The organism is Actinoplanes sp. NPDC051405 (assembly GCF_055586185.1).
This window is the reverse complement of the sequence record NZ_JBVJIR010000019.1, coordinates 1-56,505: the sequence shown is the minus strand read 5'-3', so window position 1 is coordinate 56,505 and position 56,505 is coordinate 1. Positions and strand designations below refer to the sequence as shown.

At 72.9% G+C, this 56,505-nt stretch carries 50 protein-coding genes and 2 pseudogenes (1 of these 52 only partly in view); 25 read left to right on the top strand and 27 right to left on the bottom strand.

Annotated features, from left to right (window positions below):
- The 3 genes from ACZ6S4_RS34255 to ACZ6S4_RS34245 all read right to left on the bottom strand — a co-directional run.
- On the bottom strand, positions 1-1,424 hold the 5' end (the start) of the coding sequence (locus ACZ6S4_RS34255) for a nitrate reductase subunit alpha (protein ID WP_465478880.1). The gene continues 2,245 nt to the left of window position 1, outside the view; 1,424 of the gene's 3,669 nt are visible here — the first part of the coding sequence; the start codon lies at positions 1,422-1,424; its stop codon lies off the left edge, out of view.
- Positions 1,425-1,444: 20 nt separating this feature from the next.
- Positions 1,445-2,134: a CBS domain-containing protein gene (locus ACZ6S4_RS34250; protein WP_465478879.1), complete on the bottom strand. Its 690-nt coding sequence runs from the start codon at positions 2,132-2,134 to the stop codon at positions 1,445-1,447.
- Between the two features lie 110 nt (positions 2,135-2,244).
- Complete coding sequence (locus ACZ6S4_RS34245; protein WP_465478878.1) at positions 2,245-2,940, bottom strand: CBS domain-containing protein; 696 nt, start codon at positions 2,938-2,940, stop codon at positions 2,245-2,247.
- A 182-nt stretch (positions 2,941-3,122) separates the two neighbouring features.
- On the opposite strand from ACZ6S4_RS34245, the gene ACZ6S4_RS34240 reads away from it, so the two are divergent.
- Positions 3,123-4,124 (top strand): Acg family FMN-binding oxidoreductase, encoded by a 1,002-nt coding sequence (locus tag ACZ6S4_RS34240; RefSeq protein ID WP_465478877.1) that lies wholly within the window; start codon positions 3,123-3,125, stop codon positions 4,122-4,124.
- Here ACZ6S4_RS34240 and ACZ6S4_RS34235 read toward each other — a convergent pair.
- The 4 genes from ACZ6S4_RS34235 to ACZ6S4_RS34220 form a co-directional block, all read right to left on the bottom strand.
- The gene (locus tag ACZ6S4_RS34235) at positions 4,111-5,130 is read right to left on the bottom strand and encodes an Acg family FMN-binding oxidoreductase (RefSeq protein ID WP_465478876.1); all 1,020 of its coding nucleotides are present in this window, start codon (positions 5,128-5,130) and stop codon (positions 4,111-4,113) included. The two genes, ACZ6S4_RS34240 and ACZ6S4_RS34235, sit on opposite strands and share 14 nt — an antisense overlap.
- Complete coding sequence (locus ACZ6S4_RS34230) at positions 5,127-5,753, bottom strand: CBS domain-containing protein (protein ID WP_465478875.1); 627 nt, start codon at positions 5,751-5,753, stop codon at positions 5,127-5,129. The genes ACZ6S4_RS34235 and ACZ6S4_RS34230 overlap by 4 nt, the downstream gene beginning before the upstream one ends.
- A 4-nt stretch (positions 5,754-5,757) precedes the next feature.
- Positions 5,758-6,777, bottom strand: coding sequence for a type I glyceraldehyde-3-phosphate dehydrogenase (gene gap, locus ACZ6S4_RS34225; RefSeq protein WP_465478874.1), 1,020 nt, complete (start codon positions 6,775-6,777; stop codon positions 5,758-5,760).
- A gap of 107 nt (positions 6,778-6,884) precedes the next feature.
- Complete coding sequence (locus ACZ6S4_RS34220) at positions 6,885-7,832, bottom strand: helix-turn-helix transcriptional regulator (RefSeq protein ID WP_465478873.1); 948 nt, start codon at positions 7,830-7,832, stop codon at positions 6,885-6,887.
- Between the two features lie 62 nt (positions 7,833-7,894).
- On the opposite strand from ACZ6S4_RS34220, the gene ACZ6S4_RS34215 reads away from it, so the two are divergent.
- The 11 genes and pseudogenes from ACZ6S4_RS34215 to ACZ6S4_RS34165 all read left to right on the top strand — a co-directional run bounded on the left by ACZ6S4_RS34215 (position 7,895) and on the right by ACZ6S4_RS34165 (position 18,855).
- Entirely contained in the window at positions 7,895-8,839 is a 945-nt protein-coding gene (locus tag ACZ6S4_RS34215; protein ID WP_465478872.1) for an alpha/beta fold hydrolase, read from the top strand.
- 92 nt (positions 8,840-8,931) lie between these two features.
- Positions 8,932-11,595, top strand: a complete 2,664-nt coding sequence (ppdK, locus tag ACZ6S4_RS34210; RefSeq protein ID WP_465478871.1) for a pyruvate, phosphate dikinase — start codon at positions 8,932-8,934, stop codon at positions 11,593-11,595.
- Positions 11,596-11,606: 11 nt separating this feature from the next.
- Positions 11,607-11,951 (top strand): hypothetical protein, encoded by a 345-nt coding sequence (locus ACZ6S4_RS34205; RefSeq protein WP_465478870.1) that lies wholly within the window; start codon positions 11,607-11,609, stop codon positions 11,949-11,951.
- 94 nt (positions 11,952-12,045) lie between these two features.
- Entirely contained in the window at positions 12,046-13,056 is a 1,011-nt protein-coding gene (locus ACZ6S4_RS34200; RefSeq protein WP_465478869.1) for a zinc-dependent alcohol dehydrogenase, read from the top strand.
- Positions 13,057-13,162: 106 nt separating this feature from the next.
- Positions 13,163-15,403 carry a formate C-acetyltransferase gene (gene pflB / locus ACZ6S4_RS34195; RefSeq protein ID WP_465478868.1) on the top strand — a complete coding sequence of 747 codons (2,241 nt, stop codon included), beginning with the start codon at positions 13,163-13,165 and terminating at the stop codon, positions 15,401-15,403.
- Positions 15,404-15,408: 5 nt separating this feature from the next.
- On the top strand, positions 15,409-16,149 hold the full coding sequence (pflA, locus tag ACZ6S4_RS34190) for a pyruvate formate-lyase-activating protein (protein ID WP_465479023.1): 741 nt from the start codon (positions 15,409-15,411) through the stop codon (positions 16,147-16,149).
- A gap of 253 nt (positions 16,150-16,402) precedes the next feature.
- On the top strand, positions 16,403-16,816 hold the full coding sequence (locus ACZ6S4_RS34185; RefSeq protein ID WP_465478867.1) for a hypothetical protein: 414 nt from the start codon (positions 16,403-16,405) through the stop codon (positions 16,814-16,816).
- A complete protein-coding gene (locus ACZ6S4_RS34180) occupies positions 16,698-17,297 on the top strand; it encodes a hypothetical protein (protein ID WP_465479022.1) in 600 nt (199 codons plus the stop codon). The genes ACZ6S4_RS34185 and ACZ6S4_RS34180 overlap by 119 nt, the downstream gene beginning before the upstream one ends.
- A gap of 74 nt (positions 17,298-17,371) precedes the next feature.
- Positions 17,372-17,560: pseudogene (locus tag ACZ6S4_RS34175) on the top strand (cation transporting ATPase C-terminal domain-containing protein); the annotation flags it as partial.
- A gap of 73 nt (positions 17,561-17,633) precedes the next feature.
- Positions 17,634-17,927: pseudogene (locus ACZ6S4_RS34170) on the top strand (cation transporting ATPase C-terminal domain-containing protein); the annotation flags it as partial.
- A gap of 58 nt (positions 17,928-17,985) precedes the next feature.
- The gene (locus ACZ6S4_RS34165) at positions 17,986-18,855 is read left to right on the top strand and encodes a universal stress protein (RefSeq protein ID WP_465478866.1); all 870 of its coding nucleotides are present in this window, start codon (positions 17,986-17,988) and stop codon (positions 18,853-18,855) included.
- 68 nt (positions 18,856-18,923) lie between these two features.
- Here ACZ6S4_RS34165 and ACZ6S4_RS34160 read toward each other — a convergent pair whose 3' ends face one another.
- A complete protein-coding gene (locus ACZ6S4_RS34160; protein ID WP_465478865.1) occupies positions 18,924-19,820 on the bottom strand; it encodes a universal stress protein in 897 nt (298 codons plus the stop codon).
- A 194-nt stretch (positions 19,821-20,014) separates the two neighbouring features.
- Between ACZ6S4_RS34160 and ACZ6S4_RS34155 the strand changes: the two genes are divergently transcribed.
- On the top strand, positions 20,015-20,641 hold the full coding sequence (locus ACZ6S4_RS34155; RefSeq protein WP_465478864.1) for a DUF1349 domain-containing protein: 627 nt from the start codon (positions 20,015-20,017) through the stop codon (positions 20,639-20,641).
- Between the two features lie 21 nt (positions 20,642-20,662).
- On the opposite strand, the gene ACZ6S4_RS34150 is transcribed toward ACZ6S4_RS34155, so the two are convergent.
- Positions 20,663-20,911 carry a hypothetical protein gene (locus ACZ6S4_RS34150; RefSeq protein ID WP_465478863.1) on the bottom strand — a complete coding sequence of 83 codons (249 nt, stop codon included), beginning with the start codon at positions 20,909-20,911 and terminating at the stop codon, positions 20,663-20,665.
- Between the two features lie 58 nt (positions 20,912-20,969).
- Positions 20,970-21,104: a hypothetical protein gene (locus tag ACZ6S4_RS34145; RefSeq protein ID WP_465478862.1), complete on the bottom strand. Its 135-nt coding sequence runs from the start codon at positions 21,102-21,104 to the stop codon at positions 20,970-20,972.
- A gap of 259 nt (positions 21,105-21,363) precedes the next feature.
- On the opposite strand from ACZ6S4_RS34145, the gene ACZ6S4_RS34140 reads away from it, so the two are divergent.
- From ACZ6S4_RS34140 to ACZ6S4_RS34130, 3 genes are all read left to right on the top strand, one after another.
- A complete protein-coding gene (locus ACZ6S4_RS34140) occupies positions 21,364-21,879 on the top strand; it encodes a flavodoxin family protein (protein ID WP_465478861.1) in 516 nt (171 codons plus the stop codon).
- A gap of 85 nt (positions 21,880-21,964) precedes the next feature.
- A complete protein-coding gene (locus ACZ6S4_RS34135) occupies positions 21,965-22,558 on the top strand; it encodes a hypothetical protein (protein ID WP_465478860.1) in 594 nt (197 codons plus the stop codon).
- On the top strand, positions 22,548-22,994 hold the full coding sequence (locus tag ACZ6S4_RS34130) for a hypothetical protein (protein WP_465478859.1): 447 nt from the start codon (positions 22,548-22,550) through the stop codon (positions 22,992-22,994). The genes ACZ6S4_RS34135 and ACZ6S4_RS34130 overlap by 11 nt, the downstream gene beginning before the upstream one ends.
- Here the strand turns inward: ACZ6S4_RS34130 and cydC are convergent.
- From cydC to ACZ6S4_RS34110, 4 genes are read right to left on the bottom strand one after another with little or no spacing between them, the layout of a single operon-like run.
- Positions 22,963-24,627, bottom strand: coding sequence for a thiol reductant ABC exporter subunit CydC (gene cydC, locus ACZ6S4_RS34125; RefSeq protein WP_465478858.1), 1,665 nt, complete (start codon positions 24,625-24,627; stop codon positions 22,963-22,965). The genes ACZ6S4_RS34130 and cydC overlap by 32 nt on opposite strands.
- Complete coding sequence (cydD, locus tag ACZ6S4_RS34120) at positions 24,624-26,234, bottom strand: thiol reductant ABC exporter subunit CydD (RefSeq protein ID WP_465478857.1); 1,611 nt, start codon at positions 26,232-26,234, stop codon at positions 24,624-24,626. Before cydD ends, cydC begins: the two co-directional genes overlap by 4 nt.
- Positions 26,231-27,256 carry a cytochrome d ubiquinol oxidase subunit II gene (gene cydB / locus ACZ6S4_RS34115; RefSeq protein ID WP_465478856.1) on the bottom strand — a complete coding sequence of 342 codons (1,026 nt, stop codon included), beginning with the start codon at positions 27,254-27,256 and terminating at the stop codon, positions 26,231-26,233. Before cydB ends, cydD begins: the two co-directional genes overlap by 4 nt.
- Before the next feature lie 12 nt (positions 27,257-27,268).
- On the bottom strand, positions 27,269-28,660 hold the full coding sequence (locus tag ACZ6S4_RS34110) for a cytochrome ubiquinol oxidase subunit I (protein WP_465478855.1): 1,392 nt from the start codon (positions 28,658-28,660) through the stop codon (positions 27,269-27,271).
- 250 nt (positions 28,661-28,910) lie between these two features.
- On the opposite strand from ACZ6S4_RS34110, the gene ACZ6S4_RS34105 reads away from it, so the two are divergent.
- On the top strand, positions 28,911-29,333 hold the full coding sequence (locus ACZ6S4_RS34105) for a PNPOx family protein (RefSeq protein WP_465478854.1): 423 nt from the start codon (positions 28,911-28,913) through the stop codon (positions 29,331-29,333).
- Here the strand turns inward: ACZ6S4_RS34105 and ACZ6S4_RS34100 are convergent.
- Both ACZ6S4_RS34100 and ACZ6S4_RS34095 read right to left on the bottom strand, forming a co-directional pair.
- Complete coding sequence (locus ACZ6S4_RS34100; RefSeq protein ID WP_465478853.1) at positions 29,245-29,655, bottom strand: spore germination protein GerW family protein; 411 nt, start codon at positions 29,653-29,655, stop codon at positions 29,245-29,247. The genes ACZ6S4_RS34105 and ACZ6S4_RS34100 overlap by 89 nt on opposite strands.
- An 88-nt stretch (positions 29,656-29,743) precedes the next feature.
- A complete protein-coding gene (locus tag ACZ6S4_RS34095) occupies positions 29,744-31,420 on the bottom strand; it encodes a heparinase II/III family protein (RefSeq protein WP_465478852.1) in 1,677 nt (558 codons plus the stop codon).
- Positions 31,421-31,687: 267 nt separating this feature from the next.
- Here ACZ6S4_RS34095 and ACZ6S4_RS34090 point away from each other — a divergent pair, with 267 nt between their 5' ends.
- The gene (locus ACZ6S4_RS34090; RefSeq protein WP_465478851.1) at positions 31,688-33,793 is read left to right on the top strand and encodes a glycoside hydrolase family 15 protein; all 2,106 of its coding nucleotides are present in this window, start codon (positions 31,688-31,690) and stop codon (positions 33,791-33,793) included.
- Positions 33,794-33,818: 25 nt separating this feature from the next.
- On the opposite strand, the gene ACZ6S4_RS34085 is transcribed toward ACZ6S4_RS34090, so the two are convergent.
- Entirely contained in the window at positions 33,819-34,241 is a 423-nt protein-coding gene (locus ACZ6S4_RS34085) for a VOC family protein (protein WP_465478850.1), read from the bottom strand.
- Positions 34,242-34,327: 86 nt separating this feature from the next.
- Between ACZ6S4_RS34085 and ACZ6S4_RS34080 the strand changes: the two genes are divergently transcribed.
- From ACZ6S4_RS34080 to ACZ6S4_RS34050, 7 genes are all read left to right on the top strand, one after another.
- The gene (locus tag ACZ6S4_RS34080) at positions 34,328-35,332 is read left to right on the top strand and encodes a helix-turn-helix transcriptional regulator (protein ID WP_465478849.1); all 1,005 of its coding nucleotides are present in this window, start codon (positions 34,328-34,330) and stop codon (positions 35,330-35,332) included.
- 21 nt (positions 35,333-35,353) lie between these two features.
- Positions 35,354-36,187 (top strand): endonuclease/exonuclease/phosphatase family protein, encoded by an 834-nt coding sequence (locus ACZ6S4_RS34075; protein ID WP_465478848.1) that lies wholly within the window; start codon positions 35,354-35,356, stop codon positions 36,185-36,187.
- 17 nt (positions 36,188-36,204) lie between these two features.
- On the top strand, positions 36,205-36,303 hold the full coding sequence (locus ACZ6S4_RS34070) for a DUF1918 domain-containing protein (protein ID WP_465479021.1): 99 nt from the start codon (positions 36,205-36,207) through the stop codon (positions 36,301-36,303).
- A 187-nt stretch (positions 36,304-36,490) separates the two neighbouring features.
- Positions 36,491-37,942 (top strand): CoA-binding protein, encoded by a 1,452-nt coding sequence (locus ACZ6S4_RS34065; RefSeq protein ID WP_465478847.1) that lies wholly within the window; start codon positions 36,491-36,493, stop codon positions 37,940-37,942.
- 23 nt (positions 37,943-37,965) lie between these two features.
- The gene (locus ACZ6S4_RS34060) at positions 37,966-39,696 is read left to right on the top strand and encodes a hypothetical protein (RefSeq protein WP_465478846.1); all 1,731 of its coding nucleotides are present in this window, start codon (positions 37,966-37,968) and stop codon (positions 39,694-39,696) included.
- A gap of 40 nt (positions 39,697-39,736) precedes the next feature.
- Positions 39,737-40,399 (top strand): response regulator transcription factor, encoded by a 663-nt coding sequence (locus ACZ6S4_RS34055; RefSeq protein ID WP_465478845.1) that lies wholly within the window; start codon positions 39,737-39,739, stop codon positions 40,397-40,399.
- Positions 40,399-41,448, top strand: a complete 1,050-nt coding sequence (locus tag ACZ6S4_RS34050; protein ID WP_465478844.1) for a HAMP domain-containing sensor histidine kinase — start codon at positions 40,399-40,401, stop codon at positions 41,446-41,448. Before ACZ6S4_RS34055 ends, ACZ6S4_RS34050 begins: the two co-directional genes overlap by 1 nt.
- On the opposite strand, the gene ACZ6S4_RS34045 is transcribed toward ACZ6S4_RS34050, so the two are convergent.
- The 10 genes from ACZ6S4_RS34045 to ACZ6S4_RS34000 form a co-directional block, all read right to left on the bottom strand.
- The gene (locus ACZ6S4_RS34045) at positions 41,423-43,030 is read right to left on the bottom strand and encodes a helix-turn-helix domain-containing protein (RefSeq protein ID WP_465478843.1); all 1,608 of its coding nucleotides are present in this window, start codon (positions 43,028-43,030) and stop codon (positions 41,423-41,425) included. The genes ACZ6S4_RS34050 and ACZ6S4_RS34045 overlap by 26 nt on opposite strands.
- Positions 43,031-43,145: 115 nt before the next feature.
- Positions 43,146-44,252, bottom strand: a complete 1,107-nt coding sequence (gene menC / locus ACZ6S4_RS34040; RefSeq protein ID WP_465478842.1) for an o-succinylbenzoate synthase — start codon at positions 44,250-44,252, stop codon at positions 43,146-43,148.
- The gene (locus ACZ6S4_RS34035) at positions 44,249-45,151 is read right to left on the bottom strand and encodes a GNAT family N-acetyltransferase (RefSeq protein WP_465478841.1); all 903 of its coding nucleotides are present in this window, start codon (positions 45,149-45,151) and stop codon (positions 44,249-44,251) included. Before ACZ6S4_RS34035 ends, menC begins: the two co-directional genes overlap by 4 nt.
- A 5-nt stretch (positions 45,152-45,156) precedes the next feature.
- A complete protein-coding gene (locus ACZ6S4_RS34030; RefSeq protein WP_465478840.1) occupies positions 45,157-46,251 on the bottom strand; it encodes a M20 family metallopeptidase in 1,095 nt (364 codons plus the stop codon).
- Between the two features lies 1 nt (position 46,252).
- A complete protein-coding gene (locus ACZ6S4_RS34025) occupies positions 46,253-49,552 on the bottom strand; it encodes a serine hydrolase (RefSeq protein WP_465478839.1) in 3,300 nt (1,099 codons plus the stop codon).
- Positions 49,549-50,298, bottom strand: coding sequence for an ABC transporter ATP-binding protein (locus ACZ6S4_RS34020; RefSeq protein WP_465478838.1), 750 nt, complete (start codon positions 50,296-50,298; stop codon positions 49,549-49,551). Before ACZ6S4_RS34020 ends, ACZ6S4_RS34025 begins: the two co-directional genes overlap by 4 nt.
- Positions 50,295-52,241 carry a dipeptide/oligopeptide/nickel ABC transporter permease/ATP-binding protein gene (locus ACZ6S4_RS34015; protein WP_465478837.1) on the bottom strand — a complete coding sequence of 649 codons (1,947 nt, stop codon included), beginning with the start codon at positions 52,239-52,241 and terminating at the stop codon, positions 50,295-50,297. Before ACZ6S4_RS34015 ends, ACZ6S4_RS34020 begins: the two co-directional genes overlap by 4 nt.
- A 1-nt stretch (position 52,242) precedes the next feature.
- Positions 52,243-53,280, bottom strand: coding sequence for an ABC transporter permease (locus ACZ6S4_RS34010; RefSeq protein ID WP_465478836.1), 1,038 nt, complete (start codon positions 53,278-53,280; stop codon positions 52,243-52,245).
- The gene (locus ACZ6S4_RS34005) at positions 53,277-54,839 is read right to left on the bottom strand and encodes an ABC transporter substrate-binding protein (protein WP_465478835.1); all 1,563 of its coding nucleotides are present in this window, start codon (positions 54,837-54,839) and stop codon (positions 53,277-53,279) included. The genes ACZ6S4_RS34010 and ACZ6S4_RS34005 overlap by 4 nt, the downstream gene beginning before the upstream one ends.
- Before the next feature lie 72 nt (positions 54,840-54,911).
- Positions 54,912-56,315 (bottom strand): serine hydrolase domain-containing protein, encoded by a 1,404-nt coding sequence (locus ACZ6S4_RS34000; protein ID WP_465478834.1) that lies wholly within the window; start codon positions 56,313-56,315, stop codon positions 54,912-54,914.
- Positions 56,316-56,505 lie beyond the last annotated feature (190 nt).

The following is a 56,505-nucleotide window of genomic DNA, read 5'->3' as shown; positions in this document are numbered from 1 at the left end:
CCCGGGCGGGCGACGCCGTACTGCGCCAGCATCAGGTCGAAGACCGTGGTCACCAGCTTGCCGCCGACGCGGGCGGTGGGTACGCCGCGGCGCATCAGCTCCGGGGTGTCGTTGTCGAAGCGCGGCAACGCGATTTCGGCACCCTCACCACCGGCACAGCTCAGCCGGGGCACGTGGTCGCCGAGATCGAGGTTCCACCGGCCGACGCCGGCCTCGCTGAACCGGTCCCCCAGCGATCCGCCGGGCACCGCGGGCGCGTCGGTGACCGAGTCCCACAGCACCGGCCGGAACGCCGCCTCGGCCCCGGTCTCCCCCAGGTCGGCGGCCGTCACGAACTTGCCCGGCCGGTAGCCGCCGCCGTCGACCGGCTCCAGCGCGACCAGGTAGGGCAGGTCGGTGTAGCGCGACACGTAGTCGGCGAAGCGCGGCGTCACCCTGTCGACGAAGAACTCCTTCAGGATGACGTGACCCATCGCCATCGCCAGGGCGCCGTCGGTGCCCGGCTGCGCGGGCAGCCACTCGTCGGCGAACTTCACGTTGTCGGCATAGTCCGGTGACACCACGACGACCTTCTGGCCGCGGTAGCGGGCCTCGGCCATCCAGTGCGCGTCCGGGGTACGGGTCACCGGCACGTTGGAGCCCCACATCACCAGGTACGAGGCGTCCCACCAGTCCCCCGACTCCGGCACGTCGGTCTGGTCGCCGAACATCTGCGGTGAGGCCACGGGCAGGTCGGCGTACCAGTCGTAGAACGACAGCATCGAGCCGCCGATCAGGCTGAGGAACCGGGCGCCGACGGCGTGCGACACCATCGACATCGCGGGGATCGGCGAGAAACCGGCCACCCGGTCCGGGCCGTACGCACCGATGGTGTGCACGTGCGCGGCGGCGACGATCTCCTGCGCCTCGTCCCACGACACCCGGACGAGTCCACCCTTGCCGCGGGCCTGCTGGTAGCGGCGGCGGCGTACCGGATCGGCCTGGATGTCGGCCCACGCCGCGACCGGGTCGCCGCCGAGGCGGGCCTTGGCCTCCCGGTACATCTCGATCAGCACCCCGCGGGCGTACGGATACCGCACCCGCGTCGGTGAGTACGTGTACCAGGAGAACGCGGCGCCGCGGGGACATCCGCGCGGCTCGTACTCCGGCCGGTCGGCGCCGACGCTGGGATAGTCCGTCTGCTGCTGCTCCCAGGTGATGATGCCGTCCTTGACGTACACCTTCCAGGAGCACGAGCCGGTGCAGTTCACCCCGTGGGTCGAGCGCACCACTTTGTCGTAGGACCAGCGGTCCCGGTAGAAGCTGTCCGCCTCCCGGCCGCCGATCTGGTGCAGCGTACGGCCGTCGGCGGAGACCTCCGCCCGCCGCACGAGTCCGCCGAACGCCAGTAACGCCCGCGCCGCGGTTCCGCTCGCTCCTGCCATGTGTCCTCGCTCCCTCATGATCAGGCGATGCCGTACGCGATGCCGGTGCCGAGGATGTTGCTGTCGTCGTAGTCGTACTCGAGCTGATCGACGACCTCGACCACGCCCGCCACCTGCCGGGTCAGCCGGCCGGCGATGTCGGTCGTCGACCACCGGCCGACCCGGCCGGTGAAGGTCACCACGCCGTCGTCGACCGTGACCTGCACCTTCCCGGCGTCGTCGGCCATGAAGGCACGCACGACACCGGCCTGCACGTCCGCGACGATCTCGTCGTCGGGGCGCAGGTGCACCTTGAGCAGGTCGCCGCGGGAGACCACGCCGACCAGCCGGCCCAGGTCGTCGACGACCGGGAGCCGCTTGACCCCTTCGCCGTCCATGACCCGCGCCGCGGCCGGGATGGAGGTGCTGGCCGGCACTGTCACCGGCGGCGTGCTCATCAGGTCGGCCGCGGTACGGGCGGAAGCCTTGACCCGCTCGCCGCGACGGCGCCGGCCGTCGAACAGGCGCGGCTCCTCGGCGCCGGCGTACTCGATCTTGCGGAGCAGGTCCGCTTCGGAAACCACCCCGGTCACCCGCTGGAACTCGTCGACGACGGGCACGGCACTGAACCGGTTGCGGACCAGCAGGTCGACCACGTCGCGGTACGGCGCGTCCGGCGTAACGGTGACCACTGCGGTGGTCATGACCTCGTTCACTGTCCAGGCCTTCATCACGAAGCCTCCTCATCGATCACCTCGACGCTAGGAGCGGACCGCCGGCCGGGGCAGGGCCGACCGGCCCTACCCCTCGGGACCACAGCCCGGGCCGGGCCGCCGGAGCGCTACGCGACGCCGAACGGGGTACCGCGCTCCGAACCGTTGATCATGCTGTCGTCGATGTCGAAGGTCAGGCCGTCGGCGACATCGACGACGCCCGGCACGCGCCGGGCCGTACCAGCGAGCCGCGCGGCAGCCGAGCGGAAATGCACCCGTCCGGAGAGCGAGACGACACCGTCGACACAGGTCACCCGTACGGCGGTGCCGTCGCTCACCGAGGCGCCGGGCAGGGCCTCGGCCACGACGTCCCGGCAGATCTCGGTGTCGGCACGGCGATGCACCTTGAGCAGGTCACTACGGGTGACGATGCCGACCAGATGACCCTGGTGGTCCACCACGGGGAGCCGCTTGACGTGCTCACGTTGCATGCGGCGGGCCGCCGCGGCGAGCGACAGCGACCCGTCCGCCGACACCACCGGCGAGGTCATCACCTCGGCCGCGGTCCGGCCGCCGGCCTTGGCCCGGTCGCCGCGGCGGCGCCAGGCGTCGAAGATCCCGGGACTGACCCCGCCGGCGGCCTCCACCTTGTGCAACAGGTCGGCCTCCGACACGACACCGGTCACCCGGTCGTGCCGGTCGACGACCGGCACCGCGCTGACCCGCCGGCTGATCAGCAGATCCACCAGATCCCGGTACGGGGTGTCCTCCCCGACCGAGACCACGTCGCGGGTCATGACGTCATCCACACGCCACAGTTTCATGGCCGCACCTCCTCCTGCTCACCACCGACGCTAGGGACGCCACGCGCGCCGGCCCAGGGCCGGTCGGCCCGTTCCCCGGGGCCGCTCGGGACGGCTCGGCCGGCCGGCCCGAACAGGTCCTTCGGCCCTGCTCGGGACGGGCCGCGGACCGGCACAGTGGGCGGACAGAGGAGGTGTCCGTCATGACCGCACAGTCCGGGCCGCCGACACGGTCCCGCCCAGCCGCCGCTCTCGAGGCCGCGGCGCACGTCGCACGGCACGCACCGTCGGTGTTCAACACCCAGCCGTGGCGCTGGCAGCTCAGCGGCGACATGCTGGAGCTGCACGCCGACCGGGCCCGTGCCCTGACGGCGACCGACCCCGACGGCCGGCTGCTGCTGCTCAGCTGCGGCGCCGCCCTGCACCACGCCCGGGTCGCCCTGCGGGCCGCCGGATGGGACGTGCACGTCGAGCGCCTGCCGCAGGGTGACGCCGCCGATGTCCTCGCGCGCATCACCATCGCCGGGGCCGCGGACGCCGACCGGCAAGCGGAACGGATGGCGGGAGCGATCACGCTGCGGCGTACGGACCGGCGGGCGTTCAGCGACCGGACCGTGCCGGAGGAGCTGCTGATCGGGCTGCGGCGGGCGGTGGAGGCCGAGGGGGCCTACCTGCACGTCGTACGCCGGGACCAGATGCCGATGCTGGCCACCTCCACCGCCCGGGCGGCCGACGCCGAGAGCAGCGATCCGGCCTACCGGGCGGAGCTCGAGCACTGGACCAACCGGCCGGCGGACAGCGGCGACGGCGTACCGGCCGCGACGGCGGTGCAGCGGGCACCGCGCCGGGTCCCGGTCCGCGACTACGCCCCCGGCGCCGTCGGCGGGCTGAGCCCCGGTGACGACTTCGACCTCGGGGCGTCGTACGTGGTGCTGTTCGGGCTCACCGACGAGTCCGAGGCGCTGGTGCGCGGTGGTGAGGCGCTGTCCGCGCTGCTGCTGACAGCGACCGCGGACGGGCTGGCCACGGCACCGATGAGCGACACCATCGAGGTCCAGTGGCCGCGCCACCTGTTGAAGGGCCTGTTGAGCGGAGTGGGCGAGCCGTATCTGACCATCCGGCTCGGCTACAACGATGCCGCGCCGGACCTGCCGCCCGCTCCGCGCCGCAAGGGCGCCGACGTCGTCCGGATCAGCGACCGGTAGAACCACCGTCGTCCGGCAGCATGACCTCGGTGAGTGAACGCCGCGGGGTGGCTGCCGCCGGGCGGCCGTAGCCCACGCGCAGGACCATCTGGGCCCAGGAACCGGTACGGGAGTCGGTCAGCAGCCGGCGGATCGCCGGGATCTCCACCGGCTGGCTGATCGGCGTGGTGGCCAGGTTCAGCCAGGTCGCGGTGAGCAGCACCCGCTGCAGGGCCTGACCGGCGTGCACCCAGTGCCGCCGGGTGTCGCCGTCGATGGCCAGGACCATGATGGTCGGGTACGGCTCGAACGGGGCGGCGGCCCGGTCCCGGTGCGGTTGCAGGAGCCCGAAGTCGCGGATCGGCAGGATCTCCAGGGCGTCCCACGGGCCGATCGCCGTCGACGGCACGCCGTCCCGGCGGCCCCGGTGCGGACTGGTCCACCGCGCGAGTTCGGCGCGGTACCGGCCCTTGGCCCGCAGCGCCCGGTCGGCCTCCTGGGACAGGCTCAGAATCGCGTTGCGGCTGACCGCGTTCGCGACGGTGAGCGTGGCGCCCTCGCGGCGAGCGGCGTCCGCCAGCCGTTCGACCGCGTCCGCCGGCACGACGGACCGGGCGAACGGCCACCGGTTGGTGTGCCGGTGCGGGATGGCCGCGACCAGGGCGTCGGCGGCCGGCGTCGGTGCCATCGGCTGCCGCACGCTGACCCGGGCGACGAGGTCCGGATCCGTGTCGTCCGGGAAAAGCGTGGTGTGGCTGAGGTATCCGGCGCCGCGGATGGCGAGCCGCAGGGTGAACAGGGCGGCGCCGACGCTGATCAGCAGTTCACGGCCGGCCGGGTCGAGGACTTCGAGCTGCCGCCGGGGATCGGCGTGGACGTCGACCCCGTGCGCGCCGATGCGGAAGCGCCACGGCTGGCTGTTGTGCAGCGAGGGCGCGGCCGTCGCCGCACGGACGCAGGCGGTGAGATCGGGGCCGGTCGAGTCGTGCCGCACTCGTTCGATCGCCTGGGTGCCGATGTCGTTCATCGCCGGCCCCCTGAGTTCTCGGTCTCCTCGACGGTCACGGCGCTCACCCCGGGCACGGTGCGGGCGAGCACGGTCACGACGGCCCGCTGGGTGTCGTTGGCGAACTCCCCGGCGACGGTGGCAATGCCGCCGCCGACCGTGACCGTCCACAGGCGAGCACCGTCGGCGTATTCGTCGAGCCGGTGCTGCACGTCCGCGGTGATGACGTCGTCGCTGCGTACCATCGCGCGCAGGATGTCGCGGCGGCTGATGATGCCGACGACCTCGCGGCCGTTGACGACCGGCATGCTGCGCACGTCGCGCCGCAGCATCACGTCGGCCACCTCGGCCACGTCGAGGTCCGGCGTGGCCGTGAACGGGTTCCGGGCCATCACCTCCAGGACCGTGCCGGGCCGGCGCTGCGGCGCCACGTCCAGGTCGCGGCGCAGGTGCGCGGTCGGATCGACGGGCACCCGGTGCCACAGCAGGTCGCCCTCGCTGACCATGCCGACCAGGAATCCCTGCGCGTCGACCACCGGCAGGGCGGTGACCGCCCTGGCGGTCATCAGCTCCGCGGCGCTCTCGATGGGTGCGTTCTGCCAGACCACGTGGACCGGGCTGGTCATGATGTCCTTCGCGCGCATGGTCCTACCTCCGCCCGGCCAGCAGCTTGGTCAGGTCGACGAGCCGGTTGGTGTAGCCCCACTCGTTGTCGTACCAGCCGAAGACCTTGACCAGCCGGCCGCGCACCTGGGTGAGGCGAGCGTCGAAGACGCAGGAGGCCGGATCGCCGACGATGTCCGTGGAGACGATCGGCGCCTGCGTGTAGCGGATGATGCCGTGCATCGGCCCGCCGACCGCCGCGGACCGCTCGACCGCCTCGTTGACCTGCTCGACCGTCACGTCGGTGCCGAGTTCGAGCGTCAGGTCGCTGATCGAGCCGTCGACAACCGGGACGCGCAGCGCCACACCGTCGAGCCGGCCCGCCAGCTCCGGCAGGACCAGGCCCACGGCCTTCGCGGCCCCGGTGCTGGTCGGGATGATGTTCACCCCCGCGGCCCGGGCCCGGCGAGGATCCTTGTGCGGCGCGTCCAGGATGTTCTGGTCATTGGTGTACGCGTGCACGGTCGTCAGGAAGCCCCGCTCGAGCCCGAACGCCTCGTGCAGCACCTTGACCAGCGGCGCGACGCAGTTGGTCGTGCAGGAGGCCCCGGAGACGATCTGGTGCCGCACCGGGTCGTAAGTGTCCGCGTTGACGCCGGGCACCAGGGTCGCGTCGACGCCCTTGCCCGGTGATGAGATCAGCACCCGCGACGCTCCGGCCTTGAGGTGCAGCGCGGCGTCGTCCCGGGTACGCAGCTTGCCGGTCGACTCGATGACCAGGTCGACCCCGAGGTCCGCCCATGGCAGCTGGTCGGGTGAGCGCTCCGAGAAGACCGGGATCGTGTGCCAGCCGACGTTCAACGCGTCGTCGGTGTAGCTCACGCCGGCACCGAGGCGGCCGAACGTGGAGTCGTACTCCAGCAGGTGGGCCAGGGTGCCGGTGTCGTACAGGTCGTTGATCGCGACCACCTGGAAGCCCGCGTTCGACAGGTCCTTGTCCAGCAGGGCCCGCAGATAGTTGCGGCCGATCCGGCCGAATCCGTTGATGGCGATGCGGTAGCTCATCGTTGCCTCCAGGCTTGTCGTCCCCTTCACCCTCCCGTCGCGGCGAACGGGGAGGCAGGGTCGAAAGGCCTGGAAGGGTGGTTCTCCCGGCAGGGCAGGCCCTCGGCTCAGCCGTATCGCTCCGCGAGCGCGTTGCCGATGGAGGCCAGGTGGTCCCGCACGCCCGGAGGACCGGTCACTTCGAGCCATTCGATCAGCCCGGCCAGCTCGCCGGCGAGCGCGTACTCGTTGTGGCCGCGGATCACCACCTCGACGCGGCCGTCAGCGGTGGAACCGCCCACCTCGAGCCGGCCACCGAGCATCATCCGGAGCCGGCCCATCCATTCGGGCGCGCACACCGCCTGGAGCTCGACGGGCGTCCGCCTGCGGTCGACCTCGTCGGCGATCTCGCGCCAGCTCTCGGCCAGGTCGAAGTCCTCGGGCCGGTGCACGGGATCGCCGGTCGGGTCGGCGGACGACACGCGGTCGATCCGGAAGGTTCGCCGGCCGGCCTCGGTGGCGGCGACGAGGTACCACGACGGACCTTTGGCGACGATGCCCAGCGGGTGGACGGTTCGCCTGGTCTCGGCGCCTTGGCTGTCGACGTAGCCGAGCTGTACCTGGACACCGCGGATCACCGCGTCCTGCAGTTCGTCGAGCAAGGGCGGGAGCGGGAGCTCGACCAGGCTCGACCCCCAGCGCTGCGGGTCCATGACCAGCGACGACGCTGCCGCCTCGGCCTGCACCCGGAAGGGCTCCGGCAGCGCCCGGACGAGCTTGCGCAGAGCTGCTTTCACGGCCGGCGTCGCGGCCGAGGCCGGGCCGGCCACCAGGAACAGGGCGCGGGCCTCACCCGCGGTCAGCCCGGACAGGTCGGTGCGGGCACCGCCGACGAGGCGCCAGCCGCCGCCCCGGCCCTGCATGGAGTACACGGGCACCCCGGCCATGGCCAGGGCGTCGAGGTCGCGGCGGGCGGTGCGCTCGGAGACCTCCAGCTCCCGGGCGACCTCGGCTGCCGTCACCTGCTCGCGCTGTTGCAGCAGGAAGAGGATGGCCATCAGCCGGTCAGCTCGCATCCGGCAACACTTCCACGAAAACCGGTCATGAGGTGACCGGTTCTCCTCGGCAGGATGGCGCCATGACCTCACCGAACAGTCCTACCGAATTTCCCGAGCCGACCCTTGTTTCTGTCAACGGCGTGGAGCTCGAAGTCTTCGAAGCGGGCCGGCACAATGCGGGACGGCCCATCGTTCTTTGTCACGGCTGGCCGGAGCATGCCTTTTCCTGGCGCCACCAGATGCCCGCCCTGGCCGCAGCCGGCTACCACGTCATCGTTCCGAACCAGCGGGGTTACGGGAATTCGTCCCGTCCGGCCGAAGTGACCGACTACGACATCGCCCACCTGTCGGGTGATCTCGTCGCACTTCTCGATCACTACGGGTACGAGGACGCCACCTTTGTCGGCCACGATTGGGGGGCAATGGTCGTCTGGGGCCTGACCTTGTTGCATCCGCACCGGGTGAACAAGGTGATCAACCTGAGCCTGCCCTACCAGGAGCGCGGAGAAAGGCCCTGGATCGAATTCATGGAGGAATTCCTCGGCGGCGACTTCTACTTCGTCCACTTCAATCGGCAGCCGGGCGTCGCGGACGCCGTGCTGGAAGAGAACACGTTCCGGTTCCTGCGCAACATGTACCGGAAGAACGTGCCACTCGCCGCGCCGGAACCGGGAATGGCGATGATCAATCTCGCCAACGCGGAGACGCCGCGGGGCGAGCCCTTGATGAGCGACAGCGAACTGGCTGTCTTCGTCACCGCCTTCGAGACCTCAGGGTTCACGGGCAGCATCAACTGGTACCGGAACCTCGACCGTAACTGGCGCTTGCTGGCGGACGTGGACCCGATCGTTCACCAGCCCACACTCATGATCTACGGCGACCGGGATGCGGTCCAGCGGTTCGAAAGACTGCCGGACTTCGTGCCTGATGTGGAGGTGGTCAGTCTGGACTGCGGTCACTGGATCCAGCAGGAGAGGCCGGAGGAAACAACCCAGGCGATGCTGATGTGGCTCGCGAAGCCCTGACCCGGCGGGCCATCCGGCCCTGTTGCCCGGGGCGTCGTGCGCGGTACCACCAGAAGGGAGGGCGAACGCACGAGCGGATGAGGGTGAGCCGGATGGCCAGGTACGTCTACGACTTCACGGACGGCAACAAGGACCTGAAGGATCTGCTCGGCGGCAAGGGCGCCAACCTCGCCGAGATGACCCGGATGGGGTTGCCGGTGCCGCCCGGCTTCACGATCACCACCGAGGCCTGCCGCGCCTACCTCCGGACCGGCGCGGTCCCGGCCGGGCTCTTCGCCGAGGTGCAGGAGCATTTGCTGCTCGTCGAGAGGCGAATGGGCAAGAGTCTCGGTGACCCGCGGGATCCGCTGCTGCTGTCGGTCCGTTCGGGCGGCAAGTTCTCGATGCCCGGCATGATGGAGACGATCCTGGACATCGGTCTGACCGACTCCAGCGTGCGGGGACTGGCGGCGCAGAGCGGCGACGAGCGGTTCGCCTGGGACTCGTACCGGCGGCTCATCCAGATGTTCGGCCGGACCGTGTTCGGCGTGCCCGGTGAGGACTTCGAGTCCGAGCTGGCCGCCGCCCGGGCCGGTGCCGGCGTCGCGTCCGACGCCGAGCTCCCGGTCGCGCAGTTGCAGGACCTCGTGCAGGCGTACAAGAAGGTCTTTCTGGCCCACACCGGCCGGGACTTCCCGCAGGCGCCGCACGAGCAGCTGTTCCTGGCCATCACGTCGGTCTTCCGGTCCTGGAACGCCGAGCGTGCCGTGCTGTACCGCCGGCAGGAGCGCATCCCGCAGGATCTCGGCACCGCGGTCAACGTGATGGCGATGGTGTTCGGCAACCGGGGGCCGCACTCGGGTACGGGCGTCGCCTTCACCCGGGACCCGGCCACCGGCCGGCGCGGCGCCTACGGGGACTACCTGTCCAACGCCCAGGGCGAGGACGTGGTCGCCGGGATCCGCAACACCGTCGGGCTACGCGAGCTCGCCGAGCTCGACCCGCGGAGCTACCGCGAGCTGTTGTCGGTCATGGAGCGGCTCGAGCAGCGCTACCGCGACCTGTGCGACATCGAGTTCACCATCGAGCGCGGCAAGCTGTGGATGCTGCAGACCCGGGTGGGCAAGCGTACGGCCGCCGCCGCCTTCGTGATCGCCGCGCAGCTGGTCGACGAGGGCACCATCACGCTCGACGAGGCCCTGCAACGGGTCTCCGGGGAGCAGCTCGCGCAGCTGATGTTCCCCAGCTTCGACACCTCCGCCGCCCCGGCGCCGCTGACCACGGGCGTTGCGGCCTCACCCGGCGCGGCGGTGGGCGCGATCGTCTTCGACTCCGCTCACGCGGCGGCCGCGGACCACCCGGTGATCCTGGTGCGGCCGGAGACCAATCCCGACGACCTGCCCGGCATGATCGCCGCCCAGGGCATCCTGACCAGCCGGGGCGGCAAGACCTCGCACGCTGCCGTGGTGGCCCGCGGCATGGGCAAGACCTGCGTCTGCGGTGCCGACGAGCTGCGCATCGACCTGGCGGCGGAGACGGTCACCGTGAACGGCACGGTGCTGCACGCCGGCGATGTGCTGTCGCTGGACGGCACCACCGGCCGGGTCTATCCGGGTGCCGCGCCGGTGCACCCCTCCCCCGTCGTCCGGTACTTCGAGGGGGAGCTCTCGCCGGCGAACGACCCGCTCTTGGCGGCGGTGCAACGGTTGATGACGCACGCCGACCACGTCCGGCGTCTCGGCGTGCACGCCAACGCCGACACCGGGCCGGACGCCGCCCGGGCCCGCCGGTTCGGAGCCGGCGGCGTCGGGCTGTGCCGCACCGAGCACATGTTCCTCGGCGAGCGGCGTGATCTGGTGGAGCGGCTGATCCTGGCCGACGACGACACCGAGCGGGACGCGGCCCTGGCCGCCCTGCTACCGCTGCAACGGGCGGACTTCGTCGAGCTGTTCGAGGCGATGGACGGGCTGCCGGTCACCGTGCGGCTCATCGACCCGCCGCTGCACGAGTTCCTGCCGGCGCTGGAGGATCTGACCGCCCGCGTCGCCCGCGCCGAGGCGCTGGGCCGCGATCCCGGCCGTGACGCCGTACTGCTGACGGCCGTGCGCCGGATGCACGAGGCCAACCCGATGCTCGGCCTGCGCGGAGTGCGGCTGGGCCTGGTCGTCCCGGGCCTGTTCGCGATGCAGGTGCGGGCGATCGCCGAGGCGGCGGCGCTGCGCGTGGCCGCCGGCGGCGACCCCCGGCCCGAGATCATGGTCCCGCTGGTCGGCGCCGTGCAGGAGCTGGAGACGGTACGGGCGGAAGCCGAGTCCGTGCTGCACGGCATCGACGGCATCCCGCGGATCCGGATCGGCACGATGATCGAGGTGCCCCGGGCCGCCCTGACCGCCGGGGAGATCGCCCACGCCGCGGAGTTCTTCTCCTTCGGCACCAACGACCTCACCCAGATGACCTGGGGCTTCTCCCGCGACGACGTGGAGGGCGCCTTCTTCGGCCGCTACCTGGCGCTCGGCATCTTCGCCGTGTCCCCGTTCGAGACGATCGACAGCGGCGGGGCCGGCGAGCTGGTCCGGATCGCCGTCGAGCGCGGCCGCGCGACCCGGCCGGACCTGACGGTCGGTGTCTGTGGCGAACACGGCGGCGACCCCGCCTCCGTGCGGTTCTTCCACCGGGCCGGCCTCGACTACGTGTCCTGCTCGCCGTTCCGCGTTCCCGTCGCCCGGCTGGAAGCGGGCCGTGCCGCCGGCCCGGCATCAACCTCCGACAGCAGATGAGGAGCACTGTCATGACCACCGTCGCACAACCCGCCGCCGTCACCGTGCTGCCGGTCACCGACGGCGAACGACCGGTCGGTGCCTGGGTCGTCGGACCCGGCGGCGCTACGTTCCGGCCCGTCGTCGACGTGACCCGGCTGGTCGGCGCGGCACTTGCCGCCGTCGGCGCCGCGACCGTGGCCGTCGCCGTGGTGGCCGCGGCCGGCCGGCGGCGGCCGGAGATCGGCGCGGTCACCATGGGCCCGGGCGGCTGGGTCAGCATCAAGCGCACCGCCCTGCCGCCGCTGCGTTCCGGCGCACCCCGGCCCTGGTGGGCGCGGGTCCTCCGGGCACGCCGCCTCGTGCCACAGCGCTGACTCACGGCCCCTCGTGGCCGGGTCCATCGGCCCTGCCCGCGAGGGCGCCGGAGGCCAAGACTCGAGGTGGAGACCAAGCGGAAGGGAAGACGTCATGCGCGCAGCGGTTGTCACCGGCTTCGACCAGCCACTCGAAGTCAAGGAGGTGCCCACGCCGGAGCCGGCGGCCGGGCAGGTGCTGGTCCGGATCGAGGCCAGCGGGCTCTGCCACACCGACATCCACGCCGCTCGCGGCGACTGGCCGGTGAAGCCCACCCCGCCGTTCATCCCGGGCCACGAGGGCGTCGGCATCGTCGAGCGGCTGGGCGCGGACGTCACCGCGCACGCCGTCGGCGACCGGGTCGCGATCCCGTGGCTGGGCCACGCGTGCGGGACCTGCGAGTACTGCGTCACCGGCTGGGAGACGCTGTGCGAGTCGCAGCTCAACACCGGCTACGCCGTCGACGGCGGGCACGCCGAGTTCGCCGTCGCCGACGCCCGCTACGTCGTGGCGGTGCCCAGCGGTATCGACCCGGCCGAGGCCGCGCCGCTGACCTGCGCCGGGGTGACCACGTACAAGGCGGTCAAGGTCGGTGGGGTGACACCCGGGGACCGGGTGGCGATCTTCGGCATCGGCGGGCTGGGGCACCTGGCCCAGCAGTACGCGCAGATCTTCGGCGGCGAGACCATCGCCGTGGACGTGACCGAGGAGAAGCTCGCGCTGGCCAAGAGCCTCGGCGCGGCGCACGTGATCAACGCCGCCACCACCGACCCGGTCGCCGCCATCGAGGCGCTGGGCGGGGCGGACGTGGCCGTGGTGCTCGCCGCCGACCCGCGGGTCATCGAGCAGGCCCACGCGTCGCTGCGCCGCGGCGGCCGGCTGATCCTGGTGTCGCTGCCCAAGGACAACGCGATGTCCCTGCCGATCTTCCAGACCGTGCTGAAGGGCATCCGGGTGATCGGCTCGATCGTCGGCACCCGCGCCGACCTGGCCGAGGTGTTCCGGCTGCACGCCGCCGGGCGCACCCGGGTCCTCCACGAAGCCCGCCGGCTCGACGACATCAACGCCTCCATCGAGGACGTCCTGGCCAGCCGGGTCCCCGCCCGCCTGGTCCTGATGCCGTAGCCGGCTCTCGGACCGGAGGTCCCGGGTGGCTCGGCCGCCCGGGACCTTCGGCCCTGCCCGGGCCCGCCGGCACCGGCCAGGCTGGAAGCAGAGACGAGGAGGAGTCATGGTGCAGGAACGCAGAGATGCCTGGCGCGGATTCACGGGGACGACCTGGCGGGACACCGTCGACGTCGCCGGGTTCATCCATGACAACGTCACGCCCTACCCCGGCGACGCGGCGTTCCTGACCGGGCCGACGCACCGCACGGAGCGGCTCTGGCGGGAACTGCAGCGGATGTTCGTCGAGGAGCGCAAGCGCGGCATCTACGACGTCGACACGCACACCCCGTCGACCATCACCGCGCACGTGCCCGGCTACATCGACCGCTCCCACGAACTGATCGTCGGGCTGCAGACCAGCGCGCCGCTGCGGCGGGCCATCATGCCGGCCGGCGGCCTGCGGATGGTCGAGGCCGGGCTCAAGGCCTACGGGTACGCGCTCGACCCGGCCGTGCACGCCATCTACTCCCGCTACCGCAAGACGCACAACGACGGGGTCTTCGACGCGTACCCGGCGGATGTGCTGGCCGCGCGGCGCTCGCACATCATCACCGGGCTGCCCGACGCGTACGGCCGGGGCCGGATCATCGGTGACTACCGCCGCGTCGCCCTGTACGGCGTCGACCGCCTCATCGCCGAACGCCGGGAGCGCAAGGCCTCGCTGGACGGCCAGTTGTCGAGTGAGGACGTCATCCGCGACCGGGAGGAGCTGGCCGAGCAGATCCGTGCCCTCGGCGAGCTCAAGACCATGGCCGCCACCTACGGCTCGGACATCTCCCGCCCGGCCACGACCGGCCGCGAGGCGATCCAGTGGTTGTACTTCGCCTACCTGGCCGCGACCAAGGAGCAGAACGGCGCGGCCATGTCGCTGGGGCGCACCTCGACGTTCGTGGACGTCTTCCTCCAGCGCGACCTCGACGAGGGCACGCTCACCGAGACCGGCGCGCAGGAGCTGATCGACGACTTCGTGATCAAGCTGCGGATCATCCGCTTCCTGCGGACCCCGGACTACGACCAGCTGTTCTCCGGCGACCCGACCTGGGTCACCGAGGCGATCGGCGGCGTCGGCGCCGACGGCCGGCCGCTGGTGACCCGCAGCAGCTTCCGCTACCTGCAGACCCTCTACAACCTCGGGCCCGCACCGGAGCCGAACCTGACCGTGCTGTGGTCGCCGGCCCTGCCCGAGGGCTTCAAGAAGTTCTGCGCCCAGGTCTCCATCGACACCAGCTCCATCCAGTACGAGAACGACGACCTCATCCGCACCGGCTACAGCGACGACACGGCGATCGCCTGCTGCGTGTCGGCCATGCGGGTCGGCAAGGACATGCAGTTCTTCGGCGCCCGGGCCAACCTGGCCAAGACCCTGCTGTACGCGATCAACGGCGGCCGCGACGAGCTGACCGGCGACCAGGTGGCCCCGGCGAGCCCGCCCGTCACCGGCGACGTCCTCGACCACGACGAGGTGCTCACCGCCTTCGACCGCACCCTCGACTGGCTGGCCGAGACGTACGTGGACGCACTCAACGTCATCCACTACATGCACGACAAGTACGCCTACGAGCGCCTCGAGATGGCCCTGCACGACTACCCGGTGCACCGCTTCCTGGCCACCGGCATCGCCGGGCTCTCGGTGGCCGCCGACAGCCTCTCCGCGATCAAGTACGCCCAGGTCAAGGCCCTGCGGGACACGTCCGGGCTGGTCGTGGACTACGCCGTCGACGGCGAGTTCCCGACCTTCGGCAACAACGACGACCGCGCCGACGCCATCGCCGTCGACCTGGTCGAGCGGTTCATGGCCAAGATCCGCCGCCAGCCGGCCTACCGCGGCGCCGAGCCCAGCCTGTCGGTCCTGACCATCACGTCGAACGTCGTCTACGGCAAGCACACCGGCAACACCCCGGACGGGCGGCGTACCGGCGAACCGTTCGCGCCGGGCGCCAACCCGATGAACGGCCGCGACCGGCACGGCATGGTCGCCGCTGCGCTGTCCGTGGCCAAGCTGCCGTACCGATGCGCCCGCGACGGCATCTCGCTGACCACGACCGTGACCCCCGACGGTCTGGGGCACAGCCGTGACGAGCGGATCGCCAACCTGGCCGGGGTGCTCGACGGTTACACCGACGCGGGTGGCTTCCACCTGAACGTCAACGTGCTGGACCGGGCGACCCTGGAGGATGCCATGGCCCACCCGGAGAAGTATCCGCAGCTCACCATCCGGGTGTCCGGCTATGCGGTCAACTTCGTCCGGCTGACCCGCGAGCAGCAGCACGACGTGATCTCCCGGACCTTCCACGGCTCGCTGTGACCACCATGGCCGCGCCGCTGACCGGCTCCGTCCACTCCTTCGACGTGTCGACCGGAGTGGACGGGCCCGGCACCCGCTTCGTCGCGTTCCTGGCCGGCTGCCCGCTGCGCTGCCAGTACTGCCACAGCCCCGACACCTGGTTCCAGCGCAACGGCCGGCCGACCACCGTCGACGAGCTCGTCACCGAGATCCGCCGCTACGAGCGCTTCATCAAGGTCGCCGGCGGCGGGGTCACGCTCAGCGGCGGCGAACCGTTGCAGCAGCCCGGTTTCGCGCGCGCGGTCCTGACCCGGTGCAAGGAGCTGGGCCTGCACACCGCCCTGGACACCAGCGGCTTCCTCGGCGACCGGGCCGACGACGCCCTGCTGGACGCCGTCGACCTCGTGCTGCTCGACATCAAGTCGGGCGACGAGGACACCTGTCACGCGGTGACCGGGACGGGCCGGCTCGAACCGACGGTCCGCTTCGCGCATCGCCTCGCCTCGCGCGGTATCCCGATCTGGGTCCGCTTCGTACTGGTGCCGGGGCTCACCGACGACCCGGCGAACGTGGACGCGGTGGCCGACCTCGTGGCGGCCGTGCCTACGGTGGAACGGGTCGAGGTGCTGCCGTTCCACCGCCTCGGCGCCGCCAAGTACGCGGCCCTGGGCCTGGACTTCCCGCTCGCCGGCACCGAGCCGCCCGACGCCGAGCTCCTCGACCGGGTCCGCGGCCAGTTCCGCGCCCGCGGCCTCACCGTCCTGTAGGAGCAGTCATGGACACCACGGCAGCCGCGACTCGTGGACTGACCGGCGCGGAGGCCACCGAGCGGCTGGTGGCCGGCGACCCCAGCACGGTGGCCGCGCCCGATTCCCGCCGGCTGCCGCCCCGGATCGGGAGGCAGCTGGCCGATCCGCTGATCGCGCTGCTGCTGGTCGCCGCGTCGTCACCCGCTGCTGGACGATCTGCCCGACACCGCCGTGATACTGCTGGTCGCCACCGTGAACACCCTGATCGGTGTTGGCCACGAGGTCCGGGCGGACCGGGCCACTGACTCCGCTGCAACGGCGGATCGCCGGCCGGCTGCTGGGTGCCGCCGCCGTCGCGGTCTCCGGCCTCGTCTTCGCTCTCGGAGTGCTGGCCGGCGAGCCCGTCGCCCGGATGGCGATCACCGCCGTGAGCCTGGTGGTGGCGGTGCCGGAGTCCCTGCCGGCCGTGGTCACCCTGGCGCTGGCCCTGGGCGCCCGGTGGATGGCCCGTACCCGGGCCGTCCCGCGCCGGCTGCACGCCGTGGAGACCCTCGGGATCCGTGACGGTGATCGCCTCGGACAAGACCGGCACCCTGATCCAGAACCGGATGTCCGTGCCGCAGGCCATCACCGCGGACGTCGCCCGCTACACGGTCTCGGGCTCCGGCTACTCGCCCGATGGTGACGTCCGGCGCGACGGCAGCCCGCACCCGGCCCCCGAGGGCCTCCGGCTGCTCGCGCGGGCGGGACTGTTCCGCAACGACGCCGAGCTGATCCCGCCGGCCGGTGACCGGTCCGACTGGACAGCCGCCGGTAACCCGATGGAGGCCGCCCTCGTAACGCCGGCCGCCCGGTGCGGGCTCGACCCCACACCGGTGCGGACGGGCCTGCCGCGGATCGCGGAGCATCCGTTCGATCAGGCCACCAGGCGGATGACGACCGTGGACCGGTTGAGCGACGGCGACTACCTGGTGGTGTCCAAGGGCGCGCCGGAGAGCCTGCTCGACGCCGGCTCAAACTCGACGCTGCTCGACGCGGCGGCGGAGCTTGCGGCGGACGGACTGCGGGTGCTGGCGGTCAGCGCGGCCCCGGCCCGACCCTGCGGACCCACCGCCGCTGCGCGTACAGAAGCTCGACATCATCGCCGAGCTGCGGCGCCGCGGTGACGTGGCGGATCTACGACAACATCCGCCGGTTCCTGCGCTATGCCCTGTCCGGTGGCATCGCCGAGCTGCTGGTGATGCTGGCCGGCCCGTTCCTCGACATGCCGCTGCCGCTGCTGCCCGGCCGGCTGCTCCGGGCCAACCTGCTGACGCACGGCATCCCGGCGGTGGCGATGGGAGCCGAACCGGCCGAGGCCGGTGTGCCGCGCCGCCGCCCGCGGTCACCGCAGGAGTCCGTCCTCGGCGACGGACTGCCGCGCAGCGTCCTGATCGGCGGCGTGTGCCTCGCGGCCGTCGTGCTGGCCGCCGGGGCGACGGCACCAGCTCAACCGGCCGTGGCAGTCCGTCATGCTCGTGGTGCTCGGGCTGGCTCAGCTGAGCGTCGCGCTGCCCGTGCGGGCCACCCCGGAACCCGGCACCAGGCGCAACTGGTCGCTGCCGGGGGCCGTGGCACTCTCGGCGGTGTTGCAGGTCGCCGGTGTGCTGCTCGCCGCGCTGCGGACCCTGCTGGGCACTGAGGCCCTGACCCTGGCCGAGCTGCTCGCCTGCGCGGCTGTCGCGCCGGTGCCGGCGCCGGGTTGCGCCTCAGCCGCCGGGTCCAGCGGCCCGCGCACTCGTGACATCCGGCTCTGACCAGCGGATACCTCCCGGGCCGACGATGGACTCAGAAGCTCAGCAGAGGAGTGCCGCCATGACCATCAAGAGAATCATCGTCGGATACGACGGGTCGGCCGATGCCCGGGCCGCCGCCCACTGGGCGCTCGACGAGGCCACCCGGACCGGTGCCCTGGTCGAGTTCTTCTACGCCTACGAATGGCCGGAATGGGCGCCGGCGGCGTCGACCATCCCCGCTCCCGCGGTCTGGCCGGACGGCGAGACCGACCGGGCCGTCAAGGGCCGGCTGCACGAGGCCGTCACCGCGGCGCGGCAGACCCACCCCGGCGTCCGCACCGAGATCTCCATCGTGCGGGCCGGCACCGCGTTGACGCTGATCGAGCGTTCCGCCGACGCGAGCCTGATCGTCGTGGGCAGCCGCGGGCACAGTGCTGTGGCCGGGCTCCTCGGCTCGGTCAGTGTCGCCGTCAGCGCGCACGCCCACTGCCCGGTGATCGTGGTCCGCGGCGACGCCGCACGGACGCGTCCGGTGGTGGTCGGCGTCGACGACTCGCCGTCCGCCCACCTCGCGCTCGACTTCGCGGTCGAGCAGGCGATGGCGCGCGGCGTGCCGTTGCGGGTGATCCGCACCTGGCCGCCGGTCACCGGGATCTGGCAGGAGAGTGCCATGGTCACGCGGGCCGTCACGGACGAGGAGCGCCGCCCGCTGGACGAGCTCATCGCCGGCTGGCGCGACAAGTACCCGCAGCTGGACATCACCGCCGAGGCGGTCGTGGACCATCCGGCCAACGCGCTGGCGCTGGCCAGTACCACCGCTCAGCTGCTGGTGGTGGGCACCCGGGGACGAGGCGCCGTGCGGGGTATGGTGCTCGGCTCGGTCAGTCAGCACCTGCTGCACCACTCGGCCTGCACCGTGGCCGTCGTCCGGGAACTTCCCGGAGCCTGACCACGCCGCCGCCCGGGCCGGATCCGCACTCGCGGGTCCGGCCCGGGCGTGTTGCGCGGGGCGGAAGCTCAGGTCGTGGTCGCGGCCCGCATCGCCGCGGAGCCGGCCGTCTCCCGCGCCGGCCCGGAACGCCAGGCGGGCGGGACCAACAGCACCGGGCAGACCGCGCCGCGCATCGCCGCGATGCCCAGTGAGCCGTAGACGAGTTCGGCGAAGCGACCGGTACGCCCCATCCCGGCGACCAGGAGACGGCTCCGCCGGGCCGCCCGCTGCAGGGTGTAGCCGAGGTTGACGTCGTGCACGATCAGCCGCTCGACGACCACATCCGGGTAGGCCCAGGCCCAGCCGGCCAGTGCCTCGGCCAGCTGCCGGTCGGCCATCGACGCCTCCGGACCGGCGGCCGAGGCCACCACGTGCAGAGCCACGAGCTGCGCCTCGAGGCGGGCGGCTTCCTCGTACGCGCAGGCCACCGTCGACGTGGGTCGTGGGCCGGCGGAGGCGGCGAGCACGACGGGTCCGCGCGGCGGGGCGGACCCGCGGCGTACCAGCAGGGGGCAGGCGCTCTGATGGGCGAGATAGGTGGCCGTCGACCCCCAGCTGGGCTGGGTCAGCGCTTCGTCGCGGTGGCCCACCACCAGCAGCCGCGCCGACGCCGATCGCTGGGCCAGCACGGTGGACGCCCGGCCGTGGAGCAGCTCGGTGCCGACCCGCAGCCGGGGCGCCTGGTGGCGGGCCCGCCGCGCGGCGAGGTCGAGCAGGTGCCGGCTGTCCGCCTCGGTCGGCAGCGGGCTGCGGGCCCCGGTCGTGGTGCTGTGCCGGCTCGGCCAGACGTGCACGATGGTCAACGGCGCCTGGCGCCGGACCGCCTCCTCGACCCCGAGATCAACGATGGCCAGGTGTTCCCGGGCCTGGTCGACCGCGACCACGACGGGAAGCTGCTGCGGGTCCGACACGACGGTGTGCATACCTTGAAAGTAGGCGCGGACCGGATCCGGCAGAACGGCCGACGGACCGGGATGGCCGGGACTTTGGTCCGTCTCTCGCCGTGGTACGCGGTCTCCTGGTCCCGTGCCGGACACCACCGGCGACCGGAGATCACCGCTAGGCTTCGGGGCCACCGCGCTCGGCGCTCCGCCGCGATCCCGACAGGAGCAACTCGATGAACCAGGTCCCGGATGCATCCCCGCTCCCGTTCCCCGTGACCGCCTCACCTCCGGATGTGTGGCGGTACGACGACGCGACCGGGACCGTGACCGCCGCCGCCCCGGCCCACACCGACCTCTACATCAATCCCGGCGGTGCCGATGCCGGGGACGCCGAGACCATGCTGAGCGCCGTGACTCTGCTCGGGCTGCCACCCGGCGGCGACTTCCAGTTCAGGGCGCGGGTCAGCGTCGACTTCCGGGCCCAGTACGACGCCGGGGTCCTGCTGCTGTGGGCCGACGAGAAGCACTGGGGAAAGTTCTGTTTCGAGTTTTCCCCGTCCTCGGCGCCCATGGTCGTCTCCGTCGTGACCCGGGGCGTCTCCGACGATGCCAACGCCTTCACCGTCGAGGGCCACGTCATCTGGCTGCGCGTCTCCCGCATCGACCGGGCCTACGCCTACCACGCCTCGCTCGACGGCACGACCTGGCAGCTGGTCCGCGTGTTCCACCTCGGCGACGACCTCGCCGGCCACCGGATCGGCTTCGAAGCCCAGTCGCCTACGGGCGACGGGTGCACCGTGACCTTCGACCAGGTCAGCTTCACCTCCGACCGGCTGGCGGAGCTGCGCGACGGCTCATGACCGCGTCAGCGGTGGGTCCGCTCAGGACAGCATCCGCATGGGTGGGCGGACTACCTGCTCGAGGTCGGCCGCGCCGACGGTCAGCGCCTGGTAGGCGAGCACGGCCGGCGCCCGGGCGGTGGCCGGGTCGCCGCCGTCCTGGTCGGACGGCGGACGGCGCTCGTCCTCGTTCTCGGTGATGGTGATCTCGACCGTCCAGGTACGCCGGCCCTCTCTCGACCGTGGGCCGCCAGGCGCCGCAGCCTGGCCACCGGCAGGTCGCTGAGGCACGGGTGCCGGACGAGCGGATCGGAGACGGACAGGGGTGCCGTGACGCTCCTCCTGACCTTCATCTCCGGTGGGTGTGGCGCGCTGCCGGACCGGCGTGGGGCGGCCAGATCCGGTCGAGCAGGTCCTCGAGCACGGGTCCGGCGATGATCAACAGCGCCAGCATCGCGAGGATCACCAGGATGAGCCATGACATGGCGGTACCTCCCAGGCTTGCCGTACCTGGGTTCATCGTCGCTCGGCCGGCAGCGCGCCGGCAGAGTCGACGGCACCGCCGGCAGAGGACTTTCGGCCCGGTGCCGCAGCGGGTCGCGGGCCGGGTGGCCCCCGCACTCTGGACCTGCCGCACTTCCAGCGGATCGGGGGCCTGGCTGACGATCGGGGAGACCGCCTGGACTCAGCTGGTGCACCACGCCGGCTGCCCGGTGCTGATCCGATGCCTTGAGGAGGCCGTCATGAAAGCGCTTGTGGTCTATGAATCGATGTTCGGCAACACCGAGCAGGCCGCCCGGGCGATCGCCGACGGCCTCGGCGAGAAACTGAACGTGACCCTCGCCGACGTCAGCACGATGCCGCGCGTGTCCGGCATGGACCTGCTCGTGGTCGGCGGACCGACGCACGCGTTCGGCATGAGCCGGCCGTCCACCCGGGAGCAGGCAGCCCAGCAGGGCGAGGTCCGGCCCGGCTCCGCCGAGGTGGGGGTACGCGAGTTCCTCGACACGTCTCCGGCACTGACGGGGGTGCCGGCCGCCGCGTTCGACACCAAGGTCGACAAGCCGTTCCTGCCGGGGTCGGCGGCGCGCCGGATCCAACGGCACCTGCGCCTGCTGGGCTGCCCCATCGTGCTGCCCGCGCGGAGCTTCCTGGTCAGGGACACGACCGGGCCGCTGCAGGTGCACGAGGAGGAGGACGCCCGCCGGTGGGGCGCGACGCTGGCAGCGACGGTCACGGCTGCGCAAGAGACGGCCTGAGGACGGCCGGGCCGATCAGGCGGTCCGTTCGGCCCTGGCGACACGCCGCGAGAACGGCGGAAAGTGAAGGTAAGAGGTGGTAGCGATGACCAGCGGAGTGTCGGTGTACTGGCTGCCCCTCGGCGCCGGCGGGCACCTCGTGCGCTGGAACGGCCGGCTCTACGAGGCGATCGCGGCCCGGCGGGACCATCGGCCTGCGGCCCGGCTCTACCACAGCGCCCTCGAGGTTGTCGTCGGCGCCGATCGCTACGTCATCGAGATGGCACCGGTCTGGGCCACCCGCGCCACCGGCCGCGGCGTCGTTCTGCAAGGTCCGGTCGGCCTGCGCCGACTGGGCCGGTTCACCGCTTTCCGGTACGAGGTCCGCCGGTGGCGTGACGGCGTCGTTCCCGATGCCGCCGAGGCCGTCGACAGCCCGTACCCGGTGAGCGACGATCTCGTCCGCGCACGGGACCTTCTCGACCTCGTGTCGCAGGCGCCGCCGGTCACCTGGGGGCGGGACGAGCTCGGCACCGGTGACATGTGGAACTCCAACTCGCTGGTCGCCTGGCTGCTGGCCCGCAGCGGGCACGACATGACGAAGATCCGGCCACCGGCCGGCGGCCGGCTTCCCGGCTGGCGGGCCGGCCTGGTCCTGGCCGCCCGGCCGACCCCGACGGGAGTCGATCATGATCACTAGAACCGTCCTCAGCCGGCCGTCGAAGGCCGCCCGTAGCTTCGGCTACACCGTCGCGGCGGTCCTCAACGCCGTGCTGCTCCACCTCATCAACGTCCGTCCCGGCTGGCATGCCGTGCCGTTCCTGACCGAGGACACAAGCCGGGTGCTGACCCTGGTCAACCTGTCGCTGGTGGCGGGCATCGTCGCCAACCTGCTGTACGTGCTGTACGACCCACCGCGCTTCAAGGCGCTCGGGGATCTGGTCACCAACAGCATCAGCCTCGCAGTGATGCTGCGGGTCTGGGCGCTGTTCCCGTTCGCGTTCGACGCCCCGGAGTGGACGTTGCTCGGCCGTACCGTGCTGGTCATCGCGATGGCGGGCACCGCCGTCGCCATGCTCGTGCAGGCGATCGCGGCGGCCGGCCTCACCGGGCGCTCAGTGTCACGGCACGCCTGAGGTGACCATCGGCAGTCAGCGTGACCACCTCGCCGACCATCGCCAGGTCGTCCGTGCGGTGGGTGATCAGCAGGACCGTACGGTCGCCGGCCGCCGCCAGCAGGTCGCGGGTCAGCGCCGCCGCCGTCTCGTCGTCGAGGTGTTCGGTCGGCTCGTCCAGGATCAGCACCGGCGAGCCGGCCAGCAACGCCCGGGCCAGGGCGAGCCGCCGCCGCTGCCCGCCGGACAGCGCCAGGCCGTGCTCGCCGACCAGCGTGTCGAGCCCGTTCGGCAGGGAGTCGACCCAGTCCAGCAAGCGGGCCTGCCCGAGCGCCGTGCGCAGGTCGTCCGTCGTGGCCCGCGGCCGGGCGATGCGCAGGTTCTCGCCGATGGTCGTGTCGAACAGGTACGCGTCCTCACTGAGGTAGCCGACGACCCGCCGTACCTGCTCGGGCGCGAGCGTGCGCAGATCGGTCCCGTCCAGGGTGACCCGGCCGGATCGGGGGTCGAGGAAGCGCACGAGCAGCGCCGCCACCGTCGATTTGCCCGATCCGCTCGGCCCGACCAGCGCGACCCGGCTGCCCGGGGCGAGCGTCAGATCGACGTCCCGCAGGGCGGTGTGCCCGGGAGCCCAGCCCGCGGTCACGTTCTCCAGGCGCAGCGTGTGCGGACCGGCGGGCACCTCGAAGGGGTCGGTCACGACGGTCACCGGTACGGGCGCCGCGAAGATCTCGGCGAGCCGGCCCAGGGCTGCTCGCGCCCCGGCCCAGCGTTGCGCGGCCAGGGGCAGGGCTCCCGCGGTCTCGAAGACGGCCAGCGGGGTGAGCACCACGACGGCCAGCAGCTCGCCGGTGAGCTGACCCCCGCGCACCGCCACGGCTCCGGCGGCCAGCCCGACGAGCAGGCACAGGCCGGTGCTCAGGGCGGTGACCGCGGCGGAGACGCCGGTGGCGGTGGCGGAGCGTTGCTCGGCGCGGCGCAACCGGGCGTCCACCTCGTCGAGCCGGGCCAGCTGACGCCGCACCGACCCGTACGCGACCAGGTCGGGCAGGCCCTGCAGCAGGTCGACGGTCGCGGTGGCCAGCTCGCCGCGCAACGGGGCGAGCCGGCCGTCGGCGCGGCGCACGGCGGCGGACTGCAGCAGCGGCACGACGATCCCGGTCAGCATCAGCGCCGCGGCAAGGGTGAGCCCGGCGACCGGCAGCAGCGTGCCGACGAGCACGACGGCGCCGATGCCGACCAGTGCGGCCACGACGTAGGGCAGCAGCACCCTGGTCACCAGTTCCAGCACCGCGTCGACGTCGGTGACGAGCCGCTGCACCAGGTCGGCGCGGCGGAAGTCGGCGAGCCCGGCCGGGGCCAGCTTCTCCAGCCGGGTGAACACCCGGACCCGCAGCTCGCCGAGGATCCGGAAGGCCGCGTCGTGCCCGACCAGGCGTTCGAGGTAGCGCAGGGCGCCGCGGCCGATGCCGCACGCGCGGACGACGACGATGGCGACCATCAGGTGCAGGACCGGCGGGTGCAGTGCGGCCCGCGAGATCAGCCAGGCCGATGTGGCCATCAGGCCGATGCCCGCGCCGGCCGCGCCCACCCCGGCCAGCACGGCGAGCAGCAGGCCGCCCGCGGCGGGCCGCAGGACGGCGAGCAGGTTCATGCCGCCACCGCCGCCGGGGCGAGGCTGATGACCCGGTCGGCCAGGGCGATCAGCTCGGGGCGGTGGGCGGCGATGACGACGGTACGGCCACGCGCGAGCTCCCGCACCGCAGCCATCACCCCGGCGGCCGTGGCGGCGTCGAGGTTGGCGGTGGGTTCGTCGAGCAGCACGATCGGGGCGGCACGCAGGAACGCCCGGGCCAGCGCGATCCGCTGCCGCTGCCCCGCGGACAGACCGGCGCCGTCGTCGCCGAGCAACCTGTCGTAGTCGTCGAGGAAGGCGTCCACCCCGGCCAGGTGTGCGGCCCTGACGACGTCCCCGTCAGCCCCCAGGGCGATGTTCTCGCGGACCGTCCCGGCGAACAGGTGCGGGCGCTGCGGCACCCAGGCGATCCGGGTACGCCACGCGTCGAGATCCACGGACGACAGTGGCACTCCGCCGACGGTGACCCGGCCCGAGGTGGGCCGGACGAAGCCGAGCAGGACGGCCAGCGCGGTGGACTTGCCGCAGCCGCTGGGACCGGTGAGGGCGACGATCTCCCCGGGCTGGATCAGCGCCGAGAGCCGCAGAGCATCCTGCTCTCGGCCGGGGTAGCGCACTACGACGCCCTCGAACGCCAGCGTGCCGGTCGGCGGGGCGGTGGACCCGGCCGCGAGGACGGGCGTCTCGAGGATCTCGAACGCTTCCGTGGCGGCGGCCAGGCCCTCGGCGCTGGCGTGGTAGTTCGCGCCCACCTGACGCAGCGGCAGGTAGGCCTCCGGGGCCAGGATCAGCACGAGCAGCGCGGTCGTCAGGTCCAGGTGACCCGACACCAGCCGCAGCCCGATGCCGACCGCCACCAGCGCGACGGACACCGTGGCCAGCAGTTCCAGCACCAGCGAGGACAGGAACGCCGTCCGCAGGGTGCGCATGGTGAGCCGCCGCTGGTCGGCGCTGATCCGGCGGATCGTGCCGGCCTGGGCGCGGGCCCGGCCGAACAGCTTCAGCGTCGGCAGTCCGGCCACGACGTCGAGGAAGTGGTGCGACAGCCGGCTCAGCAGCCGGAACTGACGGCGGTTGGCGGCCTCGGTGTGCAGACCGACCAGGGCCATGAAGACCGGGATGAGCGGCAGGGTGAGCGCGATGGTCGCGGTGGCGACCAGATCGGCCGGCAGCAGCCGGGCCACGACGATCGCGGGGACCAGGGCGGCCAGCACGAGCTGCGGCAGATACCGCGCGAAGTAGGCGTCGAGCGCGTCGAGGCCCCGGGTCACCAGCGTTGTCACCTCACCCGTACGGGCCGGCTGGTCCGGGCCCCGTGCGGCCAGCCGGGCCAGCAGCCCGCGGCGCAGCTCGGACTTCACGCCGGCGGCGGAACGGGCGGCGGCGACCTCCTGGGCCCAGGCCACAAAGCAGCGCCCGGCCACAACGACAGCCAGCCAGCCGAGCAGCGGCGTCAGCTCGGCGACGTCGGCGACGTCCAGGAACACCGCCGTGATGCCGTACGCGAGCAGCGTCGCCTGCGCGACGATCAGTGCGGCCAGCGCGACCCCGAGAGCGACCGTGACCGCCAGGTACGCCCGCGTGGAACGGGCGTACCGCAGCAGCCGCGGGTCGAGCGGCCTCACACCGGTTCCCGGGTGGACGGCGGCGGCGACATCGGGATGTGCTCGACGGTGAGCCGCTTGCGGAACACCCAGTACGTCCAGCCCTGGTAGGCCAGCACGACCGGGGTGAAGACGACCGCGACCCAGGTCATCACCTTCAGCGTGTACGGCGTGGAGGACGCGTTGTCCACGGTGAGGCTGTTGGCCGCGGCGATGCTGGAGGGCATCACGTCCGGGAACAGCGTCACGAACAGCGCGAACACGGCGAGCACGAGGGTGGCGCCGGTGGCCAGGAAGGCCCAGCCCTCACGGCGTACCTGGGTCGCGACAGCCGCCCCGATCAGGGTGAGTGCGGCCGCGGCCGAGAGCAGCCAGCCGGCCGGGTCGTGGTGGTCGACGGCCGTCCAGAGCAGGAAGCCCCCGGCGATCGCGATCGCCGGACCGGCGATCAGGGCGGCGAGCCGCCCGGCGCGCACGCGCATCTCGCCGCCGGTCTTCAGGGCCAGGAAAACGGCGCCGTGCAACGTGAACAGCGTGAGGGTGGTCAGTCCACCGAGCAACGCGTACGGGTTGAGCAGGTCGAAGAACCCGCCGACGTACTCGTGATCGGCGTCCAGCCGCACGCCGCGGACGATGTTGCCGAACGCGACTCCCCACAGCAGCGCCGGCACCAGGCTGCCGCCGATGATGCAGTGGTCCCAGCGGCGCTTCCACACCGCGTCGTCGCGCTTGCCGCGGTACTCGAAGGCGACACCGCGCAGGATCAGCGCGACGAGGATCAGCAGCAGCGGCAGGTAGAAGCCGGAGAACAGGGTCGCGTACCACTCGGGGAACGCGGCGAAGGTGGCGCCGCCGGCGACCAGCAGCCACACCTCGTTGCCGTCCCAGACCGGACCGATCGTGTTGATCAGCAGGCGGCGTTCGCGGTCGTCGCGGCCCAGCACCGGCAGCAGGATGCCGACGCCGAAGTCGAAGCCCTCGAGCAGGAAGTAGCCGGCCCACAGCACCGCGATGAGGCCGAACCAGACAGTGGTGAGTTCCATCTCGGCCCCTGTTCAGTAAGCGAACGCCAGCGGGCGGTCGGCGTCCTCGTCGGTTGGTGGTTCGACCTCCGGCGCACCGGCCCGGGCGTACTTGAGGAACAGGCCGACCTCGATGACGGCCAGAACGCCGTAGAGGGCGGTCAGCACGATCAGGGAGGTGGCGGCCTCACCGGTGCTGACCGACGGTGAGCCGCTCTCGGCGGTCTTGAAGACGCCGAAGACGGTCCACGGCTGGCGGCCCATCTCGGTGAAGATCCAGCCGAACGAGTTGGCCAGCAGCGGCATGCCGACGGTGGTGACCGCCGCGATCCAGAGCCACCGGTTCGCCGGGGTCCGGCCGCGCCGGGTGGCCCAGAGCGCCAGCAACGCCACCGCCATGGCCAGCGCGCCGAAGCCGATCATCAGGCGGAACGACCAGTACGTGACCGGCACGTACGGCCGGTAGTCGCCGGGACCGTACTTGTCGGCGTACTGCTGTTGCAGGTCGTTGATGCCCTCGACCTCACCGGACGGGCTACCGGTGGCCATGAACGACAGCAGCGACGGGATACGGACGCTGGCCACCTCCTCGCGCCCGTCGAGCGAGCCGATGGTGAACAGCGAGAAGCTCGCCGGCTTCGAGGTGTCGTAGAGCGCCTCGGCGGCGGCCATCTTCATCGGCTGCTGCTCGGTCATGATCCGGGCCTGGAGGTCACCGGTGATCAGCACGCCCAGCCCGGCGATCAGCACGACCCAGGCGCCGAGCCGCAGACCCGGACGGAAGACCTCCTCCTGGTTGCGCTTGCGCAGGTGCCAGGCGCTGACCGCGAGCAGCAGGGCGCCGGCCGTGAGGAAGCAGGCGGTGATGGTGTGCGGGAACGTCACCAGGGTCGTGGAGTTGGTCAGGACGGCCCCGATGCTGTGCAGCTCGGCCCGGCCGGTCTCGGGATTGACCTCGTAGCCGACCGGGTGCTGCATCCAGGAGTTCGCGGCCAGGATGAAGTACGCCGACAGCAACGTCCCGATCGACGCGAGCCAGATCGTGGCCAGGTGCAGCCGCTTCGGCAACCGGTCCCAGCCGAAGATCCACAACCCCAGGAACGTCGACTCCAGGAAGAAGGCGAGCAAACCTTCGATGGCCAGCGGCGCGCCGAAGATGTCCCCGACGAAACGCGAATAGTCACTCCAGTTCATCCCGAACTGGAATTCCTGCACGATGCCGGTGACCACGCCCATCGCGAAATTGATCAGAAACAACTTGCCCCAGAATTTCGTGGCGCGCAGGTAATGCTCCTTGCCGGTCCGCACCCAGGCGGTCTGCAACCCGGCGACGAGCGCCGACATCCCGATGGTGATCGGCACGAAGATGAAGTGGTACACGGTGGTGATGCCGAACTGCCATCGGGCCAGATCGAGCGCATCCACGGGAATGTCCTTTCCACGGCTGCGCTCGATTCTGCGGATCTTCACCGCCGCACCTGCAGGGCCGAAGGTCCCGTCCTGCCGGCAGGTGGTCCCGTGCGGGCCGGATCAGCACGTCCGCTGCCCCGACCCGTCGGGCGATGACTTTCGGCCCTGAACCCGGGCGCTGCCCGCTGTCAGGATCGGGTGGACATCGCCCGAGACAGGGTCACTCGAAGGGGACGCGTGATGGACGCTCGACCACGGGACCGGCATGGTGACCCTGGAGGTGCGCGGCCGGCGCACCGGCCGGACCGTCTCGCTCCCCCTGGTGCCCGTCGAGTATCGCGGCGGGCGCTACCTGGTGGCGATGCTCGGCCCCGGCACCGCCTGGGTCGCCAATGTCCGCGCGGCCGGTGGAGCTGCCGCCCTGCGCACCGGCCGCCGGATCCCTGTCCGTCTCGACGAGGTCGACGTGGCGGAGCGCGGGCCGATCCTGCAGCGCTACCTGCAGGTGGCGCCGGGTGCGCGCCCGCACATCCCGGTGGACCGGCACGCCGGCGCCGAGGCCTTCGCGGCGATCGCCGCGCGGTTCCCGGTCTTCCGGATCAGTGCCGGGGCAGAACCCGGCGGGCCAGGCGACCGGCCGACCGGTACGGACGACGCGATCGCGCCCCCTGACGAGCCCGCGCGGTGATCAGGGCCCGCGCCACGAACAGGGCGGCCACCGCGACGAGCTGACCGCCCAGGACGATCCGGTTGACGTCGACGACCGGCCGCCAGTCGACCTTGCCGTCGTGCAGGACGAACACGCCGAGCGGTTTGGCCGACACGCCCAGGCCTCCGCCCGTACCCCCTTGCTCCTGGCCCGGCCCGGTCATGCCGGTGCCGCCGCCTCCGCCCGCACCGCCGCCGACCCGGGCCACCGGCACCACGATCGTGTCTCCCTGGGTGATCGGGGTGCCGAAGACCTTGTCCACCGTGACGTTGCCGACGGCCTCCCGCAGGGTGTCCAGCAAGCGTGTCTCGTTCCTCGTCGTGACAGTCATGACTACCAACGCCTCTCCTGGTCTCGTCGCGGCCGGCGCCGGGTCACTTCGACGTCGGTCAGCTGACCACGAAACTCGTGACCGACGACCGCCCGTAGGAGCGGATCACGATCTCGTACGCCCACACCCGGTTGCCCCACTTCGGGAAGTGCCAGCCCTGCGGCGGCCGGGTGATGCCCCGGACGGCCCCGGACAGCCGGCCCGTCGTGGTGATGCCGAGCCGGCGGCCGTCCGGGTGGGCGAAGGTCAGCTTCGTGCCATTGAGCGGCGCCGACACCAGCGTCCACGCGGGGTCGAGGTGGAAGTACTGCCGCCACAGGCTCTTGGCCGGGAACGAGTCGCTGACCTTCATCGTCCGGGTGTCCCGGTTGACGTTGACGCCGCGGGTGTGGCTGATTCCGAACATGGTGTCCTGCACTGTCCAGTTGTGCGCCGGGCCCTGGATCACACTTGCCGTCACCTTACCGCCGGCGCTGGTCACCGTGCCGCCGTCGGGCAGCGCCACGTTGTGACTGTAGGCCGACAGTTGATACGCGCGGTAGTTGTCGGCGGCGTGGTAGCTGAACCGGCCCGGACCGACCAGGACCCGTACGCCCGCCGCGGTGAACGTCACGCCGCCGGCCCGGTCGTGCTGGCCGTGCGCCCGCCGGGCCGGGCCGTACCGCAGGCTGTAGTAGACGGTCTGCGGATCCGTCCACGACCAGCGACCGACGGTCCAGCCGGTCTGGTCGTCGCGCAGCACCCGGGGCGTGCTCAGGGTCGCCGCGGCGCCGCGGATCTCGTCGGAGTCGCCCACCTGCACGATGACGCCGTCGGGCTCGGTCAGCCACTGGTACGCGGTGCGGGCCTTCCCGACCAGCATGTCGACCGTGGCAGCGGCGGCCTCCGACCCGGGCGTGCCCGCGAGCACCGGCACCGCGTTGGCCCACAGGGTGGTGTTGACCCCGTGATACATCGACGACTGCTCGTAGGAGAGGCCGCGTGCGGAGAACGACTGCGGCGCCTCGCTGGTCATCCGCCTGACGGCGGTGGTCTTCCAGGACGGTACGGCGAGCAGATCACTGCCCCGGGCCAGTTGCAGGTTGGCCATCAGGCCGTGGTTGTGCACCGAATAGTTGGGCGGTCCGTAGTACCGGGGGCCGAGCAGGACCCGGGCGTCCGCGGTCATGCCGGGCCGCAGCAGCTCGGAGGCGGTCAGCGCGTACAGGCAGTTCTCCGTCTCCAGGCGCCGCAGCGCCGTGCCCTCGTCCCAGCCGTAGTTGTTGTTGCCGGGGTCCGGGTTCTGGCGGTGGAAGGCGACCGCCTGGGCGACCAGCGCGGCCAGCGACTGCGTCTGGCCGTCGATCGCCGCGCGCCGGGCCAGCGGCTTCATCCACATCAGGCCCTGGTACTGCAGGCGCCAGGTCACGTCGGCCACCGGCGGGTTCTTCCAGGACGCGGCGGGTATGGCGCCGACCGTGAAGGCGGGCGCCGGCGGCATGCTCACCACGATCGGCCGGCCGTCGGGCACCGGGTCGGCGGCCGCGGAACCGCAGCGGGCATCGGCGGTCGGATCGGCGGCTCGCTGCCCTTCGGGCGGGGGGCCGTAGATCTCGTCCAGGGCGTCGATGTCGTCGACCGCGGCCGGGTCCAGGGTGATCACGTGCGTGTCTTTCGGGTCGGCCCCGGCCGGAACCGCTCCGAGCAGAAGTGCGGTGAGCGCGAGGACAGCGCCTGCCGCAGCGGATCTGTGCATTTCCTCGTCACCATCCCCTCAGGACTGGATCCGGCCACCCCGTGATCAACCGAATGCAGCAAGAAAGATCGTCCTTATGGGGAATTGAACGCCGGAAATATGTTCACCGGCACCACTGAAAAGGCGTGAGGCGATAGGCCTTACGGCTGCGCCCTCGCCATTTCGTGATCATTTCTGGCACCGCCGGCAAAAGACGATCACCGGCAGCTGATGCGATCAAGGAGGCACCGGTGTAGACCGGGAGGGTCCGGCGACGAGGAGGTCGAGATGACAGCGGTCCTGCCTGCCCTGCCCGTGCTGTTGGTGGCCGCGCTGGGGCTCGCGCCCGTCGCCCCCGCGACCGGGCCGGCGCCCGGGGCGCCCGGCGCCGATCAGCAGTACCTCCCGGCCGACAAGTCGGGGCTGCTCACCTCGCGGACCCGGGACAGCAAGGTCTGGGCGACCGTGCAGCGCGAGGGCGGCCTGGGCGAGATCTTCTATCCGACCATCGGCGGACCGAGCGCCCGTTCCCTGACCTTCGTGGTGACCGCCCGCGGCGGTGTTGCCAAGGCCGCCGTCCGCACCGAGCAGCTCGACGGCCTGCGCTTCCGGCAGACGTACGACGGCTCCGGGTGGCGGCTCACCGCCGACTACACGACCGATCCCGTACGGTCGACTGTCCTGGTTGACCTGTCGTTCGCCGCGCCGCGTGGTCACGAGCTGTTCGCTGTCTACGATCCGGCGCTGGGCAACACCCGGGCGGGGGACTCGGGGCGTACCTCCGGCGGGGCGCTGCTGGCCACGGACGGTGGAGTGTCGAGTGCGCTGGCCGGCTCCTTCACCGCCACGTCCAGCGGTTTCGCCGGGGTCAGCGACGGGCTCACCGACCTGCGCGACGGGCGGATGGACTGGCGCTACTCGTCGGCCACGGCCGGCAACCTGGTGCAGACGGCCGCGCTGCGCGGGCGGCACAGCACTCTCGCGCTCGGCTTCGCCGGCTCGGCCGCCGAGGCGCTGACCACTGCCCGGCGTTCGCTGCGGGAAGGCTTCGGCAGCGTCGCACGCTCTTACGCGTACGGCTGGAAGCGTTATCTGGCCGGCCTGAGCGCCCCGCCGCGGGTGTTGCGCGGCCCCGCGCAACGGCAGCTCTACCGGACCTCCGCGATGGTCCTCGCGGCCTCCGAGGACAAGACCCACCCCGGGGCGTACGTCGCGGCGCCGGCCTCACCGTGGGCGTTCGGCACGGACGATCCATCCGGGCCCTACCACCTGGTGTGGTCGCGCGACCTCTACCAGATCGCCACGGGACTGATCGCCGCCGGTGACCGCGCCGGCGCCCACCGCGCCCTGGACTTCCTGTTCGACGTGCAGCAGAAAGAGGACGGCTCGTTCCCGCAGAACTCCCAGGTGGACGGCACGCCGGTGTGGGGCGGCCTGCAACTCGACGAGGTGGCACTCCCGATCGTGCTGGCCTACCAGCTGGGTCGCGGGGACACCTGGCCGGGCGTCAAGCGGGCGGCCGACTTCCTGGTCGGATATCCCGGAGCGCCGTTCACACCGCAGGAACGCTGGGAGAACCAGTCGGGCTACTCGCCCAACACCATCGCCACGGCCATCGCCGGCCTGGTGTGTGCCGCTTCGCTCGCGCGTTCCCACGGTGACCTCGCGTCGAGCCGGCGGTATCTCGCGACGGCCGACTCCTGGCGGGACCGGGTCAAGTCGTGGACGGTGACGAGCACCGGCCCGTACTCGGCCCGGCCGTACTTCCTGCGGCTGACCAAGGACGGCAACCCGGACGCCGGCACCACGTACAGCATCGGCGACAGCGGACCGGTCGATGTGGACCAGCGTCGGGTGGTCGACCCCGGCTTCCTCGACCTGGTCCGCCTCGGCATCCTGCCGCCGTCCGACCCCGACGTGGTGAACACCCTGGCCGTGGTGGACGCCCAGCTCGGCGTGGCCACCCCGCGGGGCTTCTTCTGGCACCGGGCGTCGTTCGACGGCTTCGGCGAGCAACTCGACGGCAGCCAGTGGGAGTTCGACGAGCCGCCGGGCTCGCTGGTCTCCCGGGGCCGGGCCTGGCCCCTGCTCAGCGGCGAACGCGGCGAGTACGAGATCGCCACCGGTGATCTGCGGGCGGCGGCGTCCCGGCTGGCCGCGATGACCCGGGCCACCGGCCCCGGCGGCATGCTCCCCGAACAGGTCTGGGACCTGACTCCCCCGGCGGGACAGGGCCGCTTCGAGCCGGGCACGCCGACCTTCTCGGCGACGCCGCTGGCCTGGACGCACGCGCAGTACCTGCGGCTGGCCCGGAATCTGGCCCAGGGCCGGGTCGTGGAGCAGCCCGCCGTGGTCGCCGACCGCTACCTCGGCCGCCGCTCGGGCACCCCCTGACCCGGCCGCTGGTGACCCGCCCGCGTTACTGAGCGAAAGCGACGGCGAGATCGAGGACCCAGGTCACGCCGAAGCGGTCCTTGAGCATGCCGTACATCGGGCTCCAGCCGGCCGGGCCCAGGTCCTGGACGATGGTCGCGCCGTCGGACAGACCCTTCCAGTACGTGGTCAGCTCGGCCTCGTCCGTGCCGCGCACCGAGACGAAGACCGGCTTGTCGCCCGGGCTGTAGGTCTGGTTGCCGGGTACGTCGTACGCCATGACGTGGAAGCCGTTCGGGGCCTGGACCTGCCCCCACATGATCTGCCCGGCCTCGGCGGGGTCGGTGACGTTGTGCGCGTCGGCGTAGGTCAGCAGGACCGTCTGGCCGCCGAACACGGACTGATAGAAGGTCAGCGCCTCCCGGGCGTCGCCGCGGAAGTTCAGATGGGTCGTGGTGGTGATGCTCATGATGACTCCTGTCTCGGTTGCTTGGACCCAAGATTCGCAGCCGTAGGTGACAGGATGTGTCCTCTTCTCCGGGCAGAATCGGCGTCATGCCGAAGACCTCCGCCCGACTGCTGGCCCTGCTGTCGTTGCTGCAGACCCGCCGGGACTGGCCGGGCACCCTGCTGGCCGACCGGCTGGAGATCAGCCTGCGGACGGTACGCCGCGACGTCGACCGGCTCCGGGAGCTCGGCTATCCCATCGCCGCGGCCAAGGGGCCCGACGGTGGCTACCGGCTCAGCGCCGGCACCGAGCTGCCGCCGCTGCTGTTCGACGACGAACAGGCCGTCGCCCTCACCGTCGCCCTGCAGCTCGCCGCCACCACCGCGGGCAGCGGCCTCGCCGAGGCGTCCGCCCGCGCGCTGACCACGATCCGGCAGGTCCTGCCGGCCCGGCTGCGGCACCGCGTCAGCGCTCTGCAGGTCACCGCCGTCGAGCGGCCCGCCGCCCGCCCGGCCGCTGCGGTCGTCGGCGACGTGCTCCTGGCGATCAGTGCCGCCGTCCACGCCCGGGAGGTCCTGCGTTTCGACTACGGCGCCGAGCATGCCGACGCGCCCCCGCGCCGGGCCGAGCCGCATCACCTCGTCACCTGGGACGGCCGCTGGTATCTCGTCGCGTGGGACCTCGACCGCGCGGACTGGCGTACCTTCCGCGCCGACCGGATCGCTCCGCGCATCCCCAACGGGCCCCGGTTCACCCCGCGCGAGCTGCCCGGCGGGGACGTCGCCGGCTTTGTCATCAGCAAGTTCCGTGGTTCCGGGGACAGCTCAGGCGGCTGGCCCTGCCAGGGCACAGTGCTGCTCGATCTGCCGGCGGCCACCGTCGCGCTCCACAGCCGCGACGGCGTCGTCGAGGAGGCCGGGCCCGGCCGCTGCCGGCTCACCCTCGGATCGTGGTCCTGGCCGAGCCTCGCCGCCGCCGTCGCCCGGTTCGACGCCGACATCGAGGTCGTCGGCCCGGCTGAACTGGCCGACGCGTGCGGGCAACTCGCCCGGCGGCTGGCCCGGACCGCGGCCGGGTTCGACGCGGCGCACGACCGGCCGTCGTTATCCTGACGGCCGACGAGAGGGGGCCCGATGCGCCTGCGCGTACTGACGATCAACGTGCAGAACGACGAGGGCGACCCGCGCCGGACCCGCCTGCTCCATCAGGAGATTCTGCGCCTGGCGCCGGATCTGGTGGCGTTCCAGGAGGTCTGCTACCCGGGCCGGCGTGACCAGCTCGCCGAGCTGGTCGCCGGCACCGGGCTGCACACCACCCACCAGGCCGGCGTGCTCGACCGGCTGCCGCCGGACGGTGACCGGTACGGCGGGACCGCGATCGCCACCCGCCGGCCCCACCGCGTCCTCGAGGTCCTGGAGAACCGGACGGGTGACGTCCACTGGTGGACACTCGCCGTGTCGGTGCCGCTGCCCTCGCTGGGTGAGCAGTTGTTCATCGTGCCCACGACGCCGTGGCGGCTGGACGCCGAGGCCGCCCGTGAGCGTCAGGCGGTCGAGATCACCGAGCTCGACGCCCGCCATCGGACCGTGTTGCCGACGATCATCGCCGGTGACCTCAACGCCGGCCCCGACGCGTCGAGCACCCGCTATCTGAGCGGTCTGCAGACGCTGCACGGGCGCAGCGCGCACTATCACGACGCCTGGGCCGTGGCCGGTGACGGCCCCGGCCACACCTGGACGGTGGACAATCCGCTGGCCGCCGCCGAGATCGAACGGGTGATCGGCCAGCCCGGTCACCGCCGGCGGATCGACTACGTGTTCGTCGGCTCCGCGCACGCCCATCCGCAGGCCCGGGCCCGGATCGTCGCGGCCCGGCTGATCGCCGACCGCCCGGTGAACGGGGTCTGGCTCAGCGACCACGCCGGCGTGGTGGCCGACCTCGACGTCGAGACCGTCCCACAGTCGTGACAGCCTGACGTGACCGGATCGTCGTCAAGGGAACGCACGTGGGTGACAGAGTCCGCGGCGGCGTCATGATGGCACTCCGGCACGCCGACGGCACCCCACCGCACGCGGTACGGTGACCCGACGACGGGCTGCCGGCCGGACCGCGAACGCAGGCGCAGGCGCAGGCGCCCGGATGCTCGACGCTCGATACGCCCCGGGGATTCCTGCACCATGCGTGAGCTGGCGCCCGGCGCCGCAGGAGAACAACCGGGCCCGTCGGGCCGCACGACCGCTGGGCGAAGCGCGAGGATGCGGAGGCTGACGATGACGGCGCGCGACGACCATGGCGCGACCGGCCTCGGTCAGGAGGCCGCGGCCTGCGCGTTGCGCCGGATCCTGGCCCCACGGTCGATCGCGGTCGTCGGCGCGGGACGACGGCGCGGCGGCGCCGGACACGAGACGATCCGCGCGCTCCGCGAATACGGCTTCCAGGGCCGGCTCCACGCGGTCAACGGTTCCGGCCGCCCGGTGTGCGGTGTGCCGGCCCACCGCGCCGTCACCGACGTGCCCGGACCCGTCGACCTGCTGGTGGTCGCCGTGGCCACCGACGACGTCGCGGACGTCCTGACCGACGCCGGCGGGCTCGGGGTCCGCGGCGCCGTCCTGCTCGGCACCGGCGATCCGTGGGGTGAGAGACAGCGGCAGGAGATCCTCCGGATCGCCCGCCGGCACCACATCCGGCTGCTCGGCCCGGGCTGCCTCGGCGTCCTCAACACGGACCCACGGGTAAAGCTGAACGCGAGTCTGTCGCCGCTGCGCCCGCCCAGCGGCGGCCTCGCCCTGGCGGTGCGGTCCGGTGCCGTCGGCATCACCCTGCTGGCCGACGCGGTACGCGAGCACTGCGGCGTCTCGAGTCTCGTCTCCCTCGGCGACGCGGTCGACCTCTCCGGCGGCGACCTGCTCGGTTACTGGCTCGACGACCCGGCCACCCGCGCGGTCGCCCTGTCACCTGACGCGTTCAGCGACCCGGCGAGCTTCGCCCGGGCCGCATGGTTCCTCAGCCGGCGCAAGCCCGTGCTGGCGATCACCGGCGCCGCTGACCCCGTACGGGAAGCGTTGCTTGCCGAGGCAGGCGTCATCCGTACGGCGAGCGTCGGCGAGACGCTCGACACCGCCCGGGTCCTGGTGGACCAGCCGCTGCCCGGCAGCAACCGGATGGCGATCGTCGGCAACGCCGGCGGCCTCACGGCCCTCGCGGCTGACCGGGCCCGGACGTACGGGTTCGACGTCGTGCCGCTGAGCGGAGCGACCCGCGACCAGCTCCCGTCCTCCGCCGGCGCGGACGGTCCCGGCAATCCGGTCGACCTCGGCATCGACGCACTGCCGGCGCGGATCGCCGACGCCATCGAGACCGTCGCGATCAGCGGTGAGATCGAGGTCCTGCTGCTGGTCCTGGTGGGCACCCGCGCGAACGTGCTCGCCGCGTACCTGGCGGCCCTGGCGCCGATCCTCGATGACCATCCGCGTCTCACGATCGCCGCGATCAGCACCGGCGGTACCGCGGACGTGCACCAGTTCGGCCGGCCCGCCGTCCCGGTCTTCCGCGAGCCGGAGCAGGCCCTCCGGGCGCTGGCCCACGCCCGCGACTACGCCGCCTGGCGGCGGTTCCCGCCGGCCCGCCGCCCCGAATCGGGACGCGGCGCGATCCGCCGGACGGTCACCACCCGGCCCGGACCCGGCGGAACCGGCAGAGGAGCGTTTATCCAGCGCTTATGACCTGATCCGTACGGTCGCCGGCCATGACCGTCCTCCTGGATCAAGCGCCGTCGGCTGTCCACTCCCCCGAGGTCACCGGCGGTGCCCGGTCCCGGCTGCCGCACGTCACGGCGCTGTCGGCGTACGTGGTGCTCGGGGTTGTCGTGATGTGGCAGTACCTCGGCGATCCCGGCGAGCGCATCTCGTCGCATCTGCCCGCCGACCACACCTGGTTCCAGTGGCTGCTCGCGCACGGCGCCCACTTCCTCGCCCACGGCGGCAACCCGCTGTTCTCGGCCGCGCAGAACACCCCGTACGGGGTGAACATGATTGCCAACACGTCGGTGCTGGGCGTGACGATCCCGCTCGCCCCGCTGACGCTGCTCCTGGGCGCGCGGATCACCTACGTGATCTGGATGATCGCCGCCTGCGCGGGCACGGCAGCCACGACGTACTGGACGTTGCAGCGCTTCGTCGTCCGTTCGCGGGCCGCGGCGTTCGCGGGTGGGGCGCTCGCCGGGTTCGCGCCCGGGGTGGTGCACCACGCGAACGGGCAGCCGAACTTCGTCTCGAACTTCCTGCTGCCGCTGATCGTCGCGGCCGTGTTCGGGCTGGGCGCCGGTGGCCGGTGGCGCCGCGACGGTGTGGTGCTGGGCCTGCTCGTCACCTGGCAGCTGTTCATCAACGAGGAGCTGCTGCTGGTGACGGCGCTGGCCAGTGGGCTGGGCGTGGCCGTGTACGCGGCGCTGCGGCCCGCTGTGGCCCGGCGGCGGGCGGCCGGGTTCCTGCGGGCCCTGGGCGCGACCGCGGTGGTGGCCGGTGTGCTGTGCGCGTACCCGATCTGGTTCCAGTTCCTCGGACCGCAGTCCTTCGCCGGCATGCCGGCCTTTACCAGCTGGGGCGAGGACCCCGTCACCTACCTGACCTTCGCGCGGGACACCCTCGCCGGTGGCCCGCAGGCCGAGGCCACGCAGGGCCGCATCGAGCAGAACAGCTGGTTCGGCTGGCCCCTGACGCTGCTGCTCGTCGGCCTCGTCGCCGCTCTGTGGCGCCGCTCGGTGCCGGCGCGGGTCGCGGGCGGCGTCGCGGTGGTGTTCGCGGTGCTGTCGCTCGGGCCGGTCGTGCGGCTCGGCGGCGTGGAAACCGGCTCGCGCGGGCCGCTGGCGTGGCTGCCCGAGGGCGTGCCGATCGTCGATCTGCTGATGCCGAGCCGGTTGACCTACGCCGTGACCGGCGCCGCCGTGCTGCTCGTCGCGCTCGCCTGGGATCGTCTCCGGCCGTCGCGCCTGCTGATCCTGGCGGCCCTGCTGCCGCTGCTGCCCACACCGCTTCCGGCCATGCCCGAACGGCCGGTGCCGGCGTTCGTGGCCGACGGCGACTGGCGGCAGTACGTGCACCCGGGCGGGACCCTGGTGCCGGTGCCGCTGCCGAGCAACTGGGTAGGGCGCGACACGCTCAGCTGGAGTGCGCAGGCCCGGCAGGAGTTCACCGTGCCCGAGGGCTACTTCCTCGGTCCCGATCCGGACGGCAAAGGCCACATGGGTACGCGACAGGTCAGCCGGACCACCCAGCTGGTCATCCGGACACTCACCGGCGGCACGACACCCCTGCTGTCGGACGCTGACAGGGCGGCGGTACGCGCCGACGTGGGCCGCTGGCACGGCGAGGCGGTGGTGATGCGCGCCGATGCCGGCAACCAGGCCCTGCGGGAGCTGTTCACGCAGGTCTACGGGCCCGCGCTGACCGTCCGTGACGTCTGGCTCTGGCGACCGTGACCTCACCCCGGCTTTATCCCCGGCCGGGCAGGGTGACCGCGTGCGAGTGCTGGTGGCGGACGACGAGCGGCTGATGGCCGACCTGATCGCGGTGGGCCTGCGGCGCGAGGCGATGGCCGTCGACGTGGCCTACGACGGCGGGCAGGCGCTGGAGAAGATCTCGGTCCACCGGTACGACGTCGCGGTGCTCGACCGGGACATGCCCGGCGCCACCGGCGACGAGATCTGCCGCTGGGCGGTCGGCCACGGCGCCGGCACCCGGGTGCTGCTGCTGACCGCCGCCTGCGGGGTCTACGACCGGGTCGAGGGGCTCGGGCTGGGCGCCGACGACTATCTCACCAAGCCGTTCGCGCTGGCCGAGCTCGTCGCCCGGGTACGGGCGCTCGCCCGGCGCACGGCCCCGGCCCTGCCACCGGTCCTGGAGCGCGACGGTGTCGTGCTCGACGTGGCCACCCGTACCGCGACCCGCGATGGGCGGCCGCTCGCGCTGACGGTCAAGGAGCTCGGCCTGCTGCACGCGCTGATGCGGGCACAGGGCCAGGCGGTGACCACCGAGGACCTGCTGGAGCAGGTCTGGGACGAGCACACCGACCCGTTCAGCAACGTGATCCGGGTGACCGTCTCCACGCTGCGCCGCAAGCTGGGCGAGCCGATGGTCGTGCAGACCGTGCCCCGCGCGGGCTACCGCATCGGGCTGACCTGATGGGCCTGCGCGGCCGGCTCGCCGTGGCGGGCCTCGTCACGATCACGCTCGTCTTCGCCGTGCAGTTCGTGTACTACCGGCTGCCCTGGGACGCGCCGGACTTCCAGCCCTGCTGGCTGGGCGACGTGGACGGCATGACCTGCCGGATCACCCGCAAGATCCCGATCTCCAACCTGCCCGAGTACGGCATCGTGCTCGCCGTCGTGATGCTGCTCGAGGTGCCGCTGCTGTTCTGGGTGCTGGCACCGGTCCGCCGCCTGATCCCGGCCATCGCGCAGATCGGCCCGCAGAACCTGGGCCACCGCATCCGCCCGGGGCGCGGCCGTGACGAGCTCAGACGGCTGGGCCGCGCGCTGGACGCCACGATGGACCGGATCGCCGCCGGGTACGAGGGCCAGCGCATCTTCGCCGCGAACGCGTCCCACGAGTTGCGCACCCCGCTGGCCCTGCAGCGCACGCTGATCGAGGTCGGGATGACCGAGCCGCTGAGCCCGGAGCAGTCGGCGCTGCTGGCCAACCAGCTGCTGGCCACCAACGCCCGCAACGAGCGGCTGATCGAGGGGCTGCTCGTGCTCAGCCAGGCCGATCAGGGGCTGGCGTCGCGTACGCCGCAGTCCCTCGACCGGATCGCCGCGGGGCTCGTCGACGCCTGCGCCCTCGCCGCCGCGGATGCCGACGTGAAGGTCACCGCCGACCTGCGTCCCCGCACCGTGGCCGGCGACAGCGTCCTGCTGGAACGCCTGGTCCGGAACCTGCTGCACAACGCGGTCAAGTACAACCACCCGGGCGGCACGGTGCACGTCACCGTCGGAGCCGGGGACGCCGCCCTGACGGTGGTGAACACCGGGCCGGTGGTGCCGGCCGACGACGTGGCCCGGTTGTTCGAGCCCTTCACGCGGCTGGCCGCCGAGCGCATCGATCACAGCGGCGGCAGCGGGCTGGGGCTGGCCATCGCCCGGTCGATCGTCCGCGCCCACGACGGCACCATCACCGCGACGCCGGCGGACGGCGGCGGGCTGTGCTTCACCATTCGCCTGCCCCGGGCCTGAGCCGCAGCTGCAGCATCGCCGCGAAACGCTCGTCGGGGTCACCCAGGTCGATCCCGCCGACCTCGGCCAGGCGGCGCAACCGGTAGCGGAACGTGTTCGGGTGCACGAACGACGACTGGGCCGCGGCCACGACGTCGCCGTAGTGGTCCAGCCACGCGGTCAAAGTGGCGACCAGGTGGCTGCCGTGCTTGCGGTCGTACTCGATGAGCCGGCGGATCCCGCCGGTCGGGCGGTCACCCCGCAGGGCGGCCAGATCCCGCAGCTCCAACAGCAGCGACTCGACGTAGACGTCATCGATGCCGGCCGTACGCCGGTCCCCGCGGGCCTGCGCCAGCACCCGCAGGGTCCGATCGACGCCGGCCCGGGCCTGCACCAGCTCGCTGATGTCCCGGGCGACCGGCCCGATGCCGACCACCGGCCGGTGCCGGTCACCGACCCGGTCGAGGAAGTCGGCCGCCAGGCGCCGCCCGCGGGCGTCGGCCTCGTCGGCCCCGGCGGCGGTCGGCAGCAGCCCGTACGCGGTCCCGCCCACGAGTGCCGTCGTGCTGCGCGGCTGGACCGCGTGCAGGTACACGGCGAAGGCGTCGCTGAGGCGCTGCCGCTCCTGGATGAGGGCGGGGTCGTCGGGACGCTGCTCCCCGCTCTGCGACAACGTGGCGCCGAGCAGCAGCACCGGCTGTCCGGCCAGGCCCAGCCGTTCCATCGCGGCCCGGGCGCCCGCACCGCCCTCCAGTGCGGAGCTCAGCAGGTCGATCCGCAGCCGGCGCTGGACGTCGGTGCCCGCGCGCAGCCGCAGCAGGTGCAGCGCCACCAGTTTGGCGGCGTCGCGGAAGGCCTCGGTGCGCTCCTCGGTGAGCCCGTGCGGGGTCACCGCCCAGATGGAACCGAGCACCTCGTCGCCGGCCCGGACCGAGATCGCCAGCCGGGGCAGCGAGAAGCCGTGCCGGCCGTCGCCGATGGGGCCGATGCGCACCGGCTGGTCGGTGCGCAGCAGGTCGCGGAACACGCCGCGTTCGGTGAGCTCCTGCTCGATGCGTTCGGGCACGTGCCGGCCGAGGATCGTCTCGACCCGCGACGGGTCCGCCTCCTCCTGCCGGCCGGAGAAGGCCAGGATGCGGGAGCTGAGGTCCTCGATGGTGATCGGCGCGTCGATGAGCGCGGCGATCGCGTTGGCCACCGCGAACAGGTCGCCGGAGGGCAGCCCGAGCAGCGATTCCTGCTGGGCCATGCCGACCTCACCCTCGGCCAGCAGGGAACGCAGCATCGCGGCCAGGTGCACCCACGGGGCCCCGCGGCGCAGCCCGAGCAGGACCACCCCGGCCTTGTCGGCGGCCGCCCGCACCTCCGGCGGCGCCGGGACCGACGAGCGCAGGACCAGCGCGACGGCGTCCTGGGCGCCGATCTCGGCGAGGAGCTCGGTGATCACGGCCGGGTCGCTGACCCCGACGCCCAGCACGAGGGCGTGCGGCGGCAGCACCGGGCTGTCCTCCGGATCGTGGATGACCACCGAACCGACCGGCTCGGCGCGTTCCGGGTCGCCGTGCACCAGCTCCAGGAGCATGGAGCCGAGGTCGTCCAGCACGCGGCCGAGGCTCGCTCGGGGGCGTGCCGAGGGGGCGGGATTCACGGCGATGGGCACTCCCTGGGCCTGGGCGTCGCTCTCACGATAGGGGCCGGGGGCTACGCGCTGCTCACGTTCACATCGAGATCCACTCGACGCGGGTGGTCACCTCGGCCAGCCGGGCCGGATCCGGGGTCACGCCCAGCCCGGGGCCGGTCGGCACGGGCAGATGGCCCTGGTCGAGGACGAACGGCTCGGTGATGTCGGCCGCGTAGTAGCGGCCGGAGGCGGACGTGTCCCCGGGCAGCGTGAAGCCGGGCAGGGCGGCCAGGGCCACGTTGGCGGCCCGGCCGAGGCCGGTCTCCAGCATGCCGCCGCACCAGACCGGTACGCCGTGCGCGGCACACACGTCGTGGATGCGCCGGGCTTCGAGGTAGCCACCGACCCGGCCCGGCTTGACGTTCACGATCCGGCAGGCGCCGAGCCGGATCGCGGCCGCGGCGGAGGCGGCCGAAGTGATCGACTCGTCGAGGCAGACGGGCGTACGGATCAGCCGGGCCAGGTCGGCGTGGCCGAGCACGTCCTCCTCGTCCAGCGGCTGCTCGATGAGCACCAGGTCGAACGGGTCGAGGCGGGCCAGGTGCCGGGCGTCGGACAGCGAATAGGCGGTGTTCGCGTCGGCCTGCAGCAGCACCTGGTCACCGAAGCGCTCCCGGACGGCGCGTACCGGCTCGACGTCCCACCCGGGCTCGATCTTGAGTTTGATGCGGACGTACCCCTCGGCCAGATAGCCGTCGACGGCGTCGAGCAGCGCCGGGATGCTGTCCATGATCCCGACCGAGACGCCGCACGGCACCCGGTCGCGGACGGCGCCCAGCTCCCGGCCGAACGAGCGGCCCCCGGCCCGCAGCTCGGCGTCGAGGACGGCCATCTCCAGGGCCGCCTTGGCCATCCGGTGACCCTTGATCGGGGCGAGAGCCGGGGCGACGGCCAGGGCGTTCGCCGGCGCGGCGGCGGCCAGGGCCGGCACGAGGTGGTCGCGAAGGACCCCGGCGGCCGCCTCGGTGTACTCCGAGGAGTACACCGGCGCGGCCATCGCCACGCACTCGCCCCAGCCCTCGGCGTGCTCGGTGACCACGCGCACGAGCAGGATCTCGCGGCTGGTCACCGTGCCGAACGAGGTACGGAACGGGCCGACGAGGGGCATGGTGAGCCACCGCAGTTCACAGCCGGTCAGTTTCATGGTTCCCTCCGCAGTAAGTATCCCCGGGCCCGGTCGAAGCCGACGACAGCGTTGCCCTGGGCGAGCAGGCCGGTCATCGCGTCGCGCACCGCACGCCGCCAGTGTGCCGCCAGGGCCGGGTCCGAGGCCCGCAGCGCGGTGATGTCCCGCGGGACGGCGACCACGCTGGTCTCGCCGTCGAGGCGGCCGAGGTCGGGCGAGCCGTCCGCCGCCGTCCCCACGGCCACGACCGCACCGGCCGCCGGCGCCGGATCCGGCCGGTGCTCCCCCGGCCGGCCGCACGCCTCGGCGACGGCCGGATCCCGCAACGACCACCGGACGAGCAGCCGGTCGGAGTCCCCGTCGCCGTTGAGGGTGTCGAGCATGAGCCCGTAGAAGTTCGGCATGTACTCGACCGGGCGGGCGGCCAGCTTCACGACGTTGAAGTAGGCGTTACGGGCCACCAGCGGATCGAACGTCCAGGCGACCCGGTCGACGCCGCGGCTCATCGCCCACGCCCGCTGGTGCAGCTTGAGGGCGAAGCCGACCGCGCGCCCGGTCATCTCAGGTGACACCCCGGCGATGTGGCTGTGCAGGGCGTCCTCCGACGGGGCGTGGAAGAAGCCGACGCACGCCCCGACCAGCCGCTCGCCCACGAAGGCGCCGCTGACGTAGTTGCCCGCTTTCCCGAACGCTCGCAACAGTTCGAGGTTCATCGGCGGGTTGGCGTCGCGGCCCCAGATCCGGGCGAACAGCCGGACCGCCTGGTCCAGGTCGTCGAAGTCGGTCAGGGCGCGCACGTCCACCCGGGCGGACGCGGCGGCGGACTGGGCCTGGCCGACGGCCTCGTCGACGGCGGCGTCGAGGTGGTTCGGCTCGGGCCCGGTCTGCAGGCCACCGAGGTTCTCGGGCCTGCTCATCCTGGTCACCGGGCCCCGGTCAGCTCGGCCAGCAACGCGCCGAGCAGCGCCGTACGGCCGGGGAGGAACTCCAGCAGGACGTGCTCGTCGTCGGCGTGGGCACCGCCGCCGACCGCGCCGAGACCGTCCAGGGTGGGCGTGCCCGTACCGGCGGTCAGGTTGCCGTCGGAGGCGCCGCCCACCGCGGTGGCGGTCAACGCCGGCAGGCCCAGCGAGTGGGCCAGCGTCGTCGCCCGCGCGAACAGTGCAGCGGACGAGGCGGCTTCCAGCGGCGCGCGGTTGGGGCCGCCGGTGACCTCGAGGGCGGCGCCGGGCAGGACGGGCGTGAGGGCCCGCATCGCGTCGTCGACCCGGCGTTGCTCGTCCAGGGACCGGATCCGGACGTCCACCGCGACGCGGGCGCCGGCCGGCACGGTGTTGGTCGTCGTGCCCGCGCGGGCCAGGGTCGGTGTCACGGTGGTGCCTGCTTCCGGGTCCGAGAGGGCCGCGATCCGCAGCACCTGGTGGGCCAGTTCGACGGTGGCGTTGACGCCCCGCTCCGGGGCCAGCCCGGCGTGGGCGGCCCGCCCGGCGACGATCAGCTCGTAGATCGAGACGCCCTTGCGTTCGGTCTTCAGCCCTCCCCCGTCGGCCGCCGCCTCCAGCACCAGCGCCGCGCCGGTGGCCCGCGCCTCGGCCTCGATGAGCGGACGTGAGCTCGGCGAACCCAGCTCCTCGTCGCCGGTCACGAGCAGGGTGATGCCGTCGCGGTGGGGCTGCGCGGCGATCGCGTGGAAGGCCATGGCGAGCCCCGTTTTCATGTCCAGGCAGCCGGGTCCGCGCAGCACTCCGGCCGTGACGCCGTACGGGATGGTGGCGAGCGTCCCGATCGGCCAGACGGTGTCGTGGTGGCCGACCACCAGGACCCGCGACGGCCCGGCGCCGAACCGCCAGCGCAGGTGGGTACGCCCGTCGAGCACGATGCGCTCCGGCTGCGCACCCAGGCGGGCGGCGCCGACGCGGGCGACCACCTCGGCGCAGCGCGCGACGGCGTCGAGGTCGGTCGACGGTGACTCGCACTCGACGAGCGCCCGGGTGTCGGCCAGCAGGGAGTCCAGCATCTCAGTCCACCCGCGGGGTGGCTCGGGCACCGAAGTGGACGTAGCGCTCGCCCGAGTCCAGCTCGTAGAAGGTGACCGGATACCAGCTCGTGCGCTGCGCGGGCGCGGTCAGGAACAGGGCGGGACCGACCGGGACCAGCGGCTGCACCTCGACCGGGTCCGGTACGAGCGCGGCCAGCGGCCCGGTGAGCGTCGTGCGCATCCGTGGCCCCTGGTCACCCTCCCCGGCCAGCACCTCGATGCGCACCGACGCGCGCTCGTACGTGCCGACGTACGGGGTGATGTCAACCTCGGCGGGCTCGTCCGGCGGCGTGATCGAGGCCGGCATCGCCACTCCCGCGAGTTCGGCGAACACCTCGGTGAACAGGTCCTGGTACAGGTCGCGCGCGCTCTCCTTGTTGGTCAGCAGCGTGACCGCCAGCCCCTGCTCGGGCAGCAGGCGCAGGAAGGCGGCCTGGCCGATGGTGTTGCCGTCGTGCCCGATGAGCCGGTGGCCGTCCCAGCCGAAGCGGATCCAGCCGAGTCCCCACGAGTCGCCGAGCGAGAGTTTGTCCGGCAGGTCGGCCTGGTGCTCGGCCATGGCCGCGGCCGATTCCGCGGCGAGCAGCTGCTCGTCGCCGGCGGTGCGGCCGCCGGTCAGGTGCAGCCGGGCGAAGGCGAGCACGTCGGCGGCGTTGGCGCTGATCAGGCCCGCGGGCCCGACCGAGCGGGGCAGGTGCCAGACGGGCGCGGCGGCGATCTGCCCCTCGTGCTCGACGTGACCGCCGGCGACCGGGTGCAGCAGCACGTCCTCGGGCAGCGTGGCCGTCGCGGTCAGGCCGAGCGGGGTGCACAGGCGCTCCCGCATCACCTGGTCCCAGCTCTGGCCGGTGACCTCCTCCAGGATGCGGCCGAGCACGCTGTAGCCGGCGTTGCAGTAGGACCAGGTGACGCCGAGCGGGTGGTTCTGGGTCTGGTCGGCCAGCAGCTCCACGTAGCGCTGGAGGCAGTCGTCGCCACGGCCGGTGTCGGTGAAGACGTCGCCGTCGATGCCGCTGGTGTGGGTGAGCAGGTGGCGTACGGTCACCCGGGCCGCCACGTCGGGGTCGGCGAGCCGGAAGTCGGGCAGCAGCTCGCCCACCGGGGTGTCCAGGCTGAGCCGGCCCTCGTCGGCGAGCTGCATGATCGCCGTCGCGGTCCACACCTTGGTGACCGAGCCGATCTGGAACAGGGCGTCGGGCGTCACCGGGTGGCCGCCGGCGGTGTCGAGCACCCCGGCGCAGACCTCGATGTGCTCGTCCGGGGACTGCGGGTCGGTGGCCAGCCGCAGGATCCCGAGCTGGGCCCCGGGTACGCCGTGGCGCTCGGCCAGCGCGGCGAGGCGCCGCTGCCAGTGGGCGGCGTCGAGGGCCGGCCGGCCCTGGCGGCGGGTGTGCTGCTCCAGCCAGTCCACGACGCGGCGGTTGTAGTCGACGCGCTGCGACGGGGGCCCGGCCAGGATGAACGCGTGCGAGGCGCCCGGGTAGAGCACCAGCCGGGTCGGCACGCCCCGCTGCCGCAACGCGGTGTGCCACTGCTGCGCCTGACCGGCGGGGCAGGTGAGGTCGTCGGCGCCGTGCAGCAGCAGGGTCGGGGTGCGCACGTCGGCGACGCGGGACAGCGGCGACATGTCGGCGTAGCGCTTCGGGTCCTGCCAGGGCGGGCCGCCCAGCTCGTACGCGCTCAGGAACTGCCCGTCGTCGCAGGTGCCGGCCATGCTGACCAGGTCGGCCACCGTCCCACCGGCGACCGCGGCCGCGAACCGGTCGTCGTGCCCGGTGAGCCAGCAGGTCATGTACCCGCCGTAGCTGTAGCCGGTGACGGCCAGCCGCGCCGGGTCGGCGATGCCCTCGGCGACCAGAGCGTCGATCGGCTCCAGCAGGTCGGCCGCGTCGGCGACGCCCCAGGCGCCGTTGACCCCGTCGTAGCAGGCCTCGCCGTAGCCGTCGCTGCCCCGCGGGTTGACCAGCAGCACCACCCAGCCACGCCGGGCGAGTTCCTGGTGGTAGAGGTGGACCTCGTCGGCGGCGCCGTTCCATGCGTTGTGCGGCCCGCCGTGGATGTCGAGCAGCAGCGGCCTGGGTCCCGGTGCGTCGCCGTGGCGGATCAGCCACGCCTGCACGGTGCGGCCGTCGGAGATCGTGAAGGAGCGTTCCTCGCGGGGGACGAGTTGGAGGTCGACGCCGTGCCGGGTCAGCACCCGCTCGCCGCCGCCGGCCAGGTCCACGACGGCGATCTCGCCGAACGAGTCCGCAGTGGACAACACGAACGCGGCGAAGTCCCGCCGGACCGACAGGCCGTCGACGACCCGCCCGGCGCCGGCGACCACCGGTCGCTGATCCGTGCCGTCGGACGCCACCGACCACAGATGCGTGCAGCCCTGGTCGCGGACGCAGAACAGCACCCGTCCGTCGTGTTCCTGGGGCAGGCCGCCCGGATAGGCCAGGCCACCCGGCATGACGTTGCGGTCGAGGGTGCCCGCGAGGTCGACGGGTTCCGAGCCGTCGAGCGGCACCCGCAGCAGCCGGCCGTGGCCGACCGGGTCCGCCGGCCAGCCGACCACGAGCAGGGCGGTGCCGCCGGCGCTGAAACCGGCGGTGCGGGCGACGCCGCCGGCCGGTCCGGCCACCCGGGCCACGGCTTGGCGGTCGTCGACCGCGAGCAGGTGCACGGCCGAGCGGAACCGCAGGTCGCTGTCGTCACCCAGGGCGCGGACGAAGGCCACGTCGGTGCCGTCGGGCGACCAGACAGGTACGCCGGCGTCGTGCGGCCCATCGGTCAGGACGCGGCACTCGAGGGTGTCGAGGTCGACCAGGTGCACCTGGCGGCGGGATGCGCCGATCAGGCCGGCACCGTCGGCTTGATAGTCCAGGCCGTCGGCCACCAAGGGCGCGTGCACCGGGGATTCCGGCCGCACCACGGCGGTGAAGGCGAGCCGGGCGCCGTCGGGACTCCACGCCGGCGGGCCCGACAGCCGCGGCAGGTCGCCGAGCACCCGGGCCTCACCGCCGGCCATCGGAAGGACCGCGAGCCGGCCGTCGCGCAGGAAGGCGAGGCTGGTGCCGTCGGGGCTCCACACCGGGGTGGTGTCGGCCGGGCCGGCGGTCAGGCGGCGGGCCACGCCACCTCCGGTGGGCACGATCCAAAGCTCGGTGACGGTACGGTCGCCCGCCGCGTCCTGGGTCCGGAGCACGTACGCGACGTGCGCGCCGTCCGGGGCGAGGGCCGGCTCGGCGGGCACCGCCAGCGCGAGGAGGTCGTCGATGCGCATCGGTCGGGTCACGGGGTGCTCCTTGCGGTGAGGCGGTGGCCGGGTACGGCGTCGAGCAGCGCCCGGGTGTAGTCGTGGCGGGGGTCGGCCAGCACCCGGGTGGCCGGGCCCTGCTCGACCACGCGCCCGCGGAGCATGATCGCCACGTGGTCCGCGACGTACCGGACGACGGCCAGGTTGTGCGAGATGAACAGGATCGACAGGCCGAGCTCGCGTTGCAGCTCACGGACCAGATTGAGGATCGCGCCCTGGATCGACACGTCGAGCGCGGAGGTGATCTCGTCCGCGATGACCACCCGCGGCCGGCCGGCCAGGGCCCGGGCGAGCGCCACGCGCTGCCGCTGCCCGCCGGAGAGCTGCCCCGGGTAGGCGGTCGCCCGGCCGGGGTCGAGGTGCACCAGCTCCAGCAGCCGGGCCACCTCGGTGCGGCGCTGCGGCCGGGACATCCCCGGCGGGATCGCCTCGGTGATCGTCTCGCCGATGGTCATCCGCGGATCCAGCGACGAGTACGGGTCCTGGAACACCATCTGCAGCGGGCGGTGCCGGCCGTGGGCGCGGATCGGCTCGCCGTCCAGCAGGATCCGCCCGCCGGCCGGGGCGACCAGGCCGACGGCGGCGCGGGCCAATGTGGACTTGCCCGAGCCGGACTCACCGACCAGGCCCAGGACCCCGCCCGCGGGCACGCTCAGCGTCACGCCGTCGACCGCCGTCAGCCGCCCGTAGCGGACGGTCACGTCCTCGAAGGTCAGTTCGCTCATGACGTCTCCACCACCGAGGCCGGCCGGACGGTTTCCGCGTGGGCCGGTTCGGGGCGCGCGTGCCAGCACGCCACCCGGTGGCCCGACGGATGCTGGGCCAGGGGTGGATCCTCGGCCCGGCACCGCTGGGAGGCGAGCGGGCACCGGCCGGCGTACGCGCAGCCCTGGGGCACGTCGGCCGGTTCCACAGGACGTCCCGGGATCACCGGCAGCGGCCGGTCCAGCGGCGAGTCCATCCGCGGCACGGCGGCGGTCAGAGCCCGGGTGTACGGGTGCAGCGCGCCGGTGGTCAGCCGGTCCGTGGGCAGGTCCTCGACGATGCGGCCCGCGTACATGACCAGGACCCGGTCGCAGACCTCGCTGACCACGGCGACGTCGTGGCTGATGAGCAGCAGGGCGACGTCGTCCGACCGGCGGATCCCGGTCAGCAGGTCGAGCACCTGCCGCTGGACCGTGACGTCCAGGGCCGTGGTGGGCTCGTCGGCGACGATGAGCGCCGGGGAGCCCATCAGCCCCATGCCGATCATCGCGCGTTGCCGCATGCCGCCGGAGAACTCGTGCGGGTACTGCCGGGCCCGGCGGTCCGGGTCGGTGATGCGCACGGCCCGCAGCCGGTCGACCGCGCGGGTGAACGCCGCGCGGCGGCCGAGGCCGTGGTGGTGCCGCGAGGTCTCCGCGAGCTGGCGGCCGATCCGCTGGGCCGGGTTGAAGGAGCTGGCCGGGTCCTGGAAGACCATCGCGAGCGAGCTGCCGAGCAGGCGGCGCTGGACCGCGGAGTCGGGCTCGCGCAGGTCGGCGCCGAGCAGGTGCAGGCGGTCGGCGTCGACCCGGCCGGCCGCGTCGATCAGCCGGGACACGGCCAGGGCGGTGAGCGACTTGCCGGAGCCGGACTCGCCGACGACGGCGACCGCCTCGCCCCGGCGGATGGAGAACGTCACGCCGCGTACCGGCCGGATCGGTCCTGCGGCGGCGGGGAAGCTGACGGTGAGGTCCCGGACGTCGAGGACCACGTCGGACGCCGCGCCGTCGTACGTGCTCGCGGCGGCCGGTGGCGCCGCGCCCAGGGGTGCGGCCGGGGAGGGGTTCGCCGAGGCGGGCAGGCCGACCAGGGCGTCCATCCCGAAGCCCTTGGCCACCGACTCGCCGAGCAGGTTGAGGGCCAGGCCGGCGACGAGGACGGCCAGCGCCGGGGCGATCGCGGCGGCCGGGTTGAGGTAGAGCACGCCGATGCCGTCGTACAGCAGCCGTCCCCAGTCGTAGGCCGGCGCCTGCACGCCCAGGCCCAGGAACGACAGGCCGGCGAAGGCGAGCAGCGCTCCTCCGGCGCCCATGGTGGCGTTGACCACCAGTGGCTCGGCGATGTTGGGCAGCAGGTGGCGGATCAGGATGCGGAAGCGGCCCACGCCGGCGATCCGCGCGGCGGCGACGAAGTCCCGCGCTGCTACCCCGGCCAGCAGGGTCTGCACGAGCCGGGCGAACGTCGGCGCCCCGGCCAGCCCGATGGCCAGCACCGCCCCGGTCGCGCCGACGCCGAAGACGACCGCGAAGAACAGCGCGAGCAGCAGGCCGGGAAAGGCGATGGCGATCTGCACGGCTCCCGTTACGAGCCGGCCCAGGCGCCGCCCGAGCAGCCAGGGCGCGGTGCCCAGCAGGAGTCCGGCCAGCACGCCGATGGCGGTGGCGGCCAGCGCGAGACCGACCGAGAGCCGGGTCGCCTCCAGCACCCGGAACGCGATGTCCCGGCCCAGGTTGTCGGTGCCGGCCCAGTGCTGTCCGGACGGTCCGGCCAGGATGTTCGCGGTGTCCACGGCGTCCGCGCGGGCGTCCCACGGCGCCGGCCCGACGGCGGCCAGGACCAGGACCACGAAGACCAGCGCGGCCGCGGCCCGGCCCATGGGCGTGCGCAGCACGCGGAGCCAGCGATGCGCGGTACGGCGGTTCACCTCAGTCCTCCCGGATCGTCGACCGCGGGTCGAGCAGCGCGAGTGCGACGTCGACGGCGGTGTTGATCAGCAGCACGCCCAGGCCGTAGACCAGCACGATGGCCTGCACCAGCGGGTAGTCCTTGCTGAGGATGGAACGCACGATGGTGGTGCCCAGGCCGGGCCAGGCGAACACGTTCTCGACCAGGACGGTGCCCGCGACCATCGCGCCGAGGATCAGGCCGCTCAGCGTCAGCGCGGCCGTGGCCGCGTTGGGCAGGGCGTGGCCCAGATACAGCGAGCGGGCCGGCAGGCGCTTGGCCCGCGCCGTCCGCAGATAGTCCGCGTCCAGCACGGCGACCATCTCCACCCGCAGGATCCGGGCGAGGATCGCGGCCGGGCCCACGGCCAGCGACAGCACCGGCAGCACGTAGCCGGCCGGGGTGGCGTTGCCGGCCACCGGCAGCCATTGCAGCGTGACGCCCAGCAGGTAGACCAGGCCGACGCCGAGCAGGAAGTCCGGAATGGTGCCGAGCACGACGGTGCCGGAGGTGAAGGCGGCCTCCGTACGCCGGCCGTGGCCGCGCCGGGTGAGCACCCCGATCACGACGCCCACCGGGACAGCGATCACCACGGCGGCCAGGAACGCCAGTGCGGCCAGGGCCAGCGTCGCGGGCAGGCGCTGGCCGACGACGTCGCTGACCGGCAGCCGGGTCAGGATCGAGGTCCCCAGATCGCCGCCGAACAGTCCCTTCACGTAGGTGAGGTACTGGGTGAGCAGCGGGTCGTCCAGGCCGAGCGCGGCCCGGCGCTCGGCCACCAGGGCGGCCGGGGCGGTCGGGCCGAGGGCCGCGCGGACCGGGTCGCCGGGGACCAGGTGGATCATCAGGAACGACGCGGTGACCAGGACCCAGAGCGAGACCAGCAGGCGGCCGGCGCGCCGCAGCGCGAACCGGGACCACGGGTGGCCGGCGACCCGCCGGAACCGGGACGCCCCGGTCACCGGCTTCTGCTCCCCGGCGGCCCCGATCTCCGGCGCGGGCGCCGGCGCCGACGTCATCGGTCGAGCATCCGGATGCTGGTCGGGATCAGCTGTCCGGGGGTCTCGAAGCGGGCCTTGGCGCCGTAGGTGGCGATCTGCTGGTTGGCGAACGGCACCAGGTCGGCCGCCTTGACCAGAGCGGTCTCGGCCTCCAGCCAGGCGGCGCAGCCCGTGGTGCCGTCCATCGCGCCGGCCCGTTTGACCGCGGCCTCGTACTCGCTGTTGTGGATGCCGGCGAAGTTGGTGCCGTCGGGGACGCCGGGCCCGGACAGGAAGGGCACGATCTGGTCCGGGCTGTTGACGTTCACCTGGGCCCAGGCGATGTCCCAGTCGCCGGTGCCGAACAGGGTCTGGTTGATCGCCTCCCCGCTCTGCGGCTTGGGGGTCACCGTGATCCCGGCGGCCTTCCACTGCTGCACCGCGAGTTCGGCGGTGGCCGTGGCGGCGCTGCCTCCGGCGGTCGAGTACGCGAAGGTCAGCGTCTTGCCGGCGATCTTCTTCAGCGCTTCCGTGGCCGCGGCCGGGTCGTGGGCGGGCAGCGCGGAGGCGAGCGTCCCGCCGGGGCAGGCGAGCGGCTCGATCGCGGCGAGTGTGGTGGGCGGGGTGGCCTGGCCGGCGCCGAGCACGGTCCGCAGCTGGGCCAGGTCGAGCGCCTGGGTCAGGGCGAGCCGGACGGCGGGGTCGCGGGTGGCCCGGCCCTCGGCCTGGTTGTACCACTGCTCACCGAGCACCGCGGCGGTGCGGGCCGCGAACAGCCCGGCCTTGTCGAGGCGCTGCGCGTCCGGGCCGGTGACCTGGGCGGCGTTGAGCTCGCCGGACAGCAGCAGGTTGGCGGCGGTGGCCGGGTTCTCGACGATCCGGACCGTGACGGTGTCGGGCATGCCGGGCGTCGCGGTGGACGCGCCGTTGGGTCCCCAGGTGTAGCCCTCGCGGATCGCGTACGTGTAGTGGTCGCCCGGCACGGCCTCGGTCAGCTGGTACGGTCCGGTGCCCGCGGTGGCCTTGGCCAGGCTCGTCCGGTTGCTCATCCCGCCGGAGCACACGATCGGCAGGCTGGCCAGCCCGTTGAGCACGAACGGGGCCGGCGCCGCCAGCGTCAGGGTCACCTCGCCGGTGGCGTCGTCGGCGGCGGCGCGGGCCCCGGCCGGCAGGAACGTGCCGAGGAACGGGCTCTTGTTCTTCGGGTCACCGACGTAGGTCAGGTTGTCGGCGACCACCTTGGCGGTCAGCGGCGTACCGTCCGCGCACGTCACGCCCTTGCGCAGGGTGAGCTTGACGGTGGTGCCGGCGGACGACCACTTGTCGGCCAGCTGCGAGCGGATCTGGCCGCCGGCCGGGTCGACGCCGAGCAGCGTGTCGTACGCGAGCTGGCTGATGGTGAACAGCGCACTGGCCGCCGAGGACTGCGGGTCGAGATTGCCCGGGTCCGCGTTCAGGGCCATCGTGAACGTACCGCCGTCCACGACCTGGCCCTGGGCCTGCGAGCCGGAGCCCGATCCGCCGCCGCATCCGGCCAGGGCCAGCGCCGCGCAGAGCGCCGCGCTGCCGGCGATCCTCGACGTGGTGGTCAGCTTCATGAGGGGTCCTCTTCCGGCCTGCCGGCTCCGGTTCGACGGGGTGGGTTCAACGGGGTGGGGATGGTCGGTCGGTCAGACCGGCGCGACCGTGGATCCGGCCCGGCGCACGGCCCGGCCGACGTGCAGGAACCGGGCGTGCCCGGCGCCGTCGTCGCCGACGAACGCGTGCGGCACGTACATGCCCTGCTCGGGCTCGACCGGGATGAGGAAGTCCTCGCGGTAGTGCACGAGCTCCTTGCGGACCGCGTGCCCGACCAGCTCGGCCAGCTCACCCTTGGGCGTCTGCTCGAGCCAGATCCGGCCGTCCCGGTCCTGGCTCAGCGTCAGGTCGGCCACCCGCGACGAGTACGTCCCCACGTAGCGGCCCGCGTCCACGCGCTCCGGCTGGGCCGGCGGGCGGGGCATCTCGGGCAGCGGGATGCGGCCGAGCTCGCTCAGCACGAGACCGAAGATGTCCCGGTACAGCGACATCGCGTCGCCGCCGTTGGTCAGCAGCGTCACGGCCAATCCGTCCTCCACGACCATGCGCAGGAACGCCGACTGCCCGATGGTGTTGCCGTCGTGCCCGGTGAGCGTCCCGGCCGGGGTGTCGAACCGTTCGAAGCCCAGCCCCCACGAAGTGCCCATCACCCCGATGTCGGGCAGGTCCACCTCGCGCTCCCGCATCCGGGCGGCGGTGCCCGCGGCGAGCACCCGCGTACCGTCGGCGGCGCGGCCGTCCTCGAGGTGCATCCGGGCGAAGGCCAGCAGGTCGCGGGGGCGCATCGCGAGCATCGCCCCGGCCGGCGCGTTCGAGCGGGCGAGCGCCCAGACCGGCGCCGGCTGGTGACCCGCGCCCGGCTCGAGCTCCAGGTGACCGACCGCGACCCGGTGCAGGATCGCCTCGTACGGCCCGGGCGCGGCGTGGGTCAGGCCCAGCGGCGCGATGAGGTGCCGGCGCAGGCACTCGTCGTACGGCAGCTCGCGGACGACCTCGACGAGGCGGCCGAGCACGCAGTAGCCGGCGTTGTTGTAGGAGAACTGCTCGCCGGGCGCGAACAGCTGCGGAAGGTCGTGCAGGGTCTCGACGAACTTGGCCACGCAGTCGTCGCCCTGCCCGGTGTCGGTGAAGATGTCACCCTCGAAGCCGGCCGTGTGGTTGAGCAGCTGCCGGGTCGTGATCACCGCGGCGGCCGACTCGTCGCCGAGCCGGAACTCCGGCAGGTACGTGCGCACCGGCGCGTCGAGGTCGACCTTGCCCTCGTCGGCCAGCTGCAGGACCAGGGTGGCGGTCCAGAGCTTGGTGATCGAGCCGATCTGGAACAGCGAGTCCGGCGTCGCCTCGATCCCGGTCGCGGTGCTGAGCAGCCCCGCGGCCCCGTCGACGATCTGCCCGTCGTGCAGGATGCCCCACGCCGCGGCCGGCACCTGGTGCTCGCGGAGCAGGCCGGGCAGGCGGGCCGCCACGATGTCCCGCACCTCTGTGATCGTCGTCATAGCGGGATCGTAGGAGCGCGGACCGGCATCGGTGTTCGTCGATCGGGACGAAAAAGCGCCGGCGTCTTGGTCCGCCGGCACAACTGCGCTGGGGGGGGGGGGGGGGGGGGGGGGGGAGGGGAAGAAAAAAGGAATGGGCCCCAAACGCAGCCCCCCAACACAAAACCACGCCCGACCACCCCCCCAACTC

Coding starts and splice junctions, on each gene's coding strand:
- ACZ6S4_RS34250 (WP_465478879.1), bottom strand. CDS start 2,134: ATGAAGGCCTGGACAGTGAACGAGGTCATGACCACCGCAGTGGTCACC.
- ACZ6S4_RS34245 (WP_465478878.1), bottom strand. CDS start 2,940: ATGAAACTGTGGCGTGTGGATGACGTCATGACCCGCGACGTGGTCTCG.
- ACZ6S4_RS34240 (WP_465478877.1), top strand. CDS start 3,123: ATGACCGCACAGTCCGGGCCGCCGACACGGTCCCGCCCAGCCGCCGCT.
- ACZ6S4_RS34235 (WP_465478876.1), bottom strand. CDS start 5,130: ATGAACGACATCGGCACCCAGGCGATCGAACGAGTGCGGCACGACTCG.
- ACZ6S4_RS34230 (WP_465478875.1), bottom strand. CDS start 5,753: ATGCGCGCGAAGGACATCATGACCAGCCCGGTCCACGTGGTCTGGCAG.
- gap (WP_465478874.1), bottom strand. CDS start 6,777: ATGAGCTACCGCATCGCCATCAACGGATTCGGCCGGATCGGCCGCAAC.
- ACZ6S4_RS34220 (WP_465478873.1), bottom strand. CDS start 7,832: ATGCGAGCTGACCGGCTGATGGCCATCCTCTTCCTGCTGCAACAGCGC.
- ACZ6S4_RS34215 (WP_465478872.1), top strand. CDS start 7,895: ATGACCTCACCGAACAGTCCTACCGAATTTCCCGAGCCGACCCTTGTT.
- ppdK (WP_465478871.1), top strand. CDS start 8,932: ATGGCCAGGTACGTCTACGACTTCACGGACGGCAACAAGGACCTGAAG.
- ACZ6S4_RS34205 (WP_465478870.1), top strand. CDS start 11,607: ATGACCACCGTCGCACAACCCGCCGCCGTCACCGTGCTGCCGGTCACC.
- ACZ6S4_RS34200 (WP_465478869.1), top strand. CDS start 12,046: ATGCGCGCAGCGGTTGTCACCGGCTTCGACCAGCCACTCGAAGTCAAG.
- pflB (WP_465478868.1), top strand. CDS start 13,163: ATGGTGCAGGAACGCAGAGATGCCTGGCGCGGATTCACGGGGACGACC.
- pflA (WP_465479023.1), top strand. CDS start 15,409: ATGGCCGCGCCGCTGACCGGCTCCGTCCACTCCTTCGACGTGTCGACC.
- ACZ6S4_RS34165 (WP_465478866.1), top strand. CDS start 17,986: ATGACCATCAAGAGAATCATCGTCGGATACGACGGGTCGGCCGATGCC.
- ACZ6S4_RS34160 (WP_465478865.1), bottom strand. CDS start 19,820: ATGCACACCGTCGTGTCGGACCCGCAGCAGCTTCCCGTCGTGGTCGCG.
- ACZ6S4_RS34155 (WP_465478864.1), top strand. CDS start 20,015: ATGAACCAGGTCCCGGATGCATCCCCGCTCCCGTTCCCCGTGACCGCC.
- ACZ6S4_RS34145 (WP_465478862.1), bottom strand. CDS start 21,104: ATGTCATGGCTCATCCTGGTGATCCTCGCGATGCTGGCGCTGTTGATC.
- ACZ6S4_RS34140 (WP_465478861.1), top strand. CDS start 21,364: ATGAAAGCGCTTGTGGTCTATGAATCGATGTTCGGCAACACCGAGCAG.
- ACZ6S4_RS34135 (WP_465478860.1), top strand. CDS start 21,965: ATGACCAGCGGAGTGTCGGTGTACTGGCTGCCCCTCGGCGCCGGCGGG.
- ACZ6S4_RS34130 (WP_465478859.1), top strand. CDS start 22,548: ATGATCACTAGAACCGTCCTCAGCCGGCCGTCGAAGGCCGCCCGTAGC.
- cydC (WP_465478858.1), bottom strand. CDS start 24,627: ATGAACCTGCTCGCCGTCCTGCGGCCCGCCGCGGGCGGCCTGCTGCTC.
- cydB (WP_465478856.1), bottom strand. CDS start 27,256: ATGGAACTCACCACTGTCTGGTTCGGCCTCATCGCGGTGCTGTGGGCC.
- ACZ6S4_RS34105 (WP_465478854.1), top strand. CDS start 28,911: ATGGTGACCCTGGAGGTGCGCGGCCGGCGCACCGGCCGGACCGTCTCG.
- ACZ6S4_RS34095 (WP_465478852.1), bottom strand. CDS start 31,420: ATGCACAGATCCGCTGCGGCAGGCGCTGTCCTCGCGCTCACCGCACTT.
- ACZ6S4_RS34090 (WP_465478851.1), top strand. CDS start 31,688: ATGACAGCGGTCCTGCCTGCCCTGCCCGTGCTGTTGGTGGCCGCGCTG.
- ACZ6S4_RS34085 (WP_465478850.1), bottom strand. CDS start 34,241: ATGAGCATCACCACCACGACCCATCTGAACTTCCGCGGCGACGCCCGG.
- ACZ6S4_RS34080 (WP_465478849.1), top strand. CDS start 34,328: ATGCCGAAGACCTCCGCCCGACTGCTGGCCCTGCTGTCGTTGCTGCAG.
- ACZ6S4_RS34075 (WP_465478848.1), top strand. CDS start 35,354: ATGCGCCTGCGCGTACTGACGATCAACGTGCAGAACGACGAGGGCGAC.
- ACZ6S4_RS34065 (WP_465478847.1), top strand. CDS start 36,491: ATGACGGCGCGCGACGACCATGGCGCGACCGGCCTCGGTCAGGAGGCC.
- ACZ6S4_RS34060 (WP_465478846.1), top strand. CDS start 37,966: ATGACCGTCCTCCTGGATCAAGCGCCGTCGGCTGTCCACTCCCCCGAG.
- ACZ6S4_RS34050 (WP_465478844.1), top strand. CDS start 40,399: ATGGGCCTGCGCGGCCGGCTCGCCGTGGCGGGCCTCGTCACGATCACG.
- menC (WP_465478842.1), bottom strand. CDS start 44,252: ATGAAACTGACCGGCTGTGAACTGCGGTGGCTCACCATGCCCCTCGTC.
- ACZ6S4_RS34035 (WP_465478841.1), bottom strand. CDS start 45,151: ATGAGCAGGCCCGAGAACCTCGGTGGCCTGCAGACCGGGCCCGAGCCG.
- ACZ6S4_RS34030 (WP_465478840.1), bottom strand. CDS start 46,251: ATGCTGGACTCCCTGCTGGCCGACACCCGGGCGCTCGTCGAGTGCGAG.
- ACZ6S4_RS34020 (WP_465478838.1), bottom strand. CDS start 50,298: ATGAGCGAACTGACCTTCGAGGACGTGACCGTCCGCTACGGGCGGCTG.
- ACZ6S4_RS34010 (WP_465478836.1), bottom strand. CDS start 53,280: ATGACGTCGGCGCCGGCGCCCGCGCCGGAGATCGGGGCCGCCGGGGAG.
- ACZ6S4_RS34005 (WP_465478835.1), bottom strand. CDS start 54,839: ATGAAGCTGACCACCACGTCGAGGATCGCCGGCAGCGCGGCGCTCTGC.
- ACZ6S4_RS34000 (WP_465478834.1), bottom strand. CDS start 56,315: ATGACGACGATCACAGAGGTGCGGGACATCGTGGCGGCCCGCCTGCCC.